At 67.8% G+C, this 55,135-nt stretch carries 54 protein-coding genes and 1 riboswitch (2 of these 55 running past the window's edge); of the genes, 24 read left to right on the top strand and 30 right to left on the bottom strand.

Features of this window, described 5'->3' with window-relative positions:
* From C4N9_RS14280 to C4N9_RS14270, 3 genes are all read right to left on the bottom strand, one after another.
* Positions 1 to 626, bottom strand: the 5' portion of a protein-coding gene (locus C4N9_RS14280) for a dihydroneopterin aldolase (protein ID WP_109534008.1). Its footprint begins 283 nt before the window's first position; 626 of the gene's 909 nt are visible here — the first part of the coding sequence; its start codon is at positions 624 to 626; its stop codon lies beyond the left edge, outside the window.
* 178 nt (positions 627 to 804) lie between these two features.
* Positions 805 to 1,449 (bottom strand): cell wall hydrolase, encoded by a 645-nt coding sequence (locus C4N9_RS14275; RefSeq protein WP_245902566.1) that lies wholly within the window; start codon positions 1,447 to 1,449, stop codon positions 805 to 807.
* Positions 1,450 to 1,807: 358 nt separating this feature from the next.
* On the bottom strand, positions 1,808 to 4,375 hold the full coding sequence (locus C4N9_RS14270) for a putative PEP-binding protein (RefSeq protein ID WP_109534007.1): 2,568 nt from the start codon (positions 4,373 to 4,375) through the stop codon (positions 1,808 to 1,810).
* A gap of 232 nt (positions 4,376 to 4,607) precedes the next feature.
* Here C4N9_RS14270 and C4N9_RS14265 point away from each other — a divergent pair, with 232 nt between their 5' ends.
* From C4N9_RS14265 to C4N9_RS14255, 3 genes are all read left to right on the top strand, one after another.
* Positions 4,608 to 5,261: a DUF1236 domain-containing protein gene (locus C4N9_RS14265; protein WP_109534006.1), complete on the top strand. Its 654-nt coding sequence runs from the start codon at positions 4,608 to 4,610 to the stop codon at positions 5,259 to 5,261.
* Between the two features lie 221 nt (positions 5,262 to 5,482).
* The gene (locus C4N9_RS14260; RefSeq protein WP_109534005.1) at positions 5,483 to 6,178 is read left to right on the top strand and encodes a PRC-barrel domain-containing protein; all 696 of its coding nucleotides are present in this window, start codon (positions 5,483 to 5,485) and stop codon (positions 6,176 to 6,178) included.
* A 188-nt stretch (positions 6,179 to 6,366) separates the two neighbouring features.
* Entirely contained in the window at positions 6,367 to 7,407 is a 1,041-nt protein-coding gene (locus tag C4N9_RS14255) for an AI-2E family transporter (RefSeq protein WP_109534004.1), read from the top strand.
* Positions 7,408 to 7,423: 16 nt separating this feature from the next.
* Here the strand turns inward: C4N9_RS14255 and C4N9_RS14250 are convergent, their stop codons facing one another.
* The 4 genes from C4N9_RS14250 to C4N9_RS14235 form a co-directional block, all read right to left on the bottom strand.
* Entirely contained in the window at positions 7,424 to 7,948 is a 525-nt protein-coding gene (locus tag C4N9_RS14250) for a GNAT family N-acetyltransferase (protein ID WP_109534003.1), read from the bottom strand.
* Between the two features lie 88 nt (positions 7,949 to 8,036).
* On the bottom strand, positions 8,037 to 9,707 hold the full coding sequence (locus tag C4N9_RS14245) for a sensor histidine kinase (protein WP_109534002.1): 1,671 nt from the start codon (positions 9,705 to 9,707) through the stop codon (positions 8,037 to 8,039).
* Between the two features lie 68 nt (positions 9,708 to 9,775).
* Positions 9,776 to 10,351, bottom strand: a complete 576-nt coding sequence (locus tag C4N9_RS14240; RefSeq protein WP_109534001.1) for an RNA polymerase sigma factor — start codon at positions 10,349 to 10,351, stop codon at positions 9,776 to 9,778.
* Entirely contained in the window at positions 10,341 to 10,511 is a 171-nt protein-coding gene (locus C4N9_RS14235; protein WP_109534000.1) for a NepR family anti-sigma factor, read from the bottom strand. The genes C4N9_RS14240 and C4N9_RS14235 overlap by 11 nt, the downstream gene beginning before the upstream one ends.
* 112 nt (positions 10,512 to 10,623) lie before the next feature.
* Between C4N9_RS14235 and C4N9_RS14230 the strand changes: the two genes are divergently transcribed.
* A complete protein-coding gene (locus C4N9_RS14230) occupies positions 10,624 to 11,436 on the top strand; it encodes a response regulator (protein WP_109533999.1) in 813 nt (270 codons plus the stop codon).
* Positions 11,437 to 11,624: 188 nt separating this feature from the next.
* On the opposite strand, the gene C4N9_RS14225 is transcribed toward C4N9_RS14230, so the two are convergent.
* Together C4N9_RS14225 and C4N9_RS14220 are read right to left on the bottom strand one after the other, a co-directional pair.
* On the bottom strand, positions 11,625 to 12,128 hold the full coding sequence (locus C4N9_RS14225) for a Dps family protein (RefSeq protein WP_245902565.1): 504 nt from the start codon (positions 12,126 to 12,128) through the stop codon (positions 11,625 to 11,627).
* A 90-nt stretch (positions 12,129 to 12,218) separates the two neighbouring features.
* Positions 12,219 to 12,392: a DUF1328 domain-containing protein gene (locus tag C4N9_RS14220; RefSeq protein WP_109533998.1), complete on the bottom strand. Its 174-nt coding sequence runs from the start codon at positions 12,390 to 12,392 to the stop codon at positions 12,219 to 12,221.
* Between the two features lie 274 nt (positions 12,393 to 12,666).
* Here C4N9_RS14220 and C4N9_RS14215 point away from each other — a divergent pair, with 274 nt between their 5' ends.
* Together C4N9_RS14215 and C4N9_RS14210 are read left to right on the top strand one after the other, a co-directional pair.
* Entirely contained in the window at positions 12,667 to 13,014 is a 348-nt protein-coding gene (locus tag C4N9_RS14215) for a hypothetical protein (RefSeq protein WP_109533997.1), read from the top strand.
* A 5-nt stretch (positions 13,015 to 13,019) separates the two neighbouring features.
* Positions 13,020 to 13,346, top strand: a complete 327-nt coding sequence (locus tag C4N9_RS14210) for a hypothetical protein (RefSeq protein ID WP_109533996.1) — start codon at positions 13,020 to 13,022, stop codon at positions 13,344 to 13,346.
* A gap of 64 nt (positions 13,347 to 13,410) precedes the next feature.
* Here the strand turns inward: C4N9_RS14210 and C4N9_RS14205 are convergent, their stop codons facing one another.
* Positions 13,411 to 14,433 carry an alcohol dehydrogenase catalytic domain-containing protein gene (locus C4N9_RS14205; protein WP_109533995.1) on the bottom strand — a complete coding sequence of 341 codons (1,023 nt, stop codon included), beginning with the start codon at positions 14,431 to 14,433 and terminating at the stop codon, positions 13,411 to 13,413.
* Positions 14,434 to 14,613: 180 nt separating this feature from the next.
* Between C4N9_RS14205 and pobA the strand changes: the two genes are divergently transcribed.
* Both pobA and C4N9_RS14195 read left to right on the top strand, forming a co-directional pair.
* Positions 14,614 to 15,783 (top strand): 4-hydroxybenzoate 3-monooxygenase, encoded by a 1,170-nt coding sequence (gene pobA, locus C4N9_RS14200; protein WP_109533994.1) that lies wholly within the window; start codon positions 14,614 to 14,616, stop codon positions 15,781 to 15,783.
* A 52-nt stretch (positions 15,784 to 15,835) separates the two neighbouring features.
* Positions 15,836 to 16,543, top strand: a complete 708-nt coding sequence (locus C4N9_RS14195; RefSeq protein ID WP_109533993.1) for an alpha/beta fold hydrolase — start codon at positions 15,836 to 15,838, stop codon at positions 16,541 to 16,543.
* Here C4N9_RS14195 and C4N9_RS14190 read toward each other — a convergent pair.
* On the bottom strand, positions 16,540 to 17,511 hold the full coding sequence (locus tag C4N9_RS14190) for a threonine dehydratase (protein WP_109533992.1): 972 nt from the start codon (positions 17,509 to 17,511) through the stop codon (positions 16,540 to 16,542). The genes C4N9_RS14195 and C4N9_RS14190 overlap by 4 nt on opposite strands.
* 121 nt (positions 17,512 to 17,632) lie before the next feature.
* On the opposite strand from C4N9_RS14190, the gene C4N9_RS14185 reads away from it, so the two are divergent.
* A complete protein-coding gene (locus tag C4N9_RS14185; RefSeq protein WP_109533991.1) occupies positions 17,633 to 18,007 on the top strand; it encodes a lysozyme inhibitor LprI family protein in 375 nt (124 codons plus the stop codon).
* 62 nt (positions 18,008 to 18,069) lie between these two features.
* Complete coding sequence (locus C4N9_RS14180) at positions 18,070 to 18,459, top strand: lysozyme inhibitor LprI family protein (RefSeq protein ID WP_245902564.1); 390 nt, start codon at positions 18,070 to 18,072, stop codon at positions 18,457 to 18,459.
* Here C4N9_RS14180 and C4N9_RS14175 read toward each other — a convergent pair.
* Positions 18,456 to 19,208, bottom strand: coding sequence for an NAD(P)-binding domain-containing protein (locus C4N9_RS14175; protein ID WP_342748807.1), 753 nt, complete (start codon positions 19,206 to 19,208; stop codon positions 18,456 to 18,458). The genes C4N9_RS14180 and C4N9_RS14175 overlap by 4 nt on opposite strands.
* A complete protein-coding gene (locus C4N9_RS14170) occupies positions 19,208 to 19,690 on the bottom strand; it encodes a cytochrome b (protein WP_168192241.1) in 483 nt (160 codons plus the stop codon). Before C4N9_RS14170 ends, C4N9_RS14175 begins: the two co-directional genes overlap by 1 nt.
* Before the next feature lie 117 nt (positions 19,691 to 19,807).
* On the opposite strand from C4N9_RS14170, the gene C4N9_RS14165 reads away from it, so the two are divergent.
* From C4N9_RS14165 to C4N9_RS14145, 5 genes are all read left to right on the top strand, one after another.
* A complete protein-coding gene (locus C4N9_RS14165; protein WP_168192240.1) occupies positions 19,808 to 20,344 on the top strand; it encodes a GNAT family N-acetyltransferase in 537 nt (178 codons plus the stop codon).
* 90 nt (positions 20,345 to 20,434) lie between these two features.
* The gene (locus C4N9_RS14160; RefSeq protein ID WP_109533989.1) at positions 20,435 to 21,166 is read left to right on the top strand and encodes a glycosyltransferase family 25 protein; all 732 of its coding nucleotides are present in this window, start codon (positions 20,435 to 20,437) and stop codon (positions 21,164 to 21,166) included.
* A 10-nt stretch (positions 21,167 to 21,176) separates the two neighbouring features.
* Positions 21,177 to 21,875, top strand: a complete 699-nt coding sequence (locus C4N9_RS14155; protein WP_109533988.1) for a nitroreductase — start codon at positions 21,177 to 21,179, stop codon at positions 21,873 to 21,875.
* Positions 21,876 to 21,974: 99 nt separating this feature from the next.
* Entirely contained in the window at positions 21,975 to 22,631 is a 657-nt protein-coding gene (locus C4N9_RS14150) for a hypothetical protein (protein WP_109533987.1), read from the top strand.
* Positions 22,632 to 22,722: 91 nt separating this feature from the next.
* Positions 22,723 to 23,328: an inner membrane-spanning protein YciB gene (locus C4N9_RS14145; RefSeq protein ID WP_109533986.1), complete on the top strand. Its 606-nt coding sequence runs from the start codon at positions 22,723 to 22,725 to the stop codon at positions 23,326 to 23,328.
* A 4-nt stretch (positions 23,329 to 23,332) separates the two neighbouring features.
* Here C4N9_RS14145 and C4N9_RS14140 read toward each other — a convergent pair whose 3' ends face one another.
* Both C4N9_RS14140 and C4N9_RS14135 read right to left on the bottom strand, forming a co-directional pair.
* Positions 23,333 to 24,286 (bottom strand): DUF726 domain-containing protein, encoded by a 954-nt coding sequence (locus tag C4N9_RS14140; protein ID WP_109533985.1) that lies wholly within the window; start codon positions 24,284 to 24,286, stop codon positions 23,333 to 23,335.
* Between the two features lie 302 nt (positions 24,287 to 24,588).
* Positions 24,589 to 25,032, bottom strand: coding sequence for a hypothetical protein (locus tag C4N9_RS14135; RefSeq protein ID WP_109533984.1), 444 nt, complete (start codon positions 25,030 to 25,032; stop codon positions 24,589 to 24,591).
* Between the two features lie 165 nt (positions 25,033 to 25,197).
* Positions 25,198 to 25,274, top strand: a riboswitch (SAM riboswitch).
* 67 nt (positions 25,275 to 25,341) lie between these two features.
* Here C4N9_RS14135 and metZ point away from each other — a divergent pair.
* The 4 genes from metZ (at position 25,342) to C4N9_RS14115 (ending at position 30,303) form a co-directional block, all read left to right on the top strand.
* Positions 25,342 to 26,529 (top strand): O-succinylhomoserine sulfhydrylase, encoded by a 1,188-nt coding sequence (metZ, locus tag C4N9_RS14130; RefSeq protein WP_109533983.1) that lies wholly within the window; start codon positions 25,342 to 25,344, stop codon positions 26,527 to 26,529.
* Between the two features lie 139 nt (positions 26,530 to 26,668).
* On the top strand, positions 26,669 to 27,757 hold the full coding sequence (gene folE2 / locus C4N9_RS14125; RefSeq protein WP_425440803.1) for a GTP cyclohydrolase FolE2: 1,089 nt from the start codon (positions 26,669 to 26,671) through the stop codon (positions 27,755 to 27,757).
* Between the two features lie 79 nt (positions 27,758 to 27,836).
* Complete coding sequence (locus tag C4N9_RS14120; RefSeq protein ID WP_109533981.1) at positions 27,837 to 28,811, top strand: 1-phosphofructokinase family hexose kinase; 975 nt, start codon at positions 27,837 to 27,839, stop codon at positions 28,809 to 28,811.
* Between the two features lie 43 nt (positions 28,812 to 28,854).
* Complete coding sequence (locus C4N9_RS14115; RefSeq protein ID WP_109534078.1) at positions 28,855 to 30,303, top strand: TrkH family potassium uptake protein; 1,449 nt, start codon at positions 28,855 to 28,857, stop codon at positions 30,301 to 30,303.
* 244 nt (positions 30,304 to 30,547) lie between these two features.
* Here the strand turns inward: C4N9_RS14115 and C4N9_RS14110 are convergent, their stop codons facing one another.
* From C4N9_RS14110 to C4N9_RS14100, 3 genes are all read right to left on the bottom strand, one after another.
* Positions 30,548 to 32,071 (bottom strand): Hint domain-containing protein, encoded by a 1,524-nt coding sequence (locus C4N9_RS14110; protein WP_168192239.1) that lies wholly within the window; start codon positions 32,069 to 32,071, stop codon positions 30,548 to 30,550.
* Between the two features lie 582 nt (positions 32,072 to 32,653).
* Positions 32,654 to 33,157, bottom strand: coding sequence for a DUF4405 domain-containing protein (locus C4N9_RS14105; protein WP_109533979.1), 504 nt, complete (start codon positions 33,155 to 33,157; stop codon positions 32,654 to 32,656).
* Between the two features lie 153 nt (positions 33,158 to 33,310).
* Positions 33,311 to 34,687, bottom strand: coding sequence for an aminomethyl transferase family protein (locus C4N9_RS14100; RefSeq protein WP_245902563.1), 1,377 nt, complete (start codon positions 34,685 to 34,687; stop codon positions 33,311 to 33,313).
* Positions 34,688 to 34,787: 100 nt separating this feature from the next.
* Here C4N9_RS14100 and C4N9_RS14095 point away from each other — a divergent pair, with 100 nt between their 5' ends.
* A complete protein-coding gene (locus tag C4N9_RS14095) occupies positions 34,788 to 35,987 on the top strand; it encodes a LysR family transcriptional regulator (RefSeq protein ID WP_109533978.1) in 1,200 nt (399 codons plus the stop codon).
* Here the strand turns inward: C4N9_RS14095 and dinB are convergent.
* From dinB to C4N9_RS14070, 5 genes are all read right to left on the bottom strand, one after another.
* A complete protein-coding gene (dinB, locus tag C4N9_RS14090) occupies positions 35,973 to 37,097 on the bottom strand; it encodes a DNA polymerase IV (protein WP_109533977.1) in 1,125 nt (374 codons plus the stop codon). The genes C4N9_RS14095 and dinB overlap by 15 nt on opposite strands.
* A 90-nt stretch (positions 37,098 to 37,187) precedes the next feature.
* Positions 37,188 to 38,291, bottom strand: coding sequence for a molybdenum ABC transporter ATP-binding protein (gene modC, locus C4N9_RS14085; protein WP_109533976.1), 1,104 nt, complete (start codon positions 38,289 to 38,291; stop codon positions 37,188 to 37,190).
* Positions 38,288 to 38,980 carry a molybdate ABC transporter permease subunit gene (modB, locus tag C4N9_RS14080; RefSeq protein ID WP_109533975.1) on the bottom strand — a complete coding sequence of 231 codons (693 nt, stop codon included), beginning with the start codon at positions 38,978 to 38,980 and terminating at the stop codon, positions 38,288 to 38,290. The genes modC and modB overlap by 4 nt, the downstream gene beginning before the upstream one ends.
* Positions 38,981 to 39,733: a molybdate ABC transporter substrate-binding protein gene (gene modA / locus C4N9_RS14075; RefSeq protein ID WP_109533974.1), complete on the bottom strand. Its 753-nt coding sequence runs from the start codon at positions 39,731 to 39,733 to the stop codon at positions 38,981 to 38,983.
* A gap of 64 nt (positions 39,734 to 39,797) precedes the next feature.
* A complete protein-coding gene (locus C4N9_RS14070) occupies positions 39,798 to 40,169 on the bottom strand; it encodes a winged helix-turn-helix domain-containing protein (RefSeq protein WP_210404041.1) in 372 nt (123 codons plus the stop codon).
* Positions 40,170 to 40,543: 374 nt separating this feature from the next.
* Between C4N9_RS14070 and C4N9_RS14065 the strand changes: the two genes are divergently transcribed.
* The 4 genes from C4N9_RS14065 to rnd all read left to right on the top strand — a co-directional run bounded on the left by C4N9_RS14065 (position 40,544) and on the right by rnd (position 45,798).
* Positions 40,544 to 41,914, top strand: a complete 1,371-nt coding sequence (locus C4N9_RS14065; protein WP_109533973.1) for a CmpA/NrtA family ABC transporter substrate-binding protein — start codon at positions 40,544 to 40,546, stop codon at positions 41,912 to 41,914.
* Positions 41,915 to 41,970: 56 nt separating this feature from the next.
* Positions 41,971 to 44,088: an efflux RND transporter permease subunit gene (locus tag C4N9_RS14060; RefSeq protein ID WP_109533972.1), complete on the top strand. Its 2,118-nt coding sequence runs from the start codon at positions 41,971 to 41,973 to the stop codon at positions 44,086 to 44,088.
* Positions 44,085 to 44,549 carry a hypothetical protein gene (locus tag C4N9_RS14055; RefSeq protein WP_109533971.1) on the top strand — a complete coding sequence of 155 codons (465 nt, stop codon included), beginning with the start codon at positions 44,085 to 44,087 and terminating at the stop codon, positions 44,547 to 44,549. Before C4N9_RS14060 ends, C4N9_RS14055 begins: the two co-directional genes overlap by 4 nt.
* 91 nt (positions 44,550 to 44,640) lie before the next feature.
* Positions 44,641 to 45,798 (top strand): ribonuclease D, encoded by a 1,158-nt coding sequence (rnd, locus tag C4N9_RS14050; RefSeq protein ID WP_109533970.1) that lies wholly within the window; start codon positions 44,641 to 44,643, stop codon positions 45,796 to 45,798.
* A 99-nt stretch (positions 45,799 to 45,897) separates the two neighbouring features.
* Here rnd and C4N9_RS14045 read toward each other — a convergent pair whose 3' ends face one another.
* From C4N9_RS14045 to C4N9_RS14020, 7 genes are all read right to left on the bottom strand, one after another.
* Positions 45,898 to 49,485, bottom strand: a complete 3,588-nt coding sequence (locus tag C4N9_RS14045) for a hypothetical protein (protein ID WP_109533969.1) — start codon at positions 49,483 to 49,485, stop codon at positions 45,898 to 45,900.
* 150 nt (positions 49,486 to 49,635) lie between these two features.
* The gene (locus C4N9_RS14040; RefSeq protein WP_109533968.1) at positions 49,636 to 50,922 is read right to left on the bottom strand and encodes an O-acetylhomoserine aminocarboxypropyltransferase/cysteine synthase family protein; all 1,287 of its coding nucleotides are present in this window, start codon (positions 50,920 to 50,922) and stop codon (positions 49,636 to 49,638) included.
* Positions 50,923 to 51,717: 795 nt separating this feature from the next.
* Positions 51,718 to 52,980 carry a S8 family serine peptidase gene (locus tag C4N9_RS14035; RefSeq protein WP_168192238.1) on the bottom strand — a complete coding sequence of 421 codons (1,263 nt, stop codon included), beginning with the start codon at positions 52,978 to 52,980 and terminating at the stop codon, positions 51,718 to 51,720.
* Positions 52,967 to 53,608, bottom strand: coding sequence for a hypothetical protein (locus C4N9_RS21940; protein WP_168192237.1), 642 nt, complete (start codon positions 53,606 to 53,608; stop codon positions 52,967 to 52,969). The genes C4N9_RS14035 and C4N9_RS21940 overlap by 14 nt, the downstream gene beginning before the upstream one ends.
* Positions 53,605 to 54,159: an RNA polymerase sigma factor gene (locus C4N9_RS14030; protein ID WP_109533966.1), complete on the bottom strand. Its 555-nt coding sequence runs from the start codon at positions 54,157 to 54,159 to the stop codon at positions 53,605 to 53,607. Before C4N9_RS14030 ends, C4N9_RS21940 begins: the two co-directional genes overlap by 4 nt.
* Positions 54,160 to 54,239: 80 nt before the next feature.
* The gene (gene hpaH, locus C4N9_RS14025) at positions 54,240 to 55,046 is read right to left on the bottom strand and encodes a 2-oxo-hept-4-ene-1,7-dioate hydratase (protein ID WP_109533965.1); all 807 of its coding nucleotides are present in this window, start codon (positions 55,044 to 55,046) and stop codon (positions 54,240 to 54,242) included.
* Positions 55,043 to 55,135 carry the final stretch of a fumarylacetoacetate hydrolase family protein gene (locus C4N9_RS14020; protein ID WP_109533964.1) on the bottom strand. It continues 768 nt past the right edge of the window, so 93 of the gene's 861 nt are visible here — the last part of the coding sequence; the start codon falls outside the window, past its right edge; the stop codon is at positions 55,043 to 55,045. Before C4N9_RS14020 ends, hpaH begins: the two co-directional genes overlap by 4 nt.

Raw genomic sequence — 55,135 nt, 5'->3', positions numbered from 1 at the left:
AGCAGGTCGATGCGGCGCTGCACGGCGGTCACGGCCACGCGCGGCGGATGCGCCTCGGGCAGGCCCACGCAGATCACAACGGGCGCGCCGCGCGCGGCCAGCCGGTCGATGCGGTCGCTGAAATCCTGCGCGGCGATGGCGGCGTTGTCCATGTAGACCACGACCGGGTGCAGGCTTGCATCCTCGGCCTGGTTCTGCACCGGCACGGCGGCGCGGGTGCGCACGATCTCGACGCCCAGCTTGAACGGCCCGCGGTCGAGCTTCTCGACCCGCACGAAGGCGCGCATGGCCCGGGGATGGGCGAGGATGCGCTCGGCCACATGCTCGGACAGGGTCTCCAGCAGGTTCAGCCGCCCCGCCGCAAGCTCGTCGGCGATGGCCTCGGTGATCGTGTCATAGGACATGATGCGGTCGACATCGTCGTCGATCGGCCCGGATTGCGGTCGCACCTCGACGACGACGTTGAACATCAGCCGCTGGGTATGGCCGCGCTCGGTCTGGAAGGCGCCGATCTCGGCCTCGACGGCGTAATCGCGCAGCGAGATCCGGTCGCGCGGATCGGCCGAGGCGGTGGCTTCGGCGCGCTCTTCGGGATGGGCGAAGGCAAGATGGATATCGGTGCTCATGCTCAGAGCCTCCGGTCAGCGTCGGGGACGGGTTCGGTGCCCCGCCTTACCCCGCCGCGACGCGGTTGCACAGCCCGAACCCGGCATCATGGCGCCCATGCGCGACGCCCGGCGTTTCCGATAGACGCCCGCCCGTCCTCGCAGCGGGAATCCGCCGGCGCGGTGCGCTGGCGGGCGCTCAGTTGAAGGTCAGCCGCAGCGGTTCGCGGTAGAACAGGTGCGAGCCGTATTGCGCCGTGCGCTGAAAGCTCGACGCCCAACGCGGGCGCACGCCCGTGGTGTGGAAATGCGTCGCACCGTCGGTCAATTCGCGCGGCGCACCCGACATCATCACCTGCGCGATGGCATTGGCCATACGCCGCGCGCCGGGTTCGGTCATCGCGCGCGAGCGACCGTTGCAGGCATACGAGAACTGGCAGGCGTTCAGGCGGGTCGCGTTCTGATGCACGACGCCGCAGACGCTGTCGGGATAGGCAGGCAGGTCGACGCGGTTCAGGATCACCTCGGCCACCGCGAATTGCCCGTAGACATCCTCGCCCCGCGCCTCGTGATAGATTGCCTCGGCCAGGCAACTGGTTTCGGTATCGCCCGATTGCGGCATGGTCATGAGATAGGACGCATCGTAGCGCAGGATCGCGGTCGGATCGTCAAGCGGGGTCGTCGCCCGCGACACGAGAGAGGTCGACACCCCGCGCATCGCCTCGCGCTCGGCGCTGAAGGCCAGAGCCAGCGATTGCTCGAGCGGAAATTCGGCCGCCGCCCGATGCGAGGTCGCAGCCAGTGACGTCAATGCAAGTACCGAGGCCAGCCCAAGGGCCGCCATCCTGCTCACCGTTCCCATACCGTCCATCCTCTGTCAGCCACAGGCAGCACGAAGGCTTTGCCAGCGACGTCCGGTGTGCCGCCTCAACAGAGCGGCCTCTTGTCGATTGTCGGGATGGCGTTCCGGCCCGGTTCCCCCCAAGGCCGCAAGGCATCCCGTCACGAGAGATACCTCAAAACGCGTCGCAAGTCCACAAACCGCAAGGGTTTTCCCCGGCTGGCCACTGTGCAGGCGCAGCAGCGATATGCGGCATCGCAGGATCGATGGTGCCGGGTCGCGTGCGGCGTCGGGCTCGCTGCGGGGCCGGCAACGATTTTCGTAATGAAATCAACACCTATTAATGACTGACATTCACCGCTCAACGAAGGTCAGGCATTTTTTCCCCGCTATCGTCATCGGTGATCGTCAGCTGCGCCGCAGCGAGCCGCGCGACCGGCACCCGGAAGGGCGAGCACGAGACGTAATCGAACCCCGCATCGCGGCAGAAGGCTATCGATTCGGGACTGCCTCCGTGTTCCCCGCAGATGGACAATGTCAGACCTTTTCGGGTCTTGCGTCCGCGCTCGGCGGCGATCAGCAGAAGCTCGCCCACCCCGTCGGTATCGAGCACATGGAACGGGTCTTCGGGGAAGACACCCGCCTGCACGTAATAGGACATGAAGCGTCCGGCATCGTCGCGTGACAGGCCATAGGTCATCTGCGTCAGGTCGTTGGTGCCGAAGGACATGAAGTCGGCATGCTGGGCGATCTCGGCGGCGCGCAGGGCGGCGCGCGGGGTTTCGACCATCACCCCCAGCCGGTATTCGAAGGGCTGGCCCTTCTCGACCCGCACGGCGGCGGCGACGGCGTCGATGCGCGCCTTGACCAGCTCGACCTCACGCATGGCGCTGACCAGCGGGATCATGATCTCGGGCACGACCTTCTCTCCGCGCCGCCCGGTCTCGATCGTCGCCTCGAAGATGGCGCGCGCCTGCATCTCGTAGATCTCGGGCACCGTCACGCCCAGCCGCACGCCGCGCAGGCCCAGCATCGGGTTGAACTCGGCCAGATCCTCTGCCCGGCGCGTCACCTCGCTGAGGGGGCGGTCCAGCGCGTCGGCCAGCTGTTTGAGCCCCTCGCGGGTATGCGGCAGGAATTCGTGCAGCGGCGGGTCGAACAGCCGGATACAGACCGGCAGCCCGTGCATGATCGAGAACAGCTCGATGAAATCCGAGCGCTGCATCGGCAACAGGCGGGTCAGCGCCTCGGCCCGGTCCTGCGCGCTGCCCGCGAAGATCATCTCGCGCATGACGGTCAGGCGGTCGTCTTCGAAGAACATGTGCTCGGTGCGGCACAGGCCGATGCCCTTGGCCTTGAAATCGCGCGCGATCCGGGCATCGGCGGGCGTGTCGGCATTCGCCCGCACGTCGATGTCGCGCAGCGCGTCGGCCCATTCCAGCAGCGTGTTGAACCACTGATCCGTCGCCGGTTCCAGAAACTCCGCCTCGCCCAGCAACACCTCGCCCACCGTGCCATCGATGGTGATCAGGTCGCCTTCGTTCAGCACCGCGCGTCCGGTATGCAATTGCCGCGCCTTCAGGTCGATGCGCAGCCCCGTGGCGCCGACGATGCAGGGCACGCCCAGCCCCCGCCCGATCACCGCCGCGTGGCTGGTCATGCCGCCCCGCTCGGTCAGGACGCCGGCCGCCGCATGCATGCCGCGAATATCCTCGGGCGAGGTTTCGCGCCGCACCAGAATGCATTTCTCGCCGCGCGAGGCGCTGGCCTGCGCCGCGGTCGAGGTAAAGACCAGCCGCCCCGTCGCCGCCCCCGGGCTGGCGGCCATGCCCCGCGCCACGACCGCGCGCGCGCCGCGCGGATCGACCTGCCGGTGCAACAGCTCGGACAGGGCGCGCGGCGTGACCCGCATCAGCGCTTCCTTGCGCGTGATGATGCCGTCCTCGGCCAGCGAGACCGCGACCCGCACCGCCGCACGGCTGGCGCGCCGGACCTTCAGCGCGTCCAGCACCGTGAGCTTGCCGTTCACCACCGTGAACTCGATCTGCATTTCCTCGCGCAGCTTCTCGCGGCAGATGCCACCATGGCGCACCAGTTCGGCAAAAGCGTCGGGATGACGGTCTTCCAGCGAGGGACCGCGCGGATCGCGCGTCAGGTACATCGCCTGCGGATTGTTCGAGATCGCGTCCCCGTCCTGCCCCCTCTCGGCATAGCGGCCGGTGATCTGCGGCACGCCCGTCACCGGATCGATGAACTGGATCACCCCGGCGCCGCTTTCCGTCGCGCCGAAACCCCCGGCCATCGCCTGCACGATCAGCCCGAGCCCGGCATCGGCGGGCGCGCCCTTGGCCTGCCGCAAGAGCCGCGCCGAGGTTCCTTCCCACGCGCGCGCCATCGAGCGCAGCACCTCGGCCAGCTGCTTGCCGGGATCCTGGGGAAACGGCTCTTCCATTTCCTTTTCGTAATCGTAGAGCGCGGCCTGCAATGCGGGCAGGCAAGGCTCGCTGACCGGGAACATATCGGGGTCCAGCCGCGCGACATGCTGGGCATAGCTTTGCACGAAGGCCAGATAGAGCGCCGTCGCCACGTCCTCGCCATGGCTTTCGGAAATCCGCGCATGCAGGTCGTCATTCATGCCGATATTCAGGATCGCCCCGGGACCGCCCCAATCGGGGTTTTCCGCCGAGGGGCGCACCGACAGAAGCTGACCGGGTTCGAACCGCGCCACCAGCCCGCCCAGATCCGGCACCTGCCCGGCCGCGATGGCCCGCACTGCATTGAACGACAGCGCGATGGTGCGCGGCACCGGCAGATCCAGCCGCACCAGCCTTTGCAGGCATTTCGCCCGCCAGCCATGGCTGCGCAGCGCGATCGGCGCGGATCCGGTGATCTCGGAGTAATCGAGCAGGTTGAGATATCTGGTGGCCATGGCGCGATCTCCGTTGCGCGGCGCAGGATAGGCTTAAACGGCCACCGTGCAAGCGCAGAAATCCGGCGCCGGGCGCAGGCATGAAGGCTGTCCGGTGCACCGACCGGCGGTTTCCCGCCGCCTTGCGCCGGGATCCGCCGGCGGAACGAGAAACTGAGGAACCACCCGGCCTCGGCGGTGTTTTCCAGCCATACCGGCGGCGCAAAGCCGCGAAGGAAACGGAGACACGACCATGATGACCAAGACCCTGACGCTCGCCACTGTTTCGGCGCTGGCCCTTGCCTCGTCGGCGACGATTGCCGGCGCGGTCACGGCGACGGCTGCCGCCGATATCAATCTGCGTTCGGGCCCGGGCGGCCAGTATCAGATCGACGGCGTCATCCTGACCGGCGACGAGGTCGAAGTCGCGGGCTGCAACGCCGAGCAAAGCTGGTGCCAGGTGACCAGCTCGTCGGGCGAAGGCTGGGCCTATGCGCCGTACCTGACCTTCGATCAGGGTGGCGAGATGAAGCCGCTGTCGGAAGCCTCGGCGCAGCAGATCACCATCATCGAAGACAATAGCCAGGACGAAGCGACCGCTCTGGGTGCCGGCATGGGCGCCGTCGCCGGCGCGCTGCTCGCGGGTCCGGTGGGCGCCGTTGCGGGCTCGATGATGACGGGCATCGCCGCGCACAACTCGGTCAGCGACGAAACAACCGTCTATATCCAGGAAAACCCGGTCGATCCGGTCTTCCTGACGGGTGAGCCGGTGGTCGGTGCCGCGGTGCCGGGCGAAGTGACGCTGTACGACGTCCCCGAGAACCAGGAAATCGCCTATCTGAACGTGAACGGCAACGATGTCGTGGTCGAGCGCGAAACCCGCCGCATCGTCTACGTGATCCGCTAAGCGATCCCCGGCTCCGACCTAACCGGTGCCGACAGGGCGCAACCCGATCAATCTCGGGTTGCGCCCTCATTTTGTTCGAATGCAAAATCAACCATCTGAATTTATTTCAGAAAAAACGTCCTCTACAGAGAAGAATCCTGCGGATCTCCGGAACCGATCTCACGCCCGGACGTTGTATTCCCAGAGACGCAAACGCGCGTCACAACGACTGGAGAGAAGACATGAAACCGAACAAATTTCTGCCGTTCGCCCTGATCCTCGGCATGACCGCCGGCTCGACCGCCGTTTACGCGCAGGCGATGGACAACACGACCGATGTCGACGCCAATGCCGCGACCGAGCTGTGCGAGGGCGAAGACTGCACCACGATGGAACAGTCGGCTGATGCCGAATCCGATATCGCGCCGCTCGACGAAACCGATGCGACCGCCGATGCCGAAACCGACATGATGCCGGCCGACGACACCGAGATGTCGACCACCGCCGACGCCGATGCGACCATGGGCACCACGGCTGACGACGATGCCGTTGCCGCGGACGAGCCGCTGCTGCCGATGGGCGACGCGGAAACCGATATGGCCGCCGATGGCGACATGGACACGATGGCGACCGAAGAAGGCCACTCGATTGTCGACATCGCCTCGCTCGCCAGCAGCGAAGACCTGGTCGGCACGCGCGCCTATGACACCAACGACGAATGGGTCGGCGAAATCAGCGCCGTGATCCCCGCCGATGCCGAAGGCGGCGAAGAGCGCTTCGTGATCGACGTGGGCGGTTTCCTGGGCATTGGCGAAAAGCCGGTGGCTCTGGGTTCGGAATCGCTGCAGGTCTCGGTTGACGAAGACGGCGACATCGACCACGTGGTCATCGACCATTCGATGGAAGAACTCGAAGCGATGCCCGAAGTCGAAATGTAATCCGACTATGGTATCTTTGAACGCGGGGCTCCGGCCCCGCGTTTCGCGTACGCGATCGCGTCGACCATGACGCACCGACTCCGGGGGTATGCCGCCTGCCATTGGGCGTCCCCCTGTCCCGGTCGTCCTGCATGTCGAAGCGCTGACCCGAAGCGCTGCCCCGGCGAGCCATCCATGCAGGAGAGCCCATGACCACCTTCATTCGCCAGCGCTGGCCCGAGACGCTTCTGGCCGTTCTCGCGGGCCTTGCCGCCCTGAAATACGCCGAGGCGGTGATGGCACCGCTGGTTCTGGCCTTTGTCATCGCGCTGGTGCTGACCCCGATCCAGAACCGCCTGCGTCGCCTCGGCGTGCCAGTGGCGCTGGCCAGCACGATCACCCTGATCGCCACGATGATGACGCTTTTGGGTATCGCGCTGTTGCTGCGGCCCTGGGTCAACGAGGTGATCGTCTCGTGGCCGGGTGTGGTGGCCGAGCTGCGCTCGGCCGCGCTGGATCTGCGCTACAAGCTCAGCGGCCTGTTCGACATGCAGCGCGAGATGATGGAGGCCATCACTCCCGCCGGCGGCGATGGCAGCGGGGACGGCGGCGGCGATGCGCTGCCCACTCTGGCCGATGCGGCATGGCTGGCACCGCAACTGGGCGCGCAGTTCCTGATCTTTCTGGGCGGGCTGTTCTTCTTCCTTTACGGCAAGGAACGCGCCTATGACTGGGCGAAGCTGATCGGCTTCCGCCCCTCGACCTTCCGGCTGGCCGAAGAGCGCGTCGCCAGCTACTTCGCCATCGTCACCGTGATCAATACCGGGCTCGGCATCGCCGTGGGCCTTGCGCTGACCGCCTATGGCCTGCCCGGCGCGCCGGTCTGGGGGCTGGTCGCGGGGCTGGCGAATTTCGTCATCTATCTGGGCCCGGCGATCACGGCGGCGATGCTTCTGCTCGCCGGGACGGTGTCGTTCGACGGGCTCGCAGTGGCGGGCGTGCCGCTCATCTACCTGACGATCAACCTGATGGAGGCGCAATTCGTCACGCCGATGCTGATCGGTCAGCGGATGCGGCTCGACCCGCTCCTGGTCTTCCTGTCGCTGACCGTCTGGCTGTGGCTCTGGGGCCCGATCGGCGGCATCGTGGCGATCCCGCTGGTGCTGTGGTTCCAGTCGCTGTGGAAAGACAGCTCGATCTACAAGCAGGGGCAGGAGCTGATCCTGTCGGACACCGCGCGCGACGAGTGATCCGGTTGGTCACGCCTCACGCAAGGTCCAGCCGATACATCTCGCCCCGCGGCCCCGAAAGTTCCGGGTCGCGCTGGAAACCCGCCTTCTGCAACACGCGGGCCGAGGCCGGGTTGTCCCGATCCACCCCACCCAGCAGACTGATCGGCGCCCGGCCTCGCAGCGATGCCAGCAGTCCGCCCAGAACCTCGGACGCGGCCCCCTGCCCCCAGACCGGCTGCGCGAACAGGTAGCCCAGATGCAGCACCGCCGGCGCGGCGTCATTCGGCCCGGCTGCAAGGATCACCAAGCCGACCAGACGCCCATCGCGCTGTGCGTGGATGGTCAGCACATCGCTTTCCGCCGCGCGCGCGTCGATCCAGCGCGATGCGCTGCCTTTGCCGGGATCCGGGCGGAAGCTTTCGGGCAGGTGTGCCAGAACGGCCGGTGTCAGTATGTCACGCAGCGCCTCTTCCAGCGCCCGGCGCGCAGAAGCGTCGCCCAAGAGCGGGCACCAATGGGCAACGCGGAAGCGCGCGGTCTGGAAGGGCATGAAACGCATGGGGGCTCGCCATCGGAACAAGGTCTGGCAAGTTTAGCATGAAAGCTGCCCTGCGACGTCAACCCGTGCCTCGCGGTCGCCGGTCCGCTTACTCGTCATCCAGTTCGGGAACGTTGTGATCGGCCGGGTCGGGATCGAAGACCGAGCCTTCGAAGACCAGCCGGAAATCGTAATAATCCTCGGTCACGTCGGTGGTGACGACGCCGCCGACCTGCGTCGCGAAGCCGGCGATCAGCGACCGACCCAGCCCCGAACCCAGCACCTGTTCGCGCGGGACGAAGGGCGTGCCGCAGGTATTGACCACCCGCAGCGTGGCCTCGGTATCCGTCGTCGCTTCCAGCGAGATCCGCAGCGACGCTTCACCATCTTCCCGCCGGCCCATGTATTTCAGGGCGTTGGTGACGGCTTCGGTCGCCATCAGAAGCAGCGGCACCGCCTGGTCGGGGTACAGAAGGATCGGCGCGTAATCCTGCTCGATGGTGATCTGACGTTCGTCCGTCACGCCCGCCGCGATGGTCGAATTGACCACCGTGTTCAGCAGATCGTCCGCCCGCACCTGACCGCTGGTGGGTTCGGAATAAAGCGCGCGATGCACGGCGGCGATCGACATCACCCGCATCTGCACTTCCCTCAGCGACCGCCGGGCCTCGGGCGAGGTCGCGCGGCGGATCTTCAGGTTCACGATCGAGGCGATAAGTTGCAGGTTGTTCTTGACGCGGTGGTGCACCTCTTTGAGCAAGACGCTCTTTTCGTGCACCATGTTTTCCAGCTCGGCCTCGTCGCGCACCAGATGATTGGCCAGATCGCTCCAGGTCTCGTCGATGTCGACCAGTTCCTGCGGCAGCGAGGCGCGGTTGGACGACAGGGGCAGGATGCGGCGCGAGCGCGAGAATTCGTTCAGGTTGTCCTTGAGCTTGCGGATATAGCGGATGACCAGCGCGTTGACCGCCCCGAAAGCCACGATCAACCCGGTCAGCAGCATCAGCACCGGGAACAGGACGGGCGACAGGCGCATCCAGCCCAGCGCCTCGCGCGGCCAGCTGCCCAGCGCATAAACCGCGCCCGGAATGATGGGCACCACGGCAAAGACGCGCTGTTCGCCGCCGGCCGACATGGCGGTGAAGGCGAATTGCCGGTTCGACACCAAAGAGGGCAGAGGCCGGCCCACGGGAAGGGTCGCCTCGACCTGGCCGAATTCGCGGTCGGCCGACAACAGATCGCCGTTCGCGTTGAAGGTGATGATGTTGATCGACTGTTCCAGCCCGGCGCTGCCGGGGATGCCGAAGATCCGCGAATGGGGCACCGACACGGCGACGAAGCCGATATAGGTGCGCCCGTCATAGACCGGCGCGGCCGAGACGATGACCGAGGTTCCGCTGATCGAGCCGAAGCCGCTGGCCAGAACCATCGGCTCGCGCTCGACATCCATGCGCGGGAACAAAAGCCCGTCCGTCATGTCGCGCCCGACATCGGCCGAGCCGCATTGCAGGATACCATCGGCCGAGACATAGCCCGCAAACGAGTATTGCGGCGTATCGCGCACCACGTTGCGAAACATGTCCGAACAGCCATCCGTCGGGCCCGCATTCGCCGCGACCATCGCCGCCAGCGTCGCGACCGCGCCCGAGGCCGAGGAAATCGCCAGCGCCTCGCCCGCCGCCGCTTCGGCCGTCGAGGTCAGCAGCGCCACTTCCATGCGGCTCTGCTCTTCGGCGGCAATCTGCACGGCCTGATAGACGGCAATCGCGCCGATGGGCATCAGCGCGATTGCTAGCGTTCCTGCAATTCTCGTGGCCAGCCCCCGGAATGGCCACGTCACCCTTCTGCTCACGCGGTTAGTCGTCCCTGGGCGCCGGCATTCACGATGGCCGAGGTGACACGATCCGTCATGTCCCCGTAGCCGTCTTCGCCAGCGTGCAACATTTCAACGAGGCGCGCGCGCCCACGATTGGCGCGGCTCTTGATGGTCCCCACCGCCACGCCGCACATCGCCGCCGCTTCCTCGTAGGAGAACCCCGAAGCCCCGACCAGTGCCAGAGCTTCGCGCTGTTCGACCGGCAACTGGGCGAACACTTCGAGAAACTCCGACAATTGCAACCGCCCGTCATGTGCGGGCTTGACCGACAATTGCCCTGCGGCGATGCCGTCGGGGTCGGCCACCTCGCGCGAGCGCTTGCGCCGGAGCGAGTAAAAGGTGTTGCGCAGGATGGTGAACAGCCAGGCCTGCATATTCGTGCCGACCTGAAAACTTTCGATATTCTTCCAGGCCTTGACCAGCGCTTCCTGCACAAGGTCGTCGGCCTCTGCGCCGTTGCGTGTCAGCGACAGCGCAAAGGCCCGCATCGGACCCAGATGGGTAACGATTTCGTCGCGCGGATCCACGACGGGGCTTTTAGTTGTCATTCGACGACCGATCGTTGCGGGGTGAATCCTGCTCTCTCAGTTGCTGGAGAAGATCCATGAACCTGTCCGGCACCTTTTCTTCAGCACGTTCACTGAACGCCCGGCGAAGGTTCTCGGCGATCTGGTCTTCCAGCGCATTGTTGTGATTATCTTGCTGCATGGCGTCCTTCGGCAAACGGCCCTCAACCTGACAAAATTCTTACTAGGTCGGGAACCAAACCCCTGTCCACGCGTTTGGTTCCAAGAATTTCGCGAAAAGGACAGAAAAAAAGATGCCGATCGCTCAGAAGGAACAGTTCCTGTCAACCATCGTTGCCGACCTTCTGCCCTATCTGCGCCGGTATGCACGCGCCCTGAGTGGCAGCCAGCTTACCGGCGACAAGTATGCGGCCCTGACGTTGGAGGCACTGCTCATCGACCGTTCGGTCTTTGACGGCGACTACTCGCACAAGGTGGCGCTGTTCAAAGCGTTCCACGCGATCTGGTCGTCCTCGGGGGCGTTGACGGAAGACACCGAAAGCGGGATCTCGGCACGCGCCCAGGCGCATCTGGCCAAGCTCGCCCCCAATACGCGTGAGGTTCTTCTGCTGAAGACGATCGAGGAATTCTCGGAAGACGAGGTTGCCACGATCATGGACATGGACGCCTCCGAGGTACGCGAGCTTTACGCCCTGGCGCTGCGTGACATGGAAGACAGCGTGTCGGGCCGCGTTCTGGTGATCGAGGACGAGGCGATCATCGCGCTGGATCTGCAATCCATCGTCGCCGATATGGGCCACCGCATCACCGGCGTGGCGCCCACCCACAAGGCGGCCGTCGAGCTGTTCGGGCGCGAGAAGCCCGACCTGATCCTCTCGGACATCCAGCTTGCGGACGGGTCGTCGGGGATCGAGGCTGTGAACGAGATCCTCAAGACCGCCAAGGATACCCCGGTGATCTTCATCACCGCCTTCCCCGAGCGTCTGCTCACGGGCGAACGCCCCGAGCCCGCCTTCGTCATCACCAAGCCCTATACCGAGGAACAGGTCCGCTCGGCGGTCAGCCAGGCGATGTTCTTCTCGTCGACGGAAACGCTCCGCGCGTGATGCTTCCGGCGTGGCGCTGACGATCCTTGCCACTGGCCTTGCAACGGGGCGCCTTTCGGGGCGCCCTTTTTGCGGCGTCCTGTCCTCATCCGAACGCCGGACAGACAAACCCCGCGCCGCCGGGTTCCGGCCGGGCGCGGGGCTGTGCGGGGCCGGGCGGCAAGCGCCCGGCAAACCGGGGCGGGCGATCAGTCCGCCGCCATCGACCGCAGCATCCACGCGGCCTTTTCATGCACGGCCGACCGCCCGTTGCACAGATCGGCGGTGACGGGATCGTTGACATCCTCGCCTTCGCACAGATCGGTCGTTTCGTGGCACAGACGCGCCAGCGCCTCGTGACGGTCCTTCAGCATGGTCAGCATCTTGGCCGTCGTGGTCTTTTCTCCGGCGACGGTGTCGCCGCTGGTATCGACCAGAGCCTTCGGCGTCGCCGGCGCCAGATGCCCCAGCGCGCGGATGCGCTCGGCCAGAACGTCGGTGGCGGCGAACAGCTCGCCATATTGCTCTTCGGTCAGCATGTGCACGCCGTAGAACATCGGGCCTTCGACGTTCCAGTGCACCTCGTGCGTGCGGATCAGCAGCTCATAGGTGCCGGTCAGGATCTCGGCCAGCTTCTCGGAAACCTCGGCGGGCTTCTTCACGCCGGTATTCACCTTGACGGCTTCGGGCGAAACGTTGCGGACATCTTTCATAACAAACCTCTGGTATCTTGGGATCAAGTTGGGAGGGGTTGAAGGGCCGGATGCGCCGGGCGGAAGAGACCGCCCGGCGCCCGTCTGCCCTTAAACCCGGGACGATCCGCGCACGGCGCGGGCCACCAGGGCGATCACGAACAGGGCAAGGAACACGACGAACAGGATCTGGGCGATACCCGCCGACGCGCTGGCGATGCCACCAAAGCCGAACACGGCGGCAATGAGGGCGATAACAAAGAATGTGAGGGCCCAACCAAGCATGGAAGGTCTCCTTTCTTTCTGTTGAACGAGGCCCGCATGCTGCAGGGCCTTTTGATCAAGTAACCGCGCCAGGGGGCAGTTGGTTCCGACTCTTTGTGACTCTTGTGGCGAGTCCGGCAAAAGAGCCTTCACGCCCGGGTTGCAGGCAAGTCCCGGCACAGCCTGACGATGAGCGCTGCCGCTGCGCGCGCCGCCCGGGCGCAGACGCGCGGGAACCATTGCGCCGCCTGCGCGTTTCATTGCCTGACACATTCATTCATCACGGAGGCTTATCATGGCCCGAGCCAGCCAACCCAGCACGGCGCAGCTGAAGCGTGAATTCGATGCCCTCAAGGCCGATCTCGGCGCCCTCGCGCACGAGATGCGTGCTTACGCCCAAGCGCAGGAAAGCAGCCTCAGCTCGCGCGCGCAGGCCAAGGCCAACACCGCCGCCGATGCGGCGCGGGGCGCGGCGGAATCGCTGTTCAGCGGCGCAGACCACCAGTTCCAGCATATCCGCCAGTTCGCCGAAAGCGCGGCGGGCGGGGCCGAGGACATGGTGCGCGAACGTCCCGCCGCGATCGTTGCGGGCGCTGCGGCGATCGGCTTTCTTGTCGGGGCTCTCGCCGCGCGCAAGGGTTGAGCGGCATGCTTGCGCTGGCCGCCCGTCAAATCGCGATCCGGGCAGCGGTTGCGCTGTTCGGGCTCGCCTTCGTCGGCGCGGGGGTGGTGTTCGCCCTCCGCGCCCTCTGGCTGTCCCTGGTGCTGACCTACGGACCGATGGCCACGGCGCTCATCATGGGCGGGGGCTTGCTGGCTGTGGGCATGTTGGTTTTGTGGCTGGCGCTGCGCCGCCCGCGCGTTCCCGTGCCGCCCCCTGCCCCGGTCGCCGCGAACCCGCTGAACTCTGTGGTTGCCGCCTTCGCGCAGGGCTACGGCGTCGCGCAGGCGATGAAATCGAAACACACGCCGTGATGGATCGCGCCAGGCCGCGCAAGCGAGGCGCCTGACCGCTTCCGGTCGGCGCCTTTGCCTGTCGTCAGGGCCGGATCATCACCTTTCCCGCGCTGCGGGCATAGGCGGGCAGGATCCGGTCCAGCGCGGTGTCCAGCGGGATTTCCTCGGCCACGCGCGTCTGCCAGTCGCCCCTGGCAAACCGCTTTTGCACCTGCGCAATGGCCGCGGCAGCGCGTTCGGGTGACAGGGCGGGCAGAACGCGGCTCAGCCAGAAGCCTTCGACCGTTTTGCCCATGAAGATGAACTGCCCCATCTGCCCGAGGCTCGGGGCCTCGTCCGACATCTTGCCATAGATTACCCAGGCCGCGCGGGCGGGCATGGCGAAAAACAGATCCGCCGTCGCCTGATCGCCCACAGCATCGAGAAGCACGCGCGGTTTCAGCGCCTTGATGGCGGCGCCCGCCTGATCCATGAAATCGGGCGCCGAGCTGACCAGAACCTCGGTCGCGCCCGCCGCGCGCAGGGCGTCTTCCTCGCCCGGCCGGCGGATTACCGCGACGGGTTTCAGCCCCTCGTCGCGCGCCAGTCCCAGCATCAGCCGTCCCAGTTGCGAGGCGGCGGCGTTGAGGATGAAGGCATCCCCGCCCTCCCGCGCACGGTCGACCAGGGCCACGGCGGTCAGCGGGTTCACGATCAGCGCCGCGCCGTCGACATCGCTGACCGCGTCGTGCAGCGGAATGCACAGGGCCGCTTCGGCCACCGCGTGCTTTGCCCAGGCGCCCGACAAGCTGCCCAGAAACGCCACGCGCTGTCCGATCAGCTTTTCACCCGCCGCGCCGCCCGCCGCGATCACCCGTCCGCAGCCTTCAAAACCTGCCGCCTGTCCCTGCTGGCGCGGTTGGCCGTATGCACCCTGCAGATAGAAGAAATCCGACGGGTTGACCGGGCTCAGGATCACCTCGACCAGCACCTGACCCGCGCCCAGCTCCGGCAGCGTGACCTCGCGCAGCTCCAGATGGGCGTGCAGGTCCTCGGGCACCTGCGGACGCGGCCCCCTGGCAAAGCCACCCTCGCGCAAGGCCAGCGCCTGTGTCACCTGAGCCATGATCTCTCCTCCCGTTTTGAGGCCATGCTAACCCGGCCCGGGCGCCCGGCCCAGCCCCCGCTGCCACACCCGCCGTGACGTCAAGCGCGATGCGCGATTCGTCCAAGTTTCGGCGCGACCCGTCCCTGTGAAAGATGCACGGCTCATCTATGATTTGCGCCAGAAAAACGGGAGAGTTTCATGCGCACTCAGGTTGCCATTATCGGCGGCGGTCCTTCGGGGCTGCTTTTGTCGCAACTGCTGATGAAAGCGGGCATTTCCACCGTGGTGCTGGAACGCAAGAGCCGCGATTACGTGCTCAGCCGGATCCGCGCGGGCGTGCTGGAACAGGGCATGGCCGATCTTCTGCGCGAGGCGGGCGTGGCCGAACGGATGGAGCGCGAGGGCCATGTCCACGACGGCACCAACCTGTCGACCGCGCACGGCATGTTCCGCGTGAACTTCAAGGAGCGTGTCGGCAAATCCGTGATCGTCTACGGCCAGACCGAAGTGACGCAGGATCTGTACGAAGCGCAGGATGCGTTGGGCGCCACCATCGTGCACGAAGCCGACAACGTGGCGCTGCACGATGTCACCACCGACAAACCCTATGTCACCTATGAAAAGGACGGTCAGACCCATCGGCTGGACTGCGATTACATTGCCGGCTGCGACGGGTTCCACGGCGTCAGCCGCCCAACCATCCCCGCAGAAAAACGGCAGGAATTCGAGCGCGTCTATCCCTTCGGCTGGCTGGGCATCCTGTCGCGCACCAAGCCCGCCGCCGAAGAGCTGATCTATGCCAACCACCCGCGCGGCTTCGCGCTGGCCTCGATGCGCTCGGACACGCTGTCGCGCTATTACGTGCAGGTGCCGCTGACCGACAAGGTCGAGCAATGGTCCGATCAGGCCTTCTGGGACGAGCTGCGCCGCCGCCTGCCTGACGAGGTTTCCCAGACCATGGAGACCGGCCCCTCGATCGAGAAATCCATCGCGCCGCTGCGGTCTTTCGTGAACGAGCCGATGCAATGGGGACGCCTGTTCCTTGTCGGCGACGCCGCGCATATCGTGCCTCCGACCGGCGCCAAGGGGCTGAACCTTGCCGCGTCGGATGTGCATTATCTGCTCGAAGCGCTGAAGGCCGCGATCCTCGACAAGGATGCGGGGGCGCTGGATCAGTACGGCCCGCGCGCGCTGACGCGGATCTGGGCGGCCATGCGGTTCAGCTGGTGGATGACGACACTGATGCACCGCTTCCCCGACCAGACCGATTTCGACCAGAAGATCCAGGAGGCCGAGCTGCACCAGCTCGAAACCATGGAAAGCGCGCAGATCACCATGGCGCGCAATTACGTGGGCCTGCCGTACTGAGCTTGCGGCGCCCCCCGTCGCGCGGCAGGATGCCGGGCAAACGGGGGGCGTCATGGCGCGGATCATTCTGGTACACGGGGCGTGGGGCAACGCGCTGAGCTGGGCGGCGGTCGCGCCGCTGCTGAAAGCGGCAGGACACGATGTCGAGGCGCTCGACCTGCCCGGCCACGGCCGGAACCCACCCTCGGGCGAGATCGGGCAGCCCGATTATGTCGACCATGTCTGCGCCCGGCTGGCCGACGGCCCGCCCGCGCTCTTGGTCGGGCATTCGATGGGCGGGATCGTCATCGCACAGGCGGCGTCGCGCCTGCCCGCGCAGGTCACCGCCTGCGTCTTCGTCGCGGCCCTTCTGCCGCGCGACGGCGAAAGCCTTCTGGACCTCATCCGCCAGCAGGACGCGCCGGGCGTTCAGGCCTATGTCCGCCCCGGCCCGGTTCCCGGCACAACGACGCTGACCGACGAGGCCCCCGCCGCCCTGTTCCCCGATGCCTCGCCCCGCGCGGCGGCGGCGGCAATGTCGGCGCTCAGCCCGCAGCCCAACAAGGCCCAGACCGACAAGGCACAGATCGGCCCGGCGCTGGCGGGCGTGCCCAAGGCCTATATCCATTGCACCGAGGATCGGGTCGTGTCCTACCCGCTGCAACAGCAGATGGTCGCGGCGACGCCCTGCGAGGCGGTCTTCACCCTGGAATGCGGCCATGTGCCCCTGCTGACGCAGCCCAAGGCCCTGTCCGAGATCCTGCTGGGGCTCACCGGCTAGACCAGCGGCGTGCCACCCGCCAGAACCTGCGCGTACCAGTCGCGGTCGATATTGCCGCCCGACAGGACCAGCCCGACCTTGCGGCCCGCCAGTTCGTCACGCTCGGCCACGGCAAGCGCCAGCGCGGCCGCCCCGGCGCCTTCGGCCAGATTGTGGGTCGCGGTGAAATAAAGCCGGATCGCCTCGGCCACCTGCGCATCGGTGACGGCGCCCAGATGATGCGCGCCGGGGCCGTAGATCGCCAGCGCCTCGGGCACCGGCACGCGCACCGCCATACCGTCGGCAAAGGTGCGCGCGCTCTCGGTGGGCACCGCCCGCCCCTCGGCCACCGAGCGCAACGCGCCATCAGCGGCGGTGCTCACCACGCCCACCACCTCGCACGACAGGCCCAGCGCGTCGCGCGCGGCGATCACCCCGCAGATGCCCGAGCCGCAGCCGATCGGCACATAGACCCGGTCCAGATCGGGATGCGCGCGAAACAGCTCCAGCCCGTAGGTCGCGACGCCGCGCACCAGTTCGCGGTGAAAGGGCGGCACCGGGAACAGCGGCTGAGTCTCGGCCAGCCGCATCGCCTCGTCCTTGGCGTCGTCGAAATCGCTGCCATGCTCGACCAGATCGGCGCCATAAGCCCGCATCGCGGCGTTCTTCTCGACCGAATTGCCCTGCGGCACGAGAATCTTCGCCCTGAGCCCCATCGCGGTCGCCGCACGTGCCTGGCTCTGGCCGTGATTGCCGCGCGTGGCGGTGATCACGCCCTCCATCCGAGGATGCGTGCGCCGGAGCCAGTCCATGAAAGTGACGCCGCCGCGCACCTTGAAGGCGCCGGTGGGGGCGTGGTTCTCGTGCTTGACGATCACCTGCCGCGCGCCCAGCGCCACGGAAAGCAGCGGCCAGTCCAGCGCGGGCGTCGGCGGAACATGGCGGGAGACGAGGGCATGGGCGGCGTCGAGATCGGCAAGCGTGAACATCGGTCCAGAATGCCCGTATCCCCGCGAAGTGCAAGACGAGGCATCGGCAGACCGTGTTCCCGGCGGAACAGCCCGCGCGCGCGATCCGGGCGACAAGAGGGTCTCAGCGCAGGAGCCCCCGATGCACACCGATTTCCGCCGCACGATCTATGTCATTCCCGGCGCCAATGCCGCCGCCGAATGCCCGATGGCCGAAACCTATGAAGACCTTATGGAAGACCTCGACGCGCGGATGCGCGCGTTGGAGGCCGAGATGGACAGCGCCTATGAGAGCGCGCAGGGCCTCGCGCGGACCGTGGACATGCTGTTCAACGACACGAACGCCGTTGAGACGCTGGAGCGCGCGCAGACCGCCTGGCGGAGCTATCGTCAGGCGCAATGCCATGCGCTGGTCCAGACCCATGCGCTGCGCGAGGCGGCGGGCTATGTCTTTCTCGCCTGCCGCATCGCGCTGACACGCGCGCGCATCGCCCAGCTTCGCCGCCCGGAATCGTGATCGGGCTGGGCAGCGCATCCACGGCGCGCTAGGCTGAAGCCGACCCAACCGGAGGCTACCCCATGCGCCGTCTCGCCCTCGCCCCGTGCCTGACCCTGCTGCTGTGCGCTTCTGCCGCGCAGGCCGATCCGGAAATGGAATGCCCCGGCGGCAGCCAGATCGAGATCGGCGCCTGCCTGCGCGACACGCTCGAACGCGTCGACGACACGGTCGAGACGGCCTATAGCTACGCCCTGATCGCCGCCGCCGAAATCGACAGCGCGACGGGACGCCCGACGGCCGCCCCCGCGCTGGAAACCGCGCAGGGGGCGTGGAACGCCTATCGCGACGCGCATTGCGCCTATATCGGCGAAACCTTCGGCGGCGGTTCGGGCACCTCCCTGGGGATCGCGTCCTGCCGCATCATGCTGGGCCGCGACCGGGTCGCGACGCTGCTCGAGCTCGCGCGTTAGTTCCCCTCGCTTTTTTCCCCGGCCAGCTTGTCGAGCCCCGCTTTCAGCGCCTCGGGCGTGCCAGCGTGTTCCATATGGACGCGCAGCCGCTGGTTATAGCCGCCGGGCGTGTTCAGCGCCGCGATCATCGGCGCGCATGCGCTCGATTGCAGGCTGCTGCCGACCAGAAGCCGCAGGAAGGCCTCGCCCGTCCCGGCATCGACCCCGCGGGCGGCCATCCATTCCGCCGCCGCGCCCACCATCGCCACGGCCGGCGACAGCACCGCCTGCGCGCTCAGATAGGTCTGCATCTGCGCGGCGTCGGGCACGGTGAAGACCGTGTTCGTGCTGCCGAAGATCAGCGCCACCAGATCGGTGTCGCCCATCGCCAGAATTGGCGAGCCGCCCTGCGCGATGCCCGGAAAAGGCAACATCAGCGCCGAGGCCCCGGCGGGCGCGCACAGCGCCGCCACCTCGGCCAGATCGACACCCGCCATGAACGAGATCACCCGCTGCCCGGGGCGGAACCGCAAGCCGCTCAGGATTTCGGGCGCGGCCTCGGGCAACAGGCCCAGAAACACCACGTCGCTGGCATCGACCACGCCCTGATTGCCGGCCACCGCCAGATCCGGGATTTCCGCCGCCAGCGCCGCCGAATGCCGCGCACCGCGCTCCGAGACGGTGATCGCATGACCCTCGCGCGCCAGCCCGCGCACCACCGCCGAGGCGATGGTGCCGGTGCCGACGAAACCCAGCCGCAGTCCCGCCATCAGCGCATCCGCGCCAGCAGGTGGTCTTTCAGCACGAACTGATGGAACAGGGCGGCCGCGACATGCAGGCCGACCAGAACCAGGCCCAGCGTGAACAGCACTTCATGCACCTCGCCCACATCGGTGATCCCGCCGAACCACGCCGCCATCCCGCTCAGAGGCAGCGCCAGCAGAACCAGGTAGATCAGCCCATGCACGATGGACGAGGCCACGGTCAGCATCGGCGGCTGTCCGGCGACGGGTTTCGGCCCCCGCCGCGTGACCCGCAGCGCAAGGCGCCACAGCGTCAGCACCAGAACCGCGATCCCCACCGCGACATGGATCTGCGCGCCCAGCACCGGCTCGGTCACGCCGTCGCGGGTAAAGGCGCGCCACGCGCTTTTCATGCCTTCGTGGCTGATGAAGCTCACCAGAAGCAAGGCAAGCGTCGTCCAGTGCAGGATGACCTGCATGCGGGCATAGCGTTCGACCGGGGCTGACATCGGGTATCCTTTCGTTGCCTGTCCCCGCTTAACGTCCGGGAACCCGCTTTCCGTCGCCAGACTTGCACGAAGCCCGTGATGCGGCAATGGTGCAGCATGACCCGCCCGCAGCCCCCCTTGATCCGCCCCGCCGTTCCGCAGGATGCCCCCGCGCTCGCCGCGCTTCATGTCGCGGTGTGGCGTGACACCTATGGCGCGCTGGCCCCGGCCGTGGCGCTTGAAAAGCTCGACCTGGCGCACCGGCTGCGCGGCTGGCAGGCCCGGCTGCAGGACCCTGCGCAAACGACGTGGATCGCGCTCGATGACTGCGGCGCGGTGGCGGGGCTGGTAAGCGGCGGCGCGGCGGGCGACGGCGTCAGCGGCGCCCGGCCCGACGAGAGCGTCAGCGCCGAAATCGCGCATCTCTACGTTGCCCCGGACACCCGCAAGCAGGGACTGGGCCGGGCGCTGATGCAGGCGGCGTTCGACGCGCTGGCGGATCAGGGTCATCGCGGCGTGGGGCTGGGCGTCGTGCGGCAGAATTACGAGGCGCGGCTGTTCTATGCACGCCTCGCGGGGCGCGAAAGCGCCAGCTACACCGATCCCGGCCCGCTTTGGCGCTCGCTGATGATGCTGGTCACCTGGCCCCTGCCCGCGCGGCTGACGGATCGCTGACGGGTACCTTGACGGGCCAGCCGCGCATCGCTGCGGTTGCAAAGAAACGCTTGCCAAGGCAAGAAAGACATCAGCCCAGCCGGATACGCCATGTCAGACCGCTCTCTTTCACAGGCCCTGCTCGACACGTTCCACCGCGTCGTCATCATCAACCTGCCCGAGCGTGCCGACCGGCGGCGCGGCATTGCGCAGGAACTGGCCAAGGCCGGCCTGTCACCGGATCATCCGCAGGTCGAGATCTTCGCGGCGAAACGCCCCGACGGCGCGGCGGGTTTCCCGTCGGTCGGCGCGCATGGCGCGTTTCTCAGCCATCTGGGCGTGATGGAGCGGATGCTCGATCACGACTGGGAACGGTGCCTGGTGCTGGAAGACGATATGGGCTTCGCGCCCGGCGCCCCCGCCCGCCTGCCGGCGCTGGCCCGTGCGCTGGCGGGCCGAGACTGGCAGATCTTCTACGGCCATCCCGGCGACATGCCCGCGCGCACGCCCGCGCCCGATGTCGACGGGCTCATCGCCTTTCCCGCCGATCTGGGCCTGATCCAGCTTCACTTCCTGGGCCTGACCCGAAGCGCCGCCCAAACCGTCGCGCCCGAGTTGCGCCGGATGCTCACTCGTCCGGCGGGCAGCCCCGAGGGCGGCCCGATGCATGTCGACGGCGCGCTCAACGTGCTGCGCGCGCGCCATCCGGCGCTGACCTCGCTGGGCATCGCGCCCGAAATCGCCGTGCAGCGCGCCTCGCGCTCGGATATCGCCGAGACCCGCTGGTTCGACCGACTGCCCGGGTTGCGCCGCGTCTCGGGCGCGCTGCGCGCCCTGCGCTGAAGAGGACACCATGACCAAAGCCCAAGCGACAGACGCCCCCCTGACCGCCGACGCCTTCGACGCGCTGGTGCGCGCCCGCCGGTCGGTGCGCGGCTACAAACCCGACCCGGTCGCGCCCGAGCTGATCGCCGCTGCGATGCAGGCTTCGCTCTGGGCGCCGTCCAATTGCAACGTTCAGCCATGGTCGGTGCATCTGGTCTCGGGCGAGAAACTGCGCGCGCTGGGTCAGGCGATGATGGACCACGCCAGCGCGGGCCGCCCGGCGCCGGATGTGCCGATGGATACCGCCTATCGCGGCGTCTATCGCGACCGGCAGATCGGCTCGGCCAAGGCGCTCTACGGCGCGATGGGCATCGCCCGCGACGACCGGGCTGGGCGCGCCTCGGCCTTTCTGCGCAATCTCGACGCCTTCGGCGCGCCGCATGCGGCCTTTGTTTTCCTGCCCGAGAATTTCGGCATCCGCGAGGCCGCCGATCTGGGCGGTTTCGTGCAGACCTTCCTGCTGGCGCTGACCGCGCGGGGGTTGGGAAGCTGCGCGCAGGGGGCGCTGTCGCTCTATCCCGACATCGTGCGCGAGCATCTGGGCCTGGCCCCCGGAGCGCTGCTGATGGTCGGCATCGCCTTCGGCTACGAGGATCCCGACCACCCCGCCAACGCCGCCCGCACCGACCGCGAGGGGATCGAGGGCATCGTGCGCTGGCACGGCTGACGGGGCCCGCAGGGGCAGGAATGCCTTGGGGCGGCGGGCGTTTCAGGGGCAGTCCGGGCACCGCTGCGGGTCGTCGACCCGGATTACCGGATTTTGTGAATGCGTTTTGTTCCCCTGCTGCGCCCGAGCGCGCGGCGCGTTCTTGCGGTCCTTGGCTGGGCGTCGGCCTTCGTGGCGTTCCTCGCCTCGTCGCTCGCGGTCGCCTCGAGCTTCCGCCCCTCGCTTCCGACAGGCGGCGTCATGTGGGACTGCAGACTCGGGGATCGCCCCGCCGCCGAGCGGGACCACGCCATCGAAGAGGCGGCGCTCGCCTTCGAGCGTCTCTTCGACGTCTTCGACCAGAACCGCGACCGCGTCCTTCTGTTTACCGCCGGTCTTGATGCCGGAACCCGGCTTCCGGTCTGCGATCTGGGCCGCGCGGCAACGCGGTCCGATCGGTATGCCATCGAACTTCATGCACCGAACGAGGGGCCCAATGGCCTTGTCCTCAGCGCGTGGGTGGACGGTATTCTCCACGACCTCGCTCTGCCGGACGAGGAGGACGCGCCCGCCGACGGCCTGCATTCCGCCGGTCTGGAGTATTTCCATTATTACCTGCACGCCCCTGTTGTCGTCAGGCTGCGCCATGCCAACGGCATGACCTTTGCCGAGCTGCATTTCCTGCGCGACCCGGGCGCCTATCGCGATGACGTCGACTGCACCGAAATGCGGCTCGGGTGGCACCGCTTCCTGCGCCCCTTCATCCCCTGCCTGTAGCGCCTCAGGACAGCGCGGTGTGGCGACACGAACCCTTGCGCTCGGTCCGGGCAATGGGTCACATGGCGCCCGACAGATATCCGGAGCCCCGATGACCCAGCCGCAACGCCAACAGCCCTCGGCCCTGACGCGCCAGTTGCTCGAATTCGGGCCGCTGCTGATCTTTCTGGCGGTGTATCTCTACATGCGCGACGCGACCGTCACCTGGGGCGGGACCGAGTATGGCGGCTTCGTCGTCGCCGTCGTTGTCTTCGTGCCGCTTCAGGTCGCCTCGGCCATCGCCATGCGGATCCTGACCGGGCGGCTGAGCCGGATGCAGCTGGTGACGCTGATCATGGTGATCGTGCTGGGCCTGGCCACGGTGCTTTTCAACGACGAGCGGGTGTTCAAGATGAAGTCCACCTTCATCTTCGGCCTGTTCGGCATCCTTCTGTTCATCGGCCTGTGGCGCGGGCAGTCCTGGCTGGCCTTCGTGCTGGATCAGGCGCTGCCCATCGACCACGAGGGCTGGATGATCCTGACCCGCCGCATGGCGTGGTTCTTCCTTGTCTTCGCGGCGATGAACGAGGTCGTCTGGCGCAATTTCTCGACCGATACCTACGTGTTGTGGGACACGTTCGGGCAGATGGCGGTGATGTTCCTGTTCCTGATCTCGAACTACAAGCTGATCGAGAAACACTGGATCGGCGAGCGCTGAGCGCTCAGGCCCGCTTGCCGAACGGGGTCGCCCCGGGCCAGCGGCGCGGAAGCAGCCGGGGAAACCGGCTCCAGCGGGGATCGGGGGTCAGCGGCAACGCCGCGCGCAGCTGCGCCATCGTCAGCCCGTCGCGGTCATGCACGAGCCGGCGGTACAGCCGGAACACGCCGGGCCGCAGATAGACCGAGAAATGGCAGATCCTGAGCGGCGGCGCGGCCAGCGGCAGGCCCATCGCGCGCAGGCCCTGGACCGTGGCGGCATGGTCGATCTGGATGTCGAGCCAGTTCTCCGCCCCGCCCAGACCGCGCCCCAGCGCCGCCTCACGGCCGAGGGGCGACAGCGCACGCTCGAACAGGAAATCGAACAGGTCGTTCTCGCGCGAGGTGACGTTGAAGAACTCGGCCGCGCGACCGGCGGGCGTGTCCAGCACCTGCCGCGCCCGCCCGGTGAAATCCGCGCCCGCGAGCAGGATCGCGCGACCCACCGAGCCCGCCTCGGCCTGCGCGACCGCGCCCAGGATCACCCGCGCGCCCAGCGAATGGCCGATCAGGTCCACCCGGCGCCCCGGCGCGAACCGGCGGATCAGCGCGATCAGCGCGGCGAGCTGCCCCGAGGCCGCATCGGCCTTCGCCGTCGCCGCCCAGATCCGCCCGCTGGCTTCCCAGCCGAAGGCAATGCACAGGCCCAGCGGATCGCGCGGCCCGGGCAAGGCAAAGCCCAGCCGCCGCGGCCACGAGATGTTGCGGCTGTTTCCATGCCCTCCGCGCGGCGCGAACAGCAGGTTATGCGGGTCGCGGTCGAATTGTCCGGGGCGGTAGCCCTTGCCATGCACCATGATCACGACGGGGGCGTTGTGCGGCAGATCCGCCAAAGCCGCGGCGATGGCCGCATCGGGGGGTTCCGATCCACCGGCAAGGGCCAGACCTTCGGGAATTGCGGTGATCGGAATCAGCGTCATGTCAGCCTCGGGGCAAGGGGAACGGGGTCAGGTCAAAAGCGGGTCCATTCTGTCGGTCAGTCTGGTTTCACTCGGGTTCGGTCAGCGGTCTGCGGCAACGGGCCGCGCAAATACAGCTATGAGTCGTCGCGCGGCGTCCCTTGGTTCAGCCTGCGGGGGAAGCATGGCCAAAGCGTGAACACAAAAAGAAAGTCGCATGGCACAAACGCGCCACACGACTGAATTGTTTCGTCAATCCGGAACCGACCCGCACACGACACGGTGAACGCGCCGCCGCGCTCCCCCGCCCCGGCGGACAGGTGTCACATCACCAGTTCGTAGGTGGTCAGCATCTCGCGCGCGGTCGGCGTGCCCGAGGGACGGCGGATGCCGCGCGCCTCCATCTCGGCCTGCGCCAGCACCGCGTAGTCCACAAGCGCGCGCGCCACCGACAGATCGTCATGGCCGACATAGTCGCGGAAGGTCGCGTAGATCCGCGCATAGGTCAGGCTCAGATCGCTGTCCGACATCGCGCGCAAAGCGGTCTCTACCTCGGTCCGCGCCACAGAGGTCATCTGCACCTCGGCATTGGGCATCTGCAGCGCGATCTCGGTGCTCAGCGCGGCAAGCGTCTGCGCCTGCGCGTCGTCCAGCACCCGGCCGAAGCCGAACAGGGCGGCAGCAAAGATCGACGCGCTCAGGGCGACGGATTTAAGGGCAACTCCACGATACTGGTCCTGCACATGGTCCTGAAAGGCAGATTTCATTGGTCTCATGTCCGGTCGGTCAATTGTCATGGGATCAGGCTGCGCGGGAATCCGGGCGATTCGTGGGCGTGGCATGGACCATTCGGGGACAATCCCGGGCCGCAATCGCCCGAATCCGGCAGAAAAAAGCCCTTCTGCTTGACCCTCGCCACGTTTCCGGCGTATTGGCCGGGCCGTGGGGGTTTGTGCCGGCTTGTGGCCCACGTTAAAGAATCCGCTAAAGAGGCGTGGCGTGGTCGATGGGCCCCGCTGCCTCCCGCCGGTATGGACCGCGCCCCGACTCAGGCAGGGCGCAAGGGGGCGAAAACGATGATCCCGAAAGACCGATTGAAAAGCCGCACCATCGCCGTGCATGGCGGTGCCCGTCGCAGCCAGTACGGCGAGATGGCCGAAGCGATGTATCTCACGCAGGGCTTCGCCTATCCCGATGCCGAAAGCGCCGAGGCGCGCTTCGTCAAGGCGGGCGAGGACGAGTTCATCTATGCCCGCTACGGCAACCCCACCACCGCGGTTTTCGAGGAACGCATCGCCGCGCTCGAAGGGACCGAGGACGCATTCGCCACCGCCTCGGGCATGGCCGCCGTTTCGGGCGCACTGACAGCCCTGCTGAAGGCCGGCGACCGCGTCGTCGCCAGCCGCGCGCTGTTCGGCTCGTGCCTGTACGTTCTTGAAGAGGTGCTGGCGCGGTTCGGCGTCACCGTCGATTTCGTCGACGGCACGGATGCCGCGCAATGGGTCGATGCGCTGTCCGCCCCCGCGCAGGTGGTGTTCCTGGAAAGCGTGTCGAACCCGACGCTGGAAGTGATCGACCTGCCCAATGTCTGCCGTCTGGCCCATCAGGCGGGTGCGCTGGTCGTGGTGGACAACGCTTTCGCCACCCCCGTCTTTTCGCGCGCGGTCGAGCATGGCGCGGACCTGATCGTCTATTCCGCGACCAAGCATATCGACGGCCAGGGCCGCTGCCTGGGCGGCGTGATCTGCGGCCCGCGCGAGCTGATCCGCGGCAAGATCGAGCCCTATCTCAAGCATACCGGCGGGGCGATGAGCCCGTTCAACGCCTGGGTGATGATGAACGGCCTGACGACGCTGGAGCTGCGCGTGCGCGCGCAGGCGCATTCCGCCCAGACCATCGCCGAGGCGCTGGAAAAGCATGACGCGGTCGCCAAGGTCCTGTTCCCGGGCCTTCCCAGCCATCCCCAGCACGCGCTGACGCAGGCGACGATGGACGGGCCGGGCACTGTGCTCGCCTTCGACCTGAAGGGCGGCAAGGCGGCGGCCTTTGCCTTCATGAACGCGCTGCAGGTGGTGCTGATTTCGAACAATCTGGGCGATGCGCGCACCATCGCCACGCATCCCGCGACCACGACCCATCAGCGGCTTCCTGATCCGCAGAAGGAAACGCTGGGCATCACGCCGGGCCTGATCCGGCTGTCGGTCGGTCTGGAAGCGGTCGAGGACCTGCTCGACGATCTGGAAACCGCGCTGGCGGCGATCTGATCGGAACCAAAGACCTACGATAGGGGCGGCGCGGTTGTGATCCGATGCGTCGCCCCGGTCGTAGAAGCGTTGAAAAAGGGTGGTAACTGCTTACGTTACGCCTGCGCGCCAACGGAGGGGCGAAGCCATGAACATCCACATGCCGCTCGACGAACGGGATCCCACGCAATCCGAGGCCGAGGCCGCGCTCGATACGCTGCGCGCCTGGGCAAACCGTGCCAGCGACGAGGACATCTCGGCGCTCGACCCGCGTCTGCGCCGGCTGATCCCCGGCCTGCCGGACCCGGCCTATCCCGATCTCAGTGCCACCTACCCCGCCGATTTCGCCCCGGACGAGGCCTATAAGCGCTCGATGCCGGATCTGCAGAACGGCCCGGCCAGCCTGATCCGCGGCGCCCGCGCGCCGATCCAGCATGTGGGAATCTCGAATTTCCGCCTGCCCGTGCGCTTCCGCAACCGCGAAGGCGGCGACACGACGCTTCAGGCCTCGGTCACCGGCACGGTCAGTCTGGATGCCGACAAGAAGGGCATCAACATGTCGCGCATCATGCGCAGCTTCTATCAGCACGCCGAGAAGCTGTTCTCGGTCAAGGTGATCGAAGCCGCGCTCGACGACTACAAGGCGGACCTGGAAAGCTTCGACGCGCGCATCCAGATGCGGTTTTCCTTCCCGATGAAGGTGGACAGCCTGCGCTCGGGCCTGTCGGGCTGGCAATATTACGACATCGCGCTGGAACTCGTCGATCAGGGCGGGGTGCGGCGGCAGTTCCTGCATCTGGACTATGTCTATTCCTCGACCTGCCCCTGCTCGCTGGAACTCAGCGAACATGCGCGCTCGGGGCGCGGCCAGCTGGCCACGCCGCATTCGCAACGCTCGGTTGCGCGAATCTCGGTCGAGGTCGTCGCCGGGCAGGTGCTGTGGTTCGAGGACCTGATCGACCTGTGCCGCCGCGCCGTTCCCACGGAAACGCAGGTCATGGTCAAGCGCGAGGACGAACAGGCTTTCGCCGAGCTCAACGCCGCCAACCCGATCTTCGTCGAGGATGCGGCGCGGCTGTTCTGCGAAGCGATGCGCAGCGACAGCCGGATCGGGGATTTCCGCGTCGTCGCCAGCCATCAGGAAAGCCTGCACAGCCACGATGCGGTCAGCGTCCTGACCCAGGGGCCCACCTTCCAGAGCGAAAGCCTGGACCCGAAGCTGTTCTCGACGCTCATCCATGTCGGCTGAATGATCGCTTGCGGCCCGGCCTTTCCGGCCCGGCCGCAAGCCGCTAGGCTCGCCCCGTGCCCCAGCATGAAGGCAAGCCATGGCCAAGTCCCGCCCCGATCTTCTCACCGTCACGCTCAATCCCGCGCTCGATGTCTCGAGCGCGACCGAGCGCGTCACGCCCGGCCCGAAATTGCGTCTGGACCGGCCGCTGAGCGAGCCGGGCGGCGGGGGCCTCAATGTCGCGCGCGCGGCGGCCAAGCTGGGGGGAAGGCCCTGCGCGATCGCGGCACTGGGCGGCCCGACCGGCGCGCGGATTGCCGCGCTGATGGCGGAGAGCGGCGTCACCCTGCGCGCCTTCGACCCCGGGGGCGAGACGCGCACCAACCTTGCCGTCACCGAAACCGCCACCGGCCAGCAATACCGCCTGCAGATGCCCGGCCCCGACTGGACGGCGGAAACCGGGGCGGCGATGATCGCGCTGATCGAGGCCGAGGCCGCGCGGATCGGCGACGCCGCCGTGATCGTGCTGAGCGGGAGCCAGCCGCCGGGCCTTTCAGACGGCTTTCCGCAGGATCTGGCCGCGCGACTGGGGCCGCGCTGCCGGCTGATCGTCGATACGTCGGGACCCGCGTTGCAGCGGCTGGTCGCGCAGCCGCGCGAAGGCGCGGCGCCCCATGTCCTGCGCATGGACCAAGCCGAATCCGAAGGCATCGCGGGAGGTCCCCTGCCCGATCCGGCAGCCAGTCTCGATGTCGCCGCCGCGCTGGTGGCACGGGGTGTGGCCGATTGCGTGGTCATCGCGCGCGGGGCCGAGGGGTCGGTGCTGGCCACAGGCGACACCCGGCTGCACTGCCAGCCACCCGTCGTGCCGGTGGTCTCGAAGATCGGCGCCGGCGACAGTTTCACCGCGGCTTTCGCGCTGGCACTGGCCCGGAACGCGGGCTGGGCCGAGGCGCTCATTGCCGGAACGGCCGCCGCGGCAGCCGCAGTCATGACGCCCGGGACCGAGCTTTGCCGCGCCGGGGATGCCAGCAATATCACACCCCGCTGCAGGCTGAACGCGTCTGGCTGACGCGCGCTTGACACGCGACCGGGGCGCCGCCATGGCTGTCAGCATGATCGACTTCCGCCCCGTCGCGAACATCATCGGCTGGCTGCTCGTGGCGCTCGGAGCCATCATGCTGGTGCCGTCGCTCGTCGACCTTGCCTATGGCTCGCTGGATTACCGGGTCTTCCTGATCTCGGCCTTCGTGACGATGATCGCGGGCGGGCTGGTGGTGATCGCCACCTCGAACGCGCTGAGCCCGGCGCTGACCCTGCGCCAGAGCTTTCTGGTCACCACGCTGTCCTGGGTGGTGCTGCCCGTCTTCGGGGCGATCCCGCTGGAGATGGGGCTCGACCATGTCAACTGGACCGACGCGATCTTCGAATCCATGTCGGGCATCACCACCACCGGCTCGACCGTGTTCGACAATCTCGAATCCATGCCGCCCGGGATTTTGCTGTGGCGCTCGATCCTGCAATGGCTGGGCGGGCTGGGCATCGTGCTGGTGGCGCTGATCTTCCTGCCGGTGATGAAGGTGGGCGGGATGCAGCACTTCCGCTCGGAAGGCTTCGACACGATGGGCAAGGTGCTGCCGCGCGCCGCCGATATCAGCTGGATGCTGTTGCAGATCTATGCCGGGCTGACGATCCTGTGCGCCGCGGCCTATCTGCTGTGCGGCATGTCGACTTTCGACGCGGTCAACCACGCGCTGACCACGCTGTCGACCGGGGGGTTTTCCACCCGAGACACGTCCTTTGCGCTGTTCGACAGCGCCACGCATTGGGTCAGCATCGCGTTCATGTGGCTCGCGGGGCTGCCCTTCATCCGCTACCTGCAACTCATCAACGGCTCGTACAAGCCGTTCTTCGCCGATATCCAGATCCGCGCCTATTTCCGCTGGACGCTCTACGCGATCGGCGCGGTGCTGGCCTACCGGCTGCTGCACGAGAATCCCGAGACCGACGGGATCCTGCGCGAGACGGCGTTCAACGTGGTCTCGGTGTTTTCCGGCACGGGCTTCGGCAGCGCCGATGTCTCGGCCTGGGGCGATTTCCCGATCCTCGTGCTGATCGTGGTGGGCTTCATTGGCGCCTGTACCGCGTCGACCGGCTGCTCGCTGAAAGTGTTCCGCTTTCTTGTCCTGTTCGAGGCGATCCGCGCGCAGCTCAAGCAGCTGGTTTATCCCAACCGGGTGGTGCCGCTGCATCTGGACGGCCGGCGGCTCGACAGCGGGGTGGTGGATTCGGTAGTGGTCATGTTCACCGCCTTCGTCGTGGGGTTCGGCGTGCTGACCGTGCTGCTGTCGCTGTCAGGGCTGGAGATGCGCACCGCGCTGACGGCGGCCTGGACCTCGATCTGCAACGTGGGCCCGGCCTTCGGGCCCGGCGTCGGCCCGACTGGCGCGATGCACGAATTTCCCACCCTGTCGAAATGGCTGATGATCCTGGCCATGCTGATGGGGCGGCTGGAAATGGTGGCGGTGCTGGTGCTGGTGCTGCCGCGTTTCTGGCGCGGCTGAGGCCGGGTAAGGATCTCGCAGGCGCGTGCCCGATGCCCGGCCGGAAGGGGGCATTCTGCCCCCTCTTGGCTGCGCCAATTCACCCCCTGAGGATACTTCGGGAACAAAGATGGGGCGGGCCGCGGCGCCTTCGGGGGCCTGCGCCAGACCGTGTTCGTCCTGTCCCTGCTGGGGCCGGGCCATATGGAAAGCCGCCCCCGATGGATCGGGAGCGGCTCTGGCAGATCGGCGATCCGGGCCCGGATCAGGCGGCGAAGAGACCCCGCGCTTCGGCGCCCGAAAGAACCGGGCGGGCGGCGGCGTAGGCGGCGCGGCCTTCTTCGGTCGCGAGTTCCGGGAACAGGCCCAGAAGCTCGGCGCGGGCCTCGGCATCGAGCGTGTCGATCACCACCGCCGAAGGCTGGAAGCTTTCGCTCCAGGCGCCCTCGGCGCGGATGATCTGGTGGCTGTCGCACATCACGTGGATATAGGTGACCGGCGCGTCGGTGACCCGGCTCACGCCCGGCAGGTCGAGCAGGTCGCCCGCCGCGACCAGCACTTCGCGCTCGCCGAACATCAGCTCGGCGCGGGCGCCGGTGATCAGCATCCGGTGGCGCGGCGAAACGGTCATGGCGCGTTCGGGCAGGCCGGCGCCCAATGCGCCCGCTTCGATGCGCACCGGCACGATGGACGGGCTGACGGCCAGCTCGGCCATCGTCAGGTCGCGCCGCCCGGTCCAGGTGAGTTCTTGGTAGCCATGGTCACGGGTCAGGACCTTGTCACCGACCGACAGGTCCTCGACCGCGATCCGCCCGCGCAGCGTGTCGATCAGCGTGCCGGGGGTGAAGCAGATGCAGACCTTCTCGACCTTCTCGAAGCTCTCGAAATCCAGCCGCGAGCCATCCTTGAAGACGATATAGCCGGTTTTCGAGGTCGCACCCGGCACGTCGTCATAGGGGACTTCGGCGGTGATATACACCTCGGCCTCGTCATCGACGACGAGCGTATCGAAGCTGTCGCCGCCATTGACATAGCCGGTGGTCGAGCTGTCGATCACCTCGACGAAATCGTCGCCGGTGCCGAGGAAGGTCTTCTCGATCTCGGCGAAGTTGAGCGTCGAGGCGCTGCCGTTGATCAGGCCCTGCTCGTCACCGGTGTAATACATCCGCACCGCGTCGCTGACCGAGGTCAGATCGAGCGTGTCGCCCGTCGCGGACTCGCCGGTTTCACCGCCGACGATGCGATGCGCGCCGAAATCGTTGAACACGCGGAACACGTCGTCGCCCGAGCCGCCATAAGCGGTGTCGTTGCCGTTATCGGTCACCAGCGTGTCGTTGCCATAGCCCGCTTCGGGCGCATCGCCCGGCTCGCGGCCACCGAAATCGCCCGGGTTGTTGTCGCCGATCAGCAGATCGTCGCCCGCGCCGCCGGTGATCAGGTCGTCGCCCGCGCCGCCGATGAGCTTGTCGTCGCCTTCGTTGCCTTCCAGCGTGTCGTCGCCGTCATCGCCCCACAGCGTGTCGTCGCCCATGCCGCCCAGCAGGCTGTCTTCGCCGTCACCGCCGAAGACCCAGTCATGACCCCAGCCGCCATTGAGCGTGTCGTTGCCCAGACCGCCATAGACGGTGTCGTTGCCGCCCCTTGCGTTGACAACAGAACCGGCATCGGTGAACTCGTCGCCCTCGGGGTCGGTATAGGGAACCGAAATCACCTCACCGGCGTCGGTGCCTTCCACGATCCCGACGGCATCCGGAGCAATGGTTACGGGGCCTTCGTTTCTCGGCGGCATATTCACTCTCTCCTCAAGTCCGGTTTCGGACATTGCTGACTACTCGCCGGGCCCGGTGTCGGGTGGCTCTGAAAAACCGGCCTTCGCCGGGCGAGATGCCTGGACATGCGCGGAGGAGCGCGCGGCGGCTAGCCACGATCGCTGACACAATTCACCCCGGACACATTGGCAGCATCCCGTCAGATCACCCCCATGACCTGACCACCCATTTCGGGCCTGAAGCAAATATAGCAGAGGCCCCTAGAAAACAAAAAGAAATCGGTATTTCAGCGCCGTTTCGGCGTCGCTCGGTTCAAATCAAAGCCTGCACCAAGGGCCAAGCGATCCACGATATGGAAACAATCACCGCCACACTTGCGCCACATTTCAGCCCCTTCTCCGCCGCTTTTGCGCCTTTCTTGCCCGATTTCCGCCTTGGGAGGGCCAAATTGGGGCGGGCATTGTCGCGGCTGAGGAACCAGAAGAAACGGCATCGGCGGGCCAGATGCCCGTTTCCTCATCGGAGCCGAGCCCCCCGGAAATCCCCGATTGTCGCGAATCTCGCCTCTCAGCGTGATTCGCCGCTGCGTTGCAGAGAGGGGCTCACTCGCCGGGCACGACCAGGGCCGCGATCACCGACGCCGTCGACTGGTGGCTGCGCGCGGCGATCGCGGCAAGCGTATCGGCGGGCTCTACCGCGGGGTCGGCAGCACGCAGGCGTGAGATGAGCGTATCCGCCGGAACATGCAGGATGTCCGCGATCTGCGAGACCTGGGCCTGCATCATCCGTTCGGAAAACGCGAATTGCGGCGGGCCACCGCGCGCGGGCCCTTCCTGCTGAACCGGGATCACGAAGAAAGCCGCCAGCACGACCGAGACAGCCATGGCAATCCAGAAGGGGGCGCGCCGCAGATAGCAGGTGACAGGCCGCCAGTTCTTCCACAGATGCAGCACGAAGGGCACGATCAGCAGCAGGCTGAGCCATTCATGCATACCGCGAAACCAGGCCGAGCCGAAATGAAAGAACAGCGCGACGCCCGAAACAAGGGACACCAGGAACAGGCCGGTGATGAAGGGTGTGGCGTAGCGGTTGACAAGGGATCGCATGACAGGCTCCTGCGGATGACAGCGATTGGGTGTTGCATCGAGCCTTGAAACGCAGGGACCGCCGGGTTCCGCCGCCGCACCCCTGTGACAGGGTGTCGCAACAAAAAAGGGGCCGCCCGAAGGCAGCCCCGTGCATCAACCATCGCGTGCCGGTCAGTTCTGCTTGCGATAGCTCTCGCGCGCGGCCTGATGGATCGGCCAGGGATGGACCTCGGCGCCGACTCCCATCTGCACATGCTCTTCGACATGCGGCTTGTCCGAGCCGCCATTCGCCTCGCCCCACAGGATCGACACTTTCGACCCCTGTTCGGACAGGTCCGCGCGCACCATCGCCAGCGAAATCCACGCGCGCTCATTCGCCGAATAGACCGGATAGGTCGAAATCCCGACCATCTCGCCATCCTTCAGCACCTGATCGTAGGGATGCGCGGCATAATGCCCCGAGGGCAGCTCCATCAGCTTCGGCCCGGGGAAGTCGCCCATCAGCCCGTCGAAGATCTTCAGCACGTCCGCGCGGTCCCAGACCAGCGTGACCTTCACGCGGTGCGGGCCGTCCTGCATCTTTTCCAGCGCTTCGCGGCCAATGAAATCGTGGTCGAACTTGATGACCCGCTGATAATCCAGATCCCACGGCGTGAGGTAATAATCCTCGACATTCTCGGGCTCGAACGAGCCGCCGACCGAGCTGATCGCTTCGAAGCTGTCGGCGCTCAGCCAGTCGCGATAGGGCTTCATCTTGTCGCCGGTATAGATCGCCGGCAGCGGCGAGGGGATCCAGCCCGATTCCTGCGAGGCAGTGGAATAGGCCCGTGCGCCGGCGCGGAGCATCCCGTATTTCGCGCCCACTTCCAGCAGCCGGTCATAGACCTTCTGGTGTTCCTCGTAGGGGCCCCAGATCTCCAGCCCCTGCGCGCCGCCCATGCCGTGCGACAGCGTGCGCGCCTTGCAGCCGGCGATCGTGATCTCGCCCATGTTGAAGAACTTGGTGGTCAGCGGTCCGCCCTCGTTCACCTCGTTGAGGATATCCAGCGCCTTGGGCCCCTGCACCTCGTAGCGGTACAGCTTGCGCGGCTTGTCGGGGTTCTCGAGGCTGCGGATGTCGAATTCGGTGGTGACGTTCAGGCCCGAGATCTCGGCCTGGTAGGCGACCCAGTTGCAGACCGGCGGGCGGCCGATGAGCAGCGCCTCGTCCTCTTCCAGACCGAAGACGATCACGTCGCCGATGACATAGCCGTCGTAATTGACGCAGACGAGTTGCTTGGCCTTGTTCTTGCCCCAGGTCTTGAAGCTGTTGATGCCGACGCGTTCGAGCAGCGCCTTCACGTCGGCGCCGCGCACGTAAAGATCGGTCATGTGATAGGACTGGTTCAGCAGCACCGCGCCGTTACGCCAGGCGCGCACTTCCTCGATCCAGTTGGTATAGGCAGGCGGGACCGGGAACTGGTAGGGGCCGGTCTGCGCGTTCTGCAGCATCTTGGCGGGATTGCCGCCGGCTTCGGCGATGCGGTCCGACAGGGATCTGGTGGTCATCGTGTTGTCCTCCCAACGATTGCCGGCACGATAACCGCAAGGCGCGGCGCGCGCTTATGCGCAGATTGAATAAGCCATTCCGTTTTGCTTATATCCGGGAATGCCCCTTCCCCTGACCGCCCGTGAAGCCCGTGTGATCCGCGCCCTGTCCGAGCACCGGCGCCTTGCGCTTGTGGCCGAAACGCTGGCGACGAGCCAGTCCTCGGTGTCCCGCGCGCTGGGCGAGGCCGAGGCGCGGCTGGGCGTCGCCCTGTTCCAGCGCGGCTGGACGGGGAGCGAGCCCACGGCACAGGGCGATGTCGTGGTCGATCTGTGCCAGCGCATCCTCGCCGATCTGGAGCGTGTCGCCGCCGACTTGTCCGAGGGCGCGCCGCGACTGCCCGCGCTGGTCCGATGGCGGCATCTTGATGCCCTGTCGGCGGTGGTGCGCCAAGGCAGCGCGCAGGCCGCCGCCCGCGATCTGGGGTTGACGCAGCCGGCGGTCAGCCAGGCGCTGCGCGATCTTTCCGGCTTTGTCTCGGCGCCGCTGTTCAGGCGCCATGCGAAAGGGCTGACCCCCCTGCCCGGCGCCTATGCGCTGGCGGCCCTGTGGGACCGGATCGAGACCGACCTGCGCGCCCTGCCCGATCTTCTGGAACGGGCGTCGCGGGGCATGAGCGGGCGCGTGGCGGTGGGGATGATGCCGTTTTCCGGACAGGCCAAGGTGATGGCGGCCTTCGGAGACCTGACACGCCTGCATCCCAACCTGCGGCTTATCGGCGTGCCGGGCAACTACACCGCGCTTTGCGAGGCGCTGAAGCGGCGCGAGATCGACGTGATCGTCGGGCTCTTGCGCAGCCCCGCGCCGTTTCCGGGTTTCATCGAGGAACCGCTTTACGACGAGCGGTTCACCCTGGTGGCACGGCGCGACCACCCGGTGCATGACGCGCCCGTCACCATCGACACGCTGGCGCGGCAAAGCTGGGTCGTGGCCCCGCACGGCACGCCGGTACGGCGCTATTTCGAGACGGTGTTTCGCAGGCTCGGCGCGGTGCCCCCGGCGCAGAGCTATGAAATCTGGTCCTTCGCCGATGCCGAGCAGATGATCGCCGACAGCGACTCGGTCGCGCTGCTCAGCTATTCCGACGAGACGCTGGCGGGGTTGCGCCCGGATCTGAAACGTGTGGCCTTCGATCTGCCCGATGCCGGGATCAGCGTGGGCCTGACCCGGCTGGGCGATGCCGCGCCGCCGCCCGCGATCCGGGCCTTTGCCCTGGCGCTGGCCACGCAGCTTGCGCGCATCGCGTCACCAGAAGGATAGCTGCCCGCCCTCGTCATCGCTCTCGGGCGCGTCGCGGCTCAGCGTCGACAGGGTCACACCCAGCAACCGGATCCCCTTGGGCGTGGGAAAAAGCGGCTCGAGCATCGCGTTGACGAGCGACAGCATGTCGTCTTGCGACGCGAAGGGCACCTGCAGCGTGCGCGAGCGGGTGATCTGCTGGAAATCGTTGTACTTCACCTTCAGCACGACGGTGCGGGCCTTCAGATCCTTGTCGCAGGTATGCCGCCAGACCCGCGCGCCCAGCGCAGCGATCTCGTCGCGCGCGCGGGCGATGTCGTGGATATCTTCCATGAAGGTATCTTCGGACCCCACGGATTTCCGCTCGCGATGCGCCTTGACCTCGCGCTCGTCGATGCCGCGCGAAATGCGGTAATACCAGCTGCCCGACTTGCCGAAATGCCGGGTCAGGAACTCAAGCGGCTTGGCGCGCAGATCGGCGCCCGTCTCGATCCCCAGCCGCGCCATCTTGTTCGCCGTTGCGGGGCCCACGCCGTGGAATTTCTTCACCGGCAGGGCCGCCACGAAATCGGCGCCCTGGCTGGGGCGGATGACGGCCTGCCCATTGGGTTTGTTCAGGTCGGAAGCGATCTTGGCCAGAAACTTGCAATAGCTGATCCCGGCCGAGGCATTGAGGCCCGTCACCTCCTTGATCCGGGCGCGGATCACCTGCGCCAGTTCCGTGGCCGAGCCGATGCCCTGCTTGTTCTCGGTCACGTCGAGATAGGCTTCGTCCAGCGACAGAGGCTCGATCAGGTCGGTATGCTCGGCAAAGATCTCGCGGATCTGGGCCGAAACCGCGCGATAGACATCGAAGCGGGCGCGCACGAAGATCAGCTCGGGACATTTGCGCCGCGCCGTGACCGAGGGCATGGCCGAGCGGACGCCGAATTGCCGCGCTTCGTAGCTGGCCGCCGCCACCACGCCGCGCGGACCGGCACCGCCCACGGCGACGGGCTTGCCGCGCAGATCGGGATCGTCGCGCTGTTCGACCGAGGCATAGAAGGCGTCCATGTCGACATGGATGATCTTGCGCTGCGGCATGGCGCCGCCCGCCTGCTGAAGATCCCTGAAGCTGTCCGCGCCGTCCATGGCCTGGCCCTCCGGTGCCCGCCTTCGGTGCCACTATACAGGCTGCGCCCGGCGCAGGGAAGAACAAAGCGGGAATATGGGCAAGCGCCGCTAGGTCGCCCGCTCTTGCGGGGTGCCGATATCCTCGGGCGCGACGGCCACGCTTTTCAGAATCGCGTGGCAGGCGACACCCGGCACCAGGTCCAGCGCCTGCGCCGAGCGGCGGGTGATCCGCGCCAGCATCCGCCCCGCCGCCGTATCGAGCGAGACGATCGCGCCCGGCCCGTCGCCGGGCCGGACCTCGTGCACCGTGGCGGGCAGGATGTTGAGCGCGGACAGTCCCTCGGGCCGCCGACGCGACAGGATCACGTCATGCGCGGCGATCCGCAGGCGCAACCGGCTGCCCGGAGCCTGCGCCACGCGCGGCAGGAACAGGGGCACGCCGCCCAGATCCAACTCGCTCAATCCGTCCGCGTGATGACGCAGGACGGTCGCCACCAGAAGCGCCCCCGCCGCCCGCGCGCCCATGGGCGTGACGGCGGGGTCTGCCAGCACCTCGGCCGCCGGTCCCTGCCGGATGACCCGGCCCTGATCGAGCACGACGATGGTCGTGGCCAGCCGCGCGACCTCGGCGGCGGAATGGCTGACATAAAGGATCGGCACCTCGCCGCGCAGACGCTCGAAATAGGGCAGGATCTCGGATTTCCGGGCCTCGTCCAGCGCGGCGAGCGGCTCATCGGCCAGGATCAGGCCGGGCCGGGCCAGCAGCGCGCGCCCGATGGCCACGCGCTGTTTCTCGCCCCCCGACAGCGCGGCGGGGCGACGCTCCAGAAGCGGGCCGATGCCCAGCATGTCGACGATCCGGTCGAACTCGGCCTTCTCGGCAGCCCGCGCGCGACGCGGCGCGAACCAGCGACCATAGGTCAGGTTCTGACGCACGCTCAGATGCGGGAACAGCCGGCCTTCCTGAAACACATAGCCCAGCCTGCGGCGATGGGGCGGCAGGAAAACACCGGCCGCGCTGTCGAAGACCGGCTGTCCATCCAGCACGATCCGCCCCGCCTGCGGGCGCTGCAACCCGGCGACCGCGTTTATCAGCGTGGTCTTCCCGCTGCCCGAGCATCCGAACAGCACGGTGATTCCGGGCGGCGCCTCGAACGCGGCGTCGAGCGTGAAGGCGCCCTGCCGATGGGTGATCGCAACCTGCAGGCTCATGTGCCACTCACCCGTTTCTGCACCCGCCGCGCCAGCATTTCAGAGGCCAGAAGCGCGCCCATGGCGATCACGATGGACACCAGAACCAGCCGCATGGCCGAGGCTTCGCCGCCCGGAACCTGAAGGAAAGTATAGATGGCCGAGGGCAGCGTCTGGGTCTGACCGGGGATGTTGGACACGAAGGTGATGGTCGCGCCGAATTCGCCCATCGCCTTGGCGAAGGCCAGCACCGCGCCGGCCAGCACGCCGGGCAGGATGAGCGGCAGCGTCACGGTCAGGAAGACCCAGACGCGCGAGGCCCCCAGCGTCGAGGCGGCCTCTTCCAGCCTGGGATCGACCGCGTCGAAAGACAGCCGGATCGCGCGGACCATCAGCGGAAAGGCCATGATCCCGGCGGCCAGCGCAGCCCCGGTCCAGCGGAAGGCGAAAACGATGCCGAGGGGTTCAAGCAGCGCACCGATGGGACCACGCGGGCCGAACCCCAGCAACAGCAGGTAACCGGTCACCACCGGCGGCAGGATCAGCGGCAGGTGGATGATCCCGTTGAGCAGCGCCTTGCCCGGAAAGTCACGCCGCGAGAGGACATGCGCGGCAAGGATCCCCAGGGGCAGCGACACCAGCGTCGCCCAGATCGCCACTTTCAGCGACAGGGCGACGGCTTGCCATTCCTCGGGGCCCAGCCACTCCATTCACGCGCCGGGGCGGGAAAAGCCGTGACGGGCGAAGATCGCCTGCGCGGGGGCGCTTGCCAGCCAGTCAAGGAACGCGCCCACCGCTTCGGGCTGCGCGGCGTCGGCAGTGACGGCGGCGGGGTAGCGGATCGCGGGATAGCTGCCCTCGGGGAAGGTCATCACCACCGAAACGCGCGGCTCGGCGGCGGCATCGGTGCCATAGACGATGCCCAGCGGCGCCGCCCCGGTGGCGACGAAGGCCAGAGCCGCGCGCACGTTGTCGCCCTGCGCGACCTGCCCCTGCACCGCTTCCCATTGGCCAAGGCTTTCAAGCGCGGCCTGCCCGTAGATGCCTGCGGGCACCGCGTCGAGCAGCGCCATGGCCAGCCGCCCGTTCCCCAGAAGCGCGGGCAGGTCCAGCGCGTCCGGGGTGATGGGCTCGGCCGGGGCGGGCGCGATCAGCACCAGCGAATTGCCCAGCAGGTCGATGCGGGTTTCGGACGCGATCAGACCCTCGGCGGCCAGCGTGTCCATCCAGTCGGTATTGGCCGAGATGAACAGATCGGCGGGCGCGCCCTGCTGGATCTGCCGCGCCAGCGCCGAGGAGCCGGCGAAGGCGAGCGTGGCCTCGGTGCCGGTCTCGTCTTCGTAGCGTGCCGCCGCCTCGGTCAGCGCATCGGCCAGGCTGGCGGCGGCGAAGACTGTTATTGTCTGGGCGCCGACGGGGGACGCGACAAGAAGCGCAGCGGCAAGAGCGAAGCGGACGGACATGGGCGACCTCGACAGCGATATGTTTCGTCGAACATATTGCAGCCATGCGCCGGCGAGGCAAGCGTTATTTCTCATCGGGAATATCGCTCAGGAGCGCGCGGATCGCCGCGATCTCGTCCTTGGCGGCAGAGGCGGCCAGGGCAACGACCTTGCGGTAATGCGCCAGCACCGCCTCGCCCGTGTCGCTGAGCGACGCCCCGCCCCCCGACGCGCCCCCGCGCACGCTCAGCACGAGAGGCTCGCGAAACGCGGCGTTCATCTCTTCGACAAGGCTCCAGGCGCGTTTGTAGCTCATGCCCATCGCGCGCCCCGCGCCGGAAATCGACCCGGTCTCGGCGATATGCTCCAGCAGATCGGCCTTGCCCGGCCCCAGCATGACATCGGGCGGGAACAGAAGGCGCAGGCGCAGGCGGGCGGGATCGTCAGGTTGGCTCATGCGTCACCTTGGGACCAGGAAGGCGGCGCATGCAAGCGGCTTGGCGCTGCGGCGATTCGTTCGCCGAGAGCCGGTTCTTTGACCGGGCAGCGCGCCGGGACCGGTTTTCCGATCAAATGCCGTGCAGTTTTCTGCACCGCCGCATCCCGGGCCCCGCGCCGGCGGCTTTGGCCTGTACCTTGTCCCGGATCGGCCGGATAAACGAAACCATAGGAAACAAAGACCTCTTCCCGCCATCGGGGATATCTGAGCACAGCCGCGCGACCGCCTGCCTCCTCCCGCAGGATCTGTCGGCGGCTGTTTTTCTTTTCTCAGTCTTTGGCGCGCATCCTTTCAGCCGCCCCGGCGTCGCGGGGACCGGAAAGGACGTGACCATGAACCGCTTCCTGTCATTCCTACTGGGATGGGTGCTTCTTGTGGGCGCCCCGGCGCCTGCCCTGGCAAGCCATGCCCGGGAACCGGAAATCCGCGCGCTGACCTTCGGCTTCATCAAGCTGACCGACATGGCGCCGCTCGCCATCGCGCTGGAACGCGGCTATTTCGCCGAGGAAGGGCTGAGCGTCACGCTGGAAGCGCAGGCCAACTGGCGCATCCTTCTGGACGGGGTGATCGCGGGCACCTTGCAGGGAGCGCATATGCTGGCGGGCCAGCCGTTGGCCGCGACCATCGGCTACGGTCCGCAGGCGCATATCGTCACGCCCCTGTCGATGGATCTGAACGGCAACGGCATCACCGTCTCGAACGAGGTCTGGCAGATGATGCGCCCGCATGTCCCGTCCAGGCCCGATGGCCGCCCCGCCCATCCCATCAGCGCCGCCGCGCTGGCGCCCGTCGTGCGGGCGTTCCGCGAGGAAGGCCGCCGTTTCGACATGGGAATGGTGTTCCCCGTCTCGACCCATAATTACGAGCTGCGCTACTGGCTGGCCGCGGGCGGGCTGCATCCGGGTCTCTACGCGCCGCACGATGCCTCGGGCCAGATCGGCGCCGATGTCTTCCTGTCGGTGACGCCCCCGCCGCAGATGACCGCCGCGCTCGAAGCGGGGACGATCTCTGGCTATTGCGTGGGCGAGCCCTGGAACCAGGCCGCCGTGCAACGCGGGATCGGCGTGGCGGTGATCACCGATTACCAGATCTGGGCCGACAATCCCGAAAAGGTCTTCGGCCTGCGCGCCGATTTCGCCGAGGCCTATCCCAACACCACCCGCGCGATCCTGCGTGCGCTGATCCGCGCGGCGATGTGGCTCGATGCGGATGACAACGCCAACCGGCGCGCGGCGGCCGAGATCCTGAGCCGGTCGGACTATGTGGGCGCGGAAACGGAGGTGATCGCGGCCTCGATGACCGGGACGTTCGAGTATGAGCCGGGCGACATGCGCGCCGTGCCCGATTTCAACGTCTTCTTTCGCGGCTACGCGACCTATCCGTTTTATTCGGACGCGATCTGGTACCTGACGCAGATGCGCCGCTGGGGGCAGATCCCGCAGGCCCAGACCGATCAGTGGTATGCCGACATCGCCGCGTCGGTCTATCGGCCCGACATCTACAGCGACGCCGCCCGCAGCCTGATCCGCGACGGGCTCGCCCGGCCCGAGGACTTCCCGCTCGACTCGGACGGCTTCCGCCCGCCGGTCACGCTGTTTGACGGCATCCCCTATGACGGCCGCGCGCCAAACACCTATATCGACAGCCTGCCGCTGGGCCTGACCGGCGCGCAACGCGTCAGGGACGAGGCGCAGGACGGGTGACGCGGCACGCCGGTGCCCGCCCTTGCCGGGGGTCCGCCGCGTGATACCTTGCGCGCATGGCGACGGCACGGGCAGCAGAGCATGAACAGGGCCTGACGCGCGTGTTCGCGCGGCTGCTCGCGCGCCCGCTGATCCCGGCCCTTGCGCTGGTGCTGATCACCCTTCTGGCGCTCTGGCAAACCACGCAGATCCGCGTCGCGGTGGACCTGTCCGGGCTGATCGGCAGCCAGACGCAGGGCGCGCAGGCGATGACCCGCTATTCCGAACGTTTCGCCCCGTTCCGCGCCGAAGAGGTGCTGCTCGTCCGCGCGCCGAGTTTCGCCAGCGACGCGGCGCTCACGGCGCTGGAAAACCTTGTGCTGGAGCTGCAATTCGTCGATGGCGTGGCGCAGGTGATCTCGCTGCCCGGACTGCCCGCACCGGGGCGCACCGGCGCGTGGCTGAGCGGGCCGGAACTGGCCGGACTGTCCCCCGCAGCACGGCTGCAATTGATGCGCGCGGAAAGCCCGCTTGCGGCGCAGATCCTGTCCGAAAGCCTCGACGCCACGCTGATCTCGGTCGCGGCCGAGCGGGGCGCGGCGGGCGACGGTTTTGCCGCGCGCGTCATGGCCGCCGCCGGCAGCGTGCCGGAGCTCGACGTCACGCCCGTGGGCCTGCTGGAAGTCCAGCGTGCCATCGCGGTCGAGCTGATCCACGATCTTCGCGTCCTTGTGCCTGCCGCCGTGGTGATCTGCCTGCTGGTTTCGGCGGTGCTGTTCCGGTCGGTGCGGGCGGTGGCGGTGATCTCGCTGCCGCCCATCGCGGGCCTCGTGTGGTTTCTGGGCTTTCTCGGCGCGACGGGCACCGCCATCGACCCGCTGATGGGGGCGCTGCCGGTCGTGCTGATCGTGCTGGCCTTCTCGGATTCGATCCATGTCTACCACGCGGCGATCGGGGCGCTGTCGTCGGATACGCCCCGCGCCGAAGGGCTGGCGCGGGCGCTGGCGCAGACCGCCCCGGCGGCTGCGTTCACCTCGCTGACGACGCTCATTGCCTTTGCCTCGCTGGCCTTGCCCGACTCGCCCTCGCTCAACGCGATGGCCTGGGCCGGGGCGGTGGGAATGGTGCTGTGCCTGATCGCCGTTCTGGCGATGACGCCGGTGCTGATGTGGGCGCTGGGCGTGCCGCGCGCGGGCACGCGGGCGCCGGGCCTCTTTTCGCGCATCGTGCCGCCCGCGCTGGCCCTGTCGCGGCACGGGCGTCTCGTGGCGGTGCTTGCTCTCGGGCTTCTGGGCGGGGTCTGGGCGTTGCAGAGCCGCTCGGAAGTGGGGTTCCGCTATGCCGATTACCTGCCGCAGGGCGCCCCGGTGACCGAGGCGCTGGCGATGATGGACGATAGCGGGCTGGGTTCGGACCGGATGCTGGTCGTGGTCGAGGCCGATCCCGACGCGCCGCTCGACCGGGTGCGCCGAGCGGCGAACGCGATCTACGGCCCCGACGCCGCAGCCTTTACCGAAGGCGAAGCCGGCGCGCGGATGCTGGAACGGATGTCCGCGCAGGACGGCAGCGCCCATGCCCTGCCTGTCCAGATGCCCATCGCCGCCCGCGACATCCGCGCCGACGAGGCCCTGTCGGCGCTGGAAACCCGGCTCGCCGGGGCCGGACTGGCAGCCGAGACCCACGTCGTCGGTCCCGGCTATGCGCTGCTGGTCGAAGGCCCCCGCATCGTCGAGAGCCTGCGCTTCGGGCTTTACGCAACGATCCTGTCGATCACCCTGCTGGTCGCGCTGGTCTATCGCTCGATCCGGCTGGCGCTGGCGGGGCTGGTGGCGAACCTGATCCCGATCATGGGGGTCGAGGCGTGGCTGGTCCTTCTGGGTCGCGAGGTCACGATCATGAACATGATCGCGCTGACCGTCGCGTTCGGGATCGCCATCGACGACACACTGCATTTCCTCAACCGCTTCCGGCTGGCGCGGGGCGACACCGCCGGGCGCGTGACGCAGGCCGTGCACGAAGCCGGGCCGCCGATGGCGGCGACGACGCTGATTCTGCTCGCCGGGCTGGTGGTGACGCTGGCCTCCAGCCTGCCGGGCCTGTCGATTTTCGGCGGGCTGATCGCGCTGGCCGTGGGGCTGGCGCTGCTGGCCGACCTGTTCCTTCTGCCCGGCCTGATCCGATGGAGCCTGAAATGACCCGATCCGCCGCTGCCTTTCTTGCCCTTCTCTGCCTTGCTGCGCAGGCGCAGGCGCAGGTTCTGCCCGATTTCGCGGGCAACTGGGACGGCGACGGCACGCTCACGCGCGCGGGCGAACCGGCGCAGACCTTTCGGTGCCGTCTGCGCATCGTCCCGCTGGACCCGCGCGAGGCGCAGTTCGTCGGTCGCTGCGTGACCGCGCAGGGATCGCAAAGCGTGAATTACACGCTGACGGAACGCGCGGATGGCACGCTGATCGCCACCGACCGCCGCCCCCTGCCCGACACACGCCCGACCGAGCTGACCGGAACGGCCAGCGCCGGACAGTTGCGGTTCAGCGACGAAGACGGGGCGGGCGTGACGCTGACGCGCGATGGCGAGCGGCTGCAGTTCCTGATTGCGGGCACGGACGACGCCGGGCCGGTGCGGGGCGAGGCGGTGTTGCACATGCGTGACTAGCCCCGCCCCGCCGGTGCTGAGCGCTTTCCATTCCCGCCGGTGCCCCGTAGAACCGGAAGACCAGCGGGATGACCCCGCCAGGCGAGGCGGAATGAACATAATCACCACGACCGATGCCCTGGCCGACGTTTGCGCCGAGGCCGCCAACGAGCCCTTCGTGACGCTCGACACCGAATTCCTTCGAGAACGCACCTATTACGCCAAGCTTTGTCTTGTGCAGATGGCCCTGCCCGGCAAGGGTCCCGAGCGCGCCTATCTGATCGACCCGCTGGCCGAGGGCCTGTCGCTGGACCCGCTTCTGGAGCTGATGCGCAACAAGGACGTGGTGAAGGTCTTCCACGCCGCGCGGCAGGATCTGGAAATCTTCTTCATCGATGGCGGCGTGATCCCCGAGCCCCTGTTCGACACCCAGATCGCCGCCATGGTCTGCGGTTTCGGCGAACAGGTGGGTTACGAGACGCTGGTCAAGAAGATCGCCCGCGCGCCTCTGGACAAGACTTCGCGCTTCACCGACTGGTCGCAGCGACCGCTCACCGAAGCCCAGCAGCGTTATGCGCTCGACGACGTGACGCATCTGCGCCAGATCTACGAACACCTGAAAGCCGCCATCGACAAGAACGGCCGCGCGGCCTGGGTAGCCGAGGAACTGGCGGTGCTGACCTCGCCCGAGACCTATATCTCGCGCCCCGAAGATGCGTGGAAGCGCGTGCGCACGCGGGGGCAGTCGGGCAAGTTCATGGCCATGGTGCGCGAACTGGCCCGCTTCCGCGAGGATTACGCGCAGACCCGCAATGTGCCGCGCTCGCGCGTGTTCAAGGACGACGCGCTGCTGGAACTGGCCTCGACCAAGCCCGAGACGATCGAGGCGCTGGGCCGTTCGCGGCTGTTGTTGCGCGAAGCCCGGCGCGGCGAGATCGCCGAGGGCATCCTGGAAGCCGTGCAGCAGGCGCAGCGGCTGGGGCCCAAGGACTGGCCCGCCACCGCCGATGAAGGGCCGCCCTTGCAGGTCAACCCGGCGCTGGCCGATCTGTTGCGGGTGCTGCTGAAGGCCAAGGCCGACAGCGCGGGCGTGGCGCAACGGCTGATCGCGCCGACCTCGGATCTGGACGCCATCGCGGCGGGCCGGCGCGACGTGGATTGCCTGAAGGGCTGGCGGGCCGAGCTGTTCGGCGCCGATGCGCTGCGGCTGTGCGCGGGCGACCTGGCGCTGGCGGCGAAGGGGCAGCAGGTTCAGGTGATCGAACTCTGATCGGACCCCGGGCGGCCGCGCTCCAAAGGCAAGCAAAGAAAAACCCCGGATCGCTATGGTGCGATCCGGGGTTTTCTGTGTCGCGTCACGCGGTTGCCGTCAGCCGCCGATTTCCAGCACTTCGTTGCGCCCGCTGCGGACATAGCGCAGCTCGCTCTCGCCGATGGCCGCAACCTGCCCGCCATCGAGCCGGTCGCCCACGCCGACGCGCACGACGCGGCCATTCGACATCCGCACCAGCGCGCGACGATTGTTGGGGCTGCCGAAGACGGCGATCAGGTTGATGCGGTTCAGCCGGATCGCGTCTTCCTCGGTGGCCTGCCGCGCGACCGAGGCCGCGCTGGGGATCACCGGATCGTTGCTGCCCGCCACGTTGGCAGGCGCGGCGGCGGCCGGCGCGGGGGCCGCAGCCGCGGCCGCGGCAGCGGCGGCAAGCACTTCGCGACCGCGTTCCTCGACATCGCTGGGACGCGCGCCGGGCATCGGCGATTCCGCGACAGCCTCGGGCGTGGCGCCGGACAGGTCCAGTTCCGGCACAGGCGCGGCTTCGGGCACCAGGTCGCTGGGCCGGCGCTGCGGGCGCAGGGCGTCGAGCGACAGCGCCCCCGGCCCCGGCGAGGGCGCTTCCAGCGCCGCAAGCTCGGTCGTGGCCGCGCCGTCGCTGGCCCGGGTTGCCGCGCTGTCCTCGCCTGCGACGGCGGTGGCCGCGGCGGGAACGAGCGATGCCGCGCCCGTCTGCGCCCCGTCTTCCGGGGCCAGGCTGGTCTGATCGCCGGGCGCCTCTTCCTGCGCGCGCTCGGCCTCGAGCTGTTCACCGATCAGGCGGACGGCTTCAGGGCGCGGCTGCGGGCGGGCATCGGCCAGTTCGGGATCGGCGCGAGGCGTATCGTCATAGACGACCTCGGGCTCGGCGGGCGTCTCTGCCGTCCCTTCCGGGGCGGGCACCTCTTCGCCCACCGCCTCGGCGATGGCGCTTTCGATCGCGGCGGCGACGGGTTCGTCGGTCGGCAAGGGCGCGATCTCGGCCACGGTTTCCGGCGCGGTGGTGTCGTCGGTGGCCTCGTCGGCGGGCGCTTCCGGCTGAGCGTCGGGCGCGGCTTCGGCGTCCGCCTCGGGCGCGGCGGGCAGGACGGTGCCCGCGCGCGGCGCGGGAACCACGTCGGGACGCCCGGCGAAGACCGTGACCCCCGACGGCGTCAGCGCGCCTTCGGGCGTCGCCACGACCAGACCGCGATCGTCGAAGACGAACTCGGTGCCGAAGGGCGGCGGCGGCGGCGGCGGGGTGAAGGCGACTTCCTCGACCGGCGGGACGGCCATGCCCGAGGGCAGCGACAAGCGCTGAACGGTCGCGGTTTCGCTGTCCAGCTGGGGCGAATCGCTGGCGATGGCGACCGGGGATTGCGCGCCCTCGCTCGCAGTCTCGGTCGTTGTCTCGGTCCCGGCTGCCGCCGCGGTGTCCGTATCGGGCGACGGCTGCTGCGGCTCGGACGGATCGCCCGCCTGATCGACGGGCGTGGCCTCGGCAAGCGCGGTCTCGGCGGGGCTGTCAGCCTCGGGCGCCTCGGTCAGCGCGTCGGCGACAAGCGCGTCGACCTGCTCTTCGGGCGAAAGCGCCTCGCCCTCGCCTGCATCGGCCAGCGCATCGGCCCCGGTGACCGGGTCCTCGGGCGTGTCCAACGCCTCGGGCGCGGCGACATCCGGCTCGGCGGTGGCCAGCGTTTCGGGCGCCTCGATACCCCCCGCGCCGTCGCCTTCCGCCATTGCCGTGCTCTCGGCCAGCGCCGGGGTCTCGTCGCGGCTACCGGCGATCTGCGTGCCGTCGGGGCTGTTGAAATAGATGAACCAGACCGCGACGGCGATCAGCAGAAGCAGGGCGCCGCCCGCCGCCATCAGGCCGCGTTGAGCGAAATTGCCGGCATTCTTCTGCGCCCCCCGGGCGCCGAAAATGGTCATCGCTTCGGCTTCGCGCGCCTTGTCCTGCTCGTTCACGGGCGGGCGCGAGGCCGGGACCGTGGTTTGCAAAGGGGCTTCGCGGCGTGCAGGGCGCTCGGACGAGACCGGCGCAGCGGCTATGCCGGGCGCCGGACGCGCCGCCGGTTTGGACGAAAGCGCGGCGGATGCAGGTTGCGCGGCGGGCGTCGAGGACGAGGTGGCGCCGCTCGTGGCGGCGGCGGCCGAGGCCGCGCCGGTCGCGGGCGGCGCAGCGACGGGTTTTTCGGCTGCCTTTTCGTGGCTCTGGTCCTGCTTCGGGCGGGCGGATTGCGCCGTGGTCCCCGCCCCGGCGAAGATCCCGCGCGCCCGCGCCAAGAGGCCCTGCGCCCCGGCCATTCCGGGCAGGGCAGCGGGCGCGCTTGCGTTGCGCGTCACAGCCAGCCGGCCGCCGGGGCCGGTCTTCGGATCCGGGGGCGCGGCATTGCTGGCGGCCACGACCGGCGCCGGGCGGCGGCGCGACGAGAACGCCACGGAGTCGGCGCCGGTGTCGGCAGGGGTCGACGGCGCGTCGGCAGCTTTCGGGGCGCCCTTGGCAGCACCCATCGCCGCGTTCTTGTCGGTCGCGGGGGTCCCCGCATCGGCCTTGATCTCGGACGCGGTCGGGATCTCGGGCGCCTCACCGGCCACGGCGGGGCGCACGGGCGGCACGGCGCGTTTGGTCGCAAAATCGGCGGGAAGCGCGGGCTTGGCCGGCGGGGTTGCCTCGGCCGTGCTCTGGTCGCGGCGCAGGCGGCTGCTCATGCGGCGGACAAGGCTGCCCACGCCGCGCTTGCCCCCGTCATCGGACAGCGCCGGCGAGAGCGGCGGCGTGCGGGGACGCGCCAAGCCCATGTCGTCCCCGGCATCGGCCCCCGTTGCGGCGGCAGAGGACGCGGCGCGCGGCGGGATATCGACCTTGGCGCGCGCAGGCGGTGCAGTGACAGGCTTCGGTGTCGCGGGCGCCGGGGCGGCAGGAGAAGACGGCGCCGGGCGCGGGCTGGCGATCTGCGGCGCGGCGGTGGGGACGACCGGGTCGGCCTTGGGCGCGGGGCGCGGCTGGGGCTTTTCGTCTTGCGCGGGCTTTGCCTCGGCTTTCGCAGACGCCACCGGGGCGTCCTTGGGTGCCTCGGTGCCCGCTGGTGCGGCGGGCGCTTTGGCGGGGGTTGCGCGCGCGGTGATCTCGCGGATCGGCTCGGCATCGGGCTGGACGTGATCGCCCTGCGCCATGAAGCGGGGCGCCACCATGGTTTCGCCGAAGAAGGGCTCGCCCGAAAACTCGCCCGCTCCCGGCTTGGCCACGAAGGAAACCGGGTTGAATCCGTAGCCATCGGCAAAGGATTCGGCCTCGATCAGCGTTTCGCGCGCGGCGATCACCACAAGGGCGTAATCGTCCTCGACCGACCAGTCATAGGCCAGTTCGTCGATCCGGTAGGGCGTCAGACGCTCGATCTCGGCTTCGATCTGATAGCGCCGCGCCTCGTCCGTCGGACCGGGGGCGACGACGCTGGTATAGCGGACCTCGCTGTCGGGCAGCACAAGCTTGGTGCGCAACCCGCCGGGTTCGAGCGCTTCCGCTTCCTTAACCAAACCTGCACAGGCTTCGGCGATGTTGTCGTTGTCAAAGTCGACCGATCCGACCCGCGCCCAACCGCCAGCGGTGCGGTGGAGCAGTTCGACACCTTCGTTCGACAGCTTCAGAGCAAAATTTGGTTTCATACCGCGCGTTTATCACAGCCAACCTGAAAGAGCCGAGTCACCGGCTTGTGTGTTTCAATGCGTATAGCAGGAATCCGCCGAAGGAAACAAAAAGCCCGGCAGTGATGCTGCCGGGCCACAATTCTTTGAACGCCTTCGCGAAAAACCGCCTCAGGCCGAGGCTTTCGCCAGCGCCTGGTCCAGATCCGCGATGATGTCGTCGGCATTCTCGGTGCCGATCGACAGCCGCACGAGGTTCGGCGCCGCGCCAGCCGCTTTCTGCTGCTCGGGCGTGAGCTGGCGGTGCGTGGTGCTGGCCGAGTGGATGATCAGGCTGCGGGTATCGCCCAGATTGGCCACATGGCTGAACAATTCCAGCGAATCCACCAGCTTGACGCAGGCGTCATACCCGCCTTTCAGCGTGACGGTGAACAGCGCTCCGGCGCCCTTGGGCACGATCTTGGCGGCGCGATCCTTGTAGGGCGAGCTGTCGAGACCGGCATAGGTGACGCCTTCGACCGCCGGGTGCTTTTCCAGCCACGCGGCCACTTTCGCGGCATTGGCGACGTGCTTGTCCATGCGCAGGCTGAGCGTTTCGATGCCCATCAGCGTGTAATGCGCGGCCTGGGGGTTCAGCGTCATGCCCAGATCGCGCAGACCGATGGCGATGCTGAAGAAGGTGAAAGCCAGCGCGCCGAAGGTCTCGTGGAACTTCAGGCCGTGATAGGCGGGCTCGGGCTGCGACAGCGACGGGAACTTGTCCGAGGCCGACCAGTCGAACTTGCCCGAATCGATGATCGCGCCGCCGGTCACGGTGCCGTTGCCGGTCAGGTACTTGGTCAGCGAATGCACGACCAGCGTCGCGCCCATCTCGATGGGTTTCGCCAGATATGGCGTGGCGGTGGTGTTGTCGACAATCAGCGGCAGGCCGTGCTTGTCGGCGATCTTGGCCAGCGCCGGAATGTCGCTGACATAGCCGCCCGGATTGGCGATGGTTTCGCAGAACACCGCGCGGGTGTTGTCGTCGATGGCGGCCTCGACCGCGGCCAGATCATCGGTATCGACAAAGGTGCATTCCCAGCCGAAGCGCTTGAAGACCTGCGTGAACTGGGTGATGGTGCCGCCATAGAGACGGGTCGAGGCGACGATGTTCTTGCCCGGCGCCATCAGCGGATACAGCGCCATGATCTGCGCCGCGTGGCCCGACGAGGTGCAGACCGCGCCAGCGCCCCCTTCCAGCGCCGCCAGCCGCTCGGCCAGGGCCGCGACGGTCGGGTTGGTCAGGCGCGAATAGATGTAGCCCACTTCCTGCAGGTTGAAGAGCGCCGCCGCATGATCGGCATCGCGGAAAACATAGGCGGTGGTCTGGTAGATCGGCACCTGCCGCGCGCCGGTCGCCGGATCGGGGCGCGCGCCCGCATGGATCTGCAGCGTGTCGAAACCGTAGTCTTGGGCCATCACGACCTCCCTGTCTGATGTGATCGGGTCCGGCGCGACGCTAGTGTATCGGCAGGGGCCGTACAACTGTTCACGCAAGGCGCTGCGGGGCGCCCGCCCGGAACGCTGTTCCGCAGCACATGCCCTTTGCGACACCGAAGTTCCCCGCCCCTGCCCGGCTACGGGTCTGCGGTCCGGTTTCGGGACGATTGGCGCGACGATGGTTCGCGTCGCGAAAATAGTATCGGACAGCGCGCAACCTTGCAGCGACGTAAAAAAGCGCCCCGGGAGAACCCGGGGCGCCGACTTGATCGAAAAGGGATAGAACAGGATTTGGTCATGAAAACCGGGGAACCCGGTGCAGGGAAGGGTTTGGATCTTAACAACTTTCGCGGCGAACCCGCTTCGATGCCCATAGGTCGGCCGACCCCGGCGCAGCGTTCAAAGAATTTCGCCCGAGCCGCGATTTTTTTCCGTTCCCCAGGGAACAGCCGCCGGGGGTCGCGAGGCGCTGGCGCAGAAAAAAAAGCCCCGGAGCACGCTCCGGGGCAGGTATGGGACAGAAGGCGAGGCATGATCCGGGCAGAAAGCGGAGAGGCGGGCCGACAGGGGCAGCGGTTCTGCAGCGCCGGGATCACGGCATCGCATCCATGGGTCGCTCGAGGTGAGAACCCGGTTCAAAGATAATCGCGCCGCGTGACGCTTGCGCGACAGGGATCGCAAAGCTGGGGCGGCTGGCTAACGTGGGGCAAACACGAAGCAGGCCGCCGGGGATCAATCCGGCGGCCCGTTCGGGTCTTGTGCGATGTCAGGCGCTCAGCAGCCGCCGCGGGCCAGCCCGAAGCCGAAATCCGGGTTGCGCCCGCCCGCGCCCAGCGGACGCACGTCCGAGCGCAACGCCGCGCGGATCGCCGCGACCGAGCCCCGGCCCGCCGCCATCTCGCGCGCGGCAAGCGCGGTGACGATCGGGGCTGCGAACGAGGTGCCGCTGACATAGCCGCCGCCCGTCCCGCGCGCGGCGTAGATATCGACGCCGGGCGCCGCGAATTCCAGCTCGGGGCCGGTATTGGCCATCCGGAAGCGCCGCAGCGCCGCGTCGATGGCGGTCACGGCAATGACCTCGGGCGCGGCGGCGGGCCAGGCGACGACCGGGCGACGTTCGTTCCCCGAGGCGGCGATCAGCACCGCGCCCCGGCTTGCGGCGGCCCGGATGGCCGCACCCAGCGCCTCGTTCGGGGGGCCGGCCAGCGACAGGTTGATCAGCCGCACGCCATTGCCGACCAGCCGGTCGATGGCCTGCGTGATCCGCTCGACGCTGGCCATGTCGGTTTCGTCGCGGGTGTCGAAGACAGAGATCGCGTGCAGCTGCGCTCCTTGCGCGAAGCCCGCCAGCGCCCCGGTGCTGTCCTGACCCACCAGAAGCGCGGCCACCGCCGTCCCGTGGTCCTGCGACGGCACCGCCCCGATCGGCAACAGCGACTCGTATCTCACGTCCGCTCCGCGCAGGGCCGGATGGTCGGTATTCACCGGCCCGTCGATCATGCCGATCCGCACCGAGGACGAAACCCGGCACCGGCCCGGCCCGGCATCGCCGATCAGGTCGGGCGCATAGATCCGGGGGCTGCCGGCGCTTTGGGCGAAGTAATAGGCGTGCTGCGCGGCCAGTACCGAGGACGGCGCCATGCGCAACAGCGCCTCGCCGATCTGCGCGCGGGACAATTGCGTGGGCAGGATCGCCACGGTGCTGGTCTGGCCCAGGCTGCCCAGCTGGCGCACCCGCAGCACCTCTCCGCGCACGCTTTCGATGGCCGCGCGCACGGCGTCGGCATCACCCTGCGGCCCGATGACGATCCATTCGGGTTGCCCGTTGGGAGTGGTCAGAATCCGCACCGGACGGCTGCGCCCCTCGGCGCGCGGCGGCGCGTGGCCGATCCCGTAATCGTGGTATTCATGCGGCGTCTCTTCGCCCGGCCCCTCGCCGCCCCCGGTCTGCGCAAGGGCATACGGCGCCGACAGCAGCAGAGCGGCGAGAACGACGACAAGACGGCTGACGGGGCTGATGCGATTAGTTCCGGACATTCTCCACGCTCTCGACGATTCCCTCGGCCGACCGGAGCAGTCCGGTCGCGGTTTCCACATCCGCCCCGTCGAGCACATCGAGCCGGTACAGCCCGAGCGCCGAAGGACCGGCAACGATTTCAAGTTCGGCATCCAGCAGAAGGCCGCGGATCGCGGCCTCGGTCGCGCCGGCGGCGAAACCCACCAAAAGCGCGCCCCGCTCTTCGCTGCCCGCCAGCACATACCCCGCCGGCGCCACGTTGACCTCCAGATTGGTGGCCGGGCGCAGGAAATAGCTCTGGGCGACGATGCCCAGCACCGCCACGGCGGCCACGGCCTGCCACAGCGTCGTGCGCGACCGGAATGGGGCCACGCCGCGACGCGCCCCCCCGGCATCGGCCCGGTGATCCGCCGCGCGCGCGGTTTGCCGGTCAACGTCGCGCATCAGCCGCGCCAGCCCGAATTCACCGGGCGTCTTCGTGTCCTCAGCCTGCATGCCGCTGCGGATGGCCGCCAGCGCCTCGTGCTCGGCCGCCAGGTGCGGATCCTCGGCCAGCGCGGCCTCGATCTCGGCGCGCGCTTCGGCGTCGAGCGTGCCGTTGACCAGAAACGGCAGGTCCAGTTCGATCTCGTCACGGGAGCGGGTCATGCCAGCGCCCTCCCCCGGATGCGACCCGACAGGCAATGAAGCAGCAGCTTCTTCGCGTGATGCAGGCGCGACTTGATCGTGCCCTCGGGCACTCCGGCGATCTGCGCGATCTCGGCGCAGGTCATGTCCTCGTAGAAGGCCAGCGACACCGCGCTGCGATGTTCGTCGGACAGCGTGCCCATGCAGTAGCGCAGGTGCTCGGCCTCCTGCTTCGCGGCGAAACCCGCATCGGCGGCCTCGGCCACGTCGCCGGTTTCCGGCACCTCGTCGGTCACCGTCACCCGCGCGCGCTTGCGATGCGCGTCGATCACCTTGCGATAGGCGATTCCAAAGATCCAGGTACGCACTTGGCTTCTCCCCTCGAAGCTGGCGGCCACCCGCCATATGTCCATGAAGACTTCGTGGAGTATGTCGGCCGCTTCGTGCGGATCGTTCAAACGCGAGACGATGAATCGGTAGACCGGGCGCTCATAGGCACGATAGAGCGCGGCCAGGGCCTGCTTGTCCCCCTGCCCGACCTGCTGAACCAGAAAATGATGGTTCTCGCTCATGTCCAACGCGCCTTCGATCAATGCGCCGGACGCTACACCAGGAACGGGACGCAGGGAAGCGCTCAACCGCCTGTGCGTGTTCAGGCTTTGGCAAAGCTCACGGAAACCGCCCCGAAGCCTCCGAAATCGGCATCGAAGCGGCTGCCCGGCGGCGCCTCGACCGGGCGCACGAAAGAGCCCGACAGCACCACCTCGCCCGCCGCCAGCCCCTGACCATACTGCGCCAGCCGCCGCACCAGCCAGACGATGCCGGTGACCGGATCGTCGAGCACCCCCGCGCCGAGGCCGGTTTCCTCGACCACCCCGTCGCGCTTCACGATGGCCCCCGCCCAGCGCAGGTCGACCGCACGCGGATCGTGACGCTGACGGCCCAGCACGATGCCCGCATTGGCGGCGTTGTCGCTGATCGTATCGGTGATGACGCGCGCCTTGCCGGTGGCCGGATCGGCGCGCAGGATACGGGTATCGAGGATCTCGAGCGACGGCGCGACCGCCTCGGTGGCATCCAGAACCGCCTCGCGCGTGACATCGCCGCCCGACACGGGCGCCTTCATCAGAAACGCGATCTCGGCCTCGATGCGCGGCTGGATGAACCGCCCCGCCGGGATCTCGGCGCCGTCCTCGAACAGCATGTCGTCGAACAGCACGCCCGAATCCGGCGTGTCGATCTTCAGCGCGTCCTGCATGGCCCGGCTGGTCAGGCCGATCTTCCAGCCGATCACCCGCCGCCCGGCTTCCTTCCGGTGCGCCACCAGAGCGGCCTGCACGGCATAGGCATCGTCCAGGCTCATCCCGGGATGGGCCAGCGACAGCAGCCCGATCTGGCGCCCGTCGCGCTCGGCCTCGAACAGCGCGCGCCCGGCGGCCTTGTGCTCGTCCGGCGTCATTCGTCCACCACCCCGTTCGACAACACCCCGATGCCCGCCACCTCGACCTCGACCACGTCGCCGGGCTTCAGGTATTTCGGCGGATCGAA

It is taken from the genome of Pararhodobacter marinus (genome assembly GCF_003122215.1).
Classification (GTDB): Bacteria; Pseudomonadota; Alphaproteobacteria; order Rhodobacterales; family Rhodobacteraceae; genus Pararhodobacter; species Pararhodobacter marinus.
The sequence above is the reverse complement of the archived record's forward strand: the minus strand, read 5'-3'. Positions and strand labels throughout refer to the sequence as shown.

Excerpts from the sequence above, each read along its gene's own strand:
- C4N9_RS14275 (WP_245902566.1), bottom strand. The coding sequence starts at position 1,449 with ATGGCGGCCCTTGGGCTGGCCTCGGTACTTGCATTGACGTCACTGGCT.
- C4N9_RS14270 (WP_109534007.1), bottom strand. The coding sequence starts at position 4,375 with ATGGCCACCAGATATCTCAACCTGCTCGATTACTCCGAGATCACCGGA.
- C4N9_RS14265 (WP_109534006.1), top strand. The coding sequence starts at position 4,608 with ATGATGACCAAGACCCTGACGCTCGCCACTGTTTCGGCGCTGGCCCTT.
- C4N9_RS14260 (WP_109534005.1), top strand. The coding sequence starts at position 5,483 with ATGAAACCGAACAAATTTCTGCCGTTCGCCCTGATCCTCGGCATGACC.
- C4N9_RS14255 (WP_109534004.1), top strand. The coding sequence starts at position 6,367 with ATGACCACCTTCATTCGCCAGCGCTGGCCCGAGACGCTTCTGGCCGTT.
- C4N9_RS14250 (WP_109534003.1), bottom strand. The coding sequence starts at position 7,948 with ATGCGTTTCATGCCCTTCCAGACCGCGCGCTTCCGCGTTGCCCATTGG.
- C4N9_RS14245 (WP_109534002.1), bottom strand. The coding sequence starts at position 9,707 with ATGCCCATCGGCGCGATTGCCGTCTATCAGGCCGTGCAGATTGCCGCC.
- C4N9_RS14240 (WP_109534001.1), bottom strand. The coding sequence starts at position 10,351 with ATGACAACTAAAAGCCCCGTCGTGGATCCGCGCGACGAAATCGTTACC.
- C4N9_RS14235 (WP_109534000.1), bottom strand. The coding sequence starts at position 10,511 with ATGCAGCAAGATAATCACAACAATGCGCTGGAAGACCAGATCGCCGAG.
- C4N9_RS14230 (WP_109533999.1), top strand. The coding sequence starts at position 10,624 with ATGCCGATCGCTCAGAAGGAACAGTTCCTGTCAACCATCGTTGCCGAC.
- C4N9_RS14225 (WP_245902565.1), bottom strand. The coding sequence starts at position 12,128 with ATGAAAGATGTCCGCAACGTTTCGCCCGAAGCCGTCAAGGTGAATACC.
- C4N9_RS14220 (WP_109533998.1), bottom strand. The coding sequence starts at position 12,392 with ATGCTTGGTTGGGCCCTCACATTCTTTGTTATCGCCCTCATTGCCGCC.
- C4N9_RS14215 (WP_109533997.1), top strand. The coding sequence starts at position 12,667 with ATGGCCCGAGCCAGCCAACCCAGCACGGCGCAGCTGAAGCGTGAATTC.
- C4N9_RS14210 (WP_109533996.1), top strand. The coding sequence starts at position 13,020 with ATGCTTGCGCTGGCCGCCCGTCAAATCGCGATCCGGGCAGCGGTTGCG.
- C4N9_RS14205 (WP_109533995.1), bottom strand. The coding sequence starts at position 14,433 with ATGGCTCAGGTGACACAGGCGCTGGCCTTGCGCGAGGGTGGCTTTGCC.
- pobA (WP_109533994.1), top strand. The coding sequence starts at position 14,614 with ATGCGCACTCAGGTTGCCATTATCGGCGGCGGTCCTTCGGGGCTGCTT.
- C4N9_RS14195 (WP_109533993.1), top strand. The coding sequence starts at position 15,836 with ATGGCGCGGATCATTCTGGTACACGGGGCGTGGGGCAACGCGCTGAGC.
- C4N9_RS14190 (WP_109533992.1), bottom strand. The coding sequence starts at position 17,511 with ATGTTCACGCTTGCCGATCTCGACGCCGCCCATGCCCTCGTCTCCCGC.
- C4N9_RS14185 (WP_109533991.1), top strand. The coding sequence starts at position 17,633 with ATGCACACCGATTTCCGCCGCACGATCTATGTCATTCCCGGCGCCAAT.
- C4N9_RS14180 (WP_245902564.1), top strand. The coding sequence starts at position 18,070 with ATGCGCCGTCTCGCCCTCGCCCCGTGCCTGACCCTGCTGCTGTGCGCT.
- C4N9_RS14175 (WP_342748807.1), bottom strand. The coding sequence starts at position 19,208 with ATGGCGGGACTGCGGCTGGGTTTCGTCGGCACCGGCACCATCGCCTCG.
- C4N9_RS14170 (WP_168192241.1), bottom strand. The coding sequence starts at position 19,690 with ATGTCAGCCCCGGTCGAACGCTATGCCCGCATGCAGGTCATCCTGCAC.
- C4N9_RS14160 (WP_109533989.1), top strand. The coding sequence starts at position 20,435 with ATGTCAGACCGCTCTCTTTCACAGGCCCTGCTCGACACGTTCCACCGC.
- C4N9_RS14155 (WP_109533988.1), top strand. The coding sequence starts at position 21,177 with ATGACCAAAGCCCAAGCGACAGACGCCCCCCTGACCGCCGACGCCTTC.
- C4N9_RS14150 (WP_109533987.1), top strand. The coding sequence starts at position 21,975 with ATGCGTTTTGTTCCCCTGCTGCGCCCGAGCGCGCGGCGCGTTCTTGCG.
- C4N9_RS14145 (WP_109533986.1), top strand. The coding sequence starts at position 22,723 with ATGACCCAGCCGCAACGCCAACAGCCCTCGGCCCTGACGCGCCAGTTG.
- C4N9_RS14140 (WP_109533985.1), bottom strand. The coding sequence starts at position 24,286 with ATGACGCTGATTCCGATCACCGCAATTCCCGAAGGTCTGGCCCTTGCC.
- C4N9_RS14135 (WP_109533984.1), bottom strand. The coding sequence starts at position 25,032 with ATGAAATCTGCCTTTCAGGACCATGTGCAGGACCAGTATCGTGGAGTT.
- metZ (WP_109533983.1), top strand. The coding sequence starts at position 25,342 with ATGATCCCGAAAGACCGATTGAAAAGCCGCACCATCGCCGTGCATGGC.
- folE2 (WP_425440803.1), top strand. The coding sequence starts at position 26,669 with ATGCCGCTCGACGAACGGGATCCCACGCAATCCGAGGCCGAGGCCGCG.
- C4N9_RS14120 (WP_109533981.1), top strand. The coding sequence starts at position 27,837 with ATGGCCAAGTCCCGCCCCGATCTTCTCACCGTCACGCTCAATCCCGCG.
- C4N9_RS14115 (WP_109534078.1), top strand. The coding sequence starts at position 28,855 with ATGATCGACTTCCGCCCCGTCGCGAACATCATCGGCTGGCTGCTCGTG.
- C4N9_RS14110 (WP_168192239.1), bottom strand. The coding sequence starts at position 32,071 with ATGCCGCCGAGAAACGAAGGCCCCGTAACCATTGCTCCGGATGCCGTC.
- C4N9_RS14105 (WP_109533979.1), bottom strand. The coding sequence starts at position 33,157 with ATGCGATCCCTTGTCAACCGCTACGCCACACCCTTCATCACCGGCCTG.
- C4N9_RS14100 (WP_245902563.1), bottom strand. The coding sequence starts at position 34,687 with ATGACCACCAGATCCCTGTCGGACCGCATCGCCGAAGCCGGCGGCAAT.
- C4N9_RS14095 (WP_109533978.1), top strand. The coding sequence starts at position 34,788 with ATGCCCCTTCCCCTGACCGCCCGTGAAGCCCGTGTGATCCGCGCCCTG.
- dinB (WP_109533977.1), bottom strand. The coding sequence starts at position 37,097 with ATGGACGGCGCGGACAGCTTCAGGGATCTTCAGCAGGCGGGCGGCGCC.
- modC (WP_109533976.1), bottom strand. The coding sequence starts at position 38,291 with ATGAGCCTGCAGGTTGCGATCACCCATCGGCAGGGCGCCTTCACGCTC.
- modB (WP_109533975.1), bottom strand. The coding sequence starts at position 38,980 with ATGGAGTGGCTGGGCCCCGAGGAATGGCAAGCCGTCGCCCTGTCGCTG.
- modA (WP_109533974.1), bottom strand. The coding sequence starts at position 39,733 with ATGTCCGTCCGCTTCGCTCTTGCCGCTGCGCTTCTTGTCGCGTCCCCC.
- C4N9_RS14070 (WP_210404041.1), bottom strand. The coding sequence starts at position 40,169 with ATGAGCCAACCTGACGATCCCGCCCGCCTGCGCCTGCGCCTTCTGTTC.
- C4N9_RS14065 (WP_109533973.1), top strand. The coding sequence starts at position 40,544 with ATGAACCGCTTCCTGTCATTCCTACTGGGATGGGTGCTTCTTGTGGGC.
- C4N9_RS14060 (WP_109533972.1), top strand. The coding sequence starts at position 41,971 with ATGGCGACGGCACGGGCAGCAGAGCATGAACAGGGCCTGACGCGCGTG.
- C4N9_RS14055 (WP_109533971.1), top strand. The coding sequence starts at position 44,085 with ATGACCCGATCCGCCGCTGCCTTTCTTGCCCTTCTCTGCCTTGCTGCG.
- rnd (WP_109533970.1), top strand. The coding sequence starts at position 44,641 with ATGAACATAATCACCACGACCGATGCCCTGGCCGACGTTTGCGCCGAG.
- C4N9_RS14045 (WP_109533969.1), bottom strand. The coding sequence starts at position 49,485 with ATGAAACCAAATTTTGCTCTGAAGCTGTCGAACGAAGGTGTCGAACTG.
- C4N9_RS14040 (WP_109533968.1), bottom strand. The coding sequence starts at position 50,922 with ATGGCCCAAGACTACGGTTTCGACACGCTGCAGATCCATGCGGGCGCG.
- C4N9_RS14035 (WP_168192238.1), bottom strand. The coding sequence starts at position 52,980 with ATGTCCGGAACTAATCGCATCAGCCCCGTCAGCCGTCTTGTCGTCGTT.
- C4N9_RS21940 (WP_168192237.1), bottom strand. The coding sequence starts at position 53,608 with ATGACCCGCTCCCGTGACGAGATCGAACTGGACCTGCCGTTTCTGGTC.
- C4N9_RS14030 (WP_109533966.1), bottom strand. The coding sequence starts at position 54,159 with ATGAGCGAGAACCATCATTTTCTGGTTCAGCAGGTCGGGCAGGGGGAC.
- hpaH (WP_109533965.1), bottom strand. The coding sequence starts at position 55,046 with ATGACGCCGGACGAGCACAAGGCCGCCGGGCGCGCGCTGTTCGAGGCC.